This is a genomic window from Spongiactinospora sp. TRM90649 (assembly GCF_029382225.1).
Lineage (GTDB): Bacteria > Actinomycetota > Actinomycetes > Streptosporangiales > Streptosporangiaceae > Spongiactinospora.
Genome location: NZ_JARLTC010000005.1, coordinates 112,061 through 167,589, shown reverse-complemented (window position 1 = coordinate 167,589; position 55,529 = coordinate 112,061). Strand labels below are relative to the sequence as shown.

General features: G+C 71.3%; 55 protein-coding genes, 3 tRNA genes and 2 pseudogenes (2 of these 60 running past the window's edge). 29 read left to right on the top strand and 31 right to left on the bottom strand.

Annotated elements, in window-relative coordinates:
• The 11 genes from P3X83_RS06270 to P3X83_RS06220 form a co-directional block, all read left to right on the top strand.
• A protein-coding gene (locus tag P3X83_RS06270; RefSeq protein ID WP_277303899.1) for a DUF5957 family protein crosses the window boundary here: on the top strand, positions 1-162 show its 3' portion. 51 nt of this gene lie to the left of the window's left edge; the window shows 162 of its 213 coding nt (coding positions 52-213); the start codon falls outside the window, past its left edge; the stop codon is at positions 160-162.
• Between the two features lie 68 nt (positions 163-230).
• Positions 231-806, top strand: a complete 576-nt coding sequence (locus tag P3X83_RS06265; RefSeq protein WP_277303898.1) for a TetR/AcrR family transcriptional regulator — start codon at positions 231-233, stop codon at positions 804-806.
• A gap of 96 nt (positions 807-902) precedes the next feature.
• Positions 903-1,241 carry an NADH-quinone oxidoreductase subunit A gene (locus P3X83_RS06260; RefSeq protein WP_277303897.1) on the top strand — a complete coding sequence of 113 codons (339 nt, stop codon included), beginning with the start codon at positions 903-905 and terminating at the stop codon, positions 1,239-1,241.
• Positions 1,232-2,293: a hypothetical protein gene (locus P3X83_RS06255; RefSeq protein ID WP_277303896.1), complete on the top strand. Its 1,062-nt coding sequence runs from the start codon at positions 1,232-1,234 to the stop codon at positions 2,291-2,293. Before P3X83_RS06260 ends, P3X83_RS06255 begins: the two co-directional genes overlap by 10 nt.
• Positions 2,286-3,191, top strand: a complete 906-nt coding sequence (locus P3X83_RS06250) for a complex I subunit 1 family protein (RefSeq protein WP_277303895.1) — start codon at positions 2,286-2,288, stop codon at positions 3,189-3,191. The genes P3X83_RS06255 and P3X83_RS06250 overlap by 8 nt, the downstream gene beginning before the upstream one ends.
• Before the next feature lie 2 nt (positions 3,192-3,193).
• Positions 3,194-3,718: an NADH-quinone oxidoreductase subunit J gene (locus tag P3X83_RS06245; RefSeq protein WP_277303894.1), complete on the top strand. Its 525-nt coding sequence runs from the start codon at positions 3,194-3,196 to the stop codon at positions 3,716-3,718.
• Between the two features lie 4 nt (positions 3,719-3,722).
• Entirely contained in the window at positions 3,723-4,028 is a 306-nt protein-coding gene (nuoK, locus tag P3X83_RS06240; protein WP_277303893.1) for an NADH-quinone oxidoreductase subunit NuoK, read from the top strand.
• Positions 4,025-5,872, top strand: coding sequence for a proton-conducting transporter membrane subunit (locus tag P3X83_RS06235; RefSeq protein ID WP_277303892.1), 1,848 nt, complete (start codon positions 4,025-4,027; stop codon positions 5,870-5,872). Before nuoK ends, P3X83_RS06235 begins: the two co-directional genes overlap by 4 nt.
• Complete coding sequence (locus tag P3X83_RS06230) at positions 5,857-7,341, top strand: NADH-quinone oxidoreductase subunit M (RefSeq protein ID WP_277303891.1); 1,485 nt, start codon at positions 5,857-5,859, stop codon at positions 7,339-7,341. The genes P3X83_RS06235 and P3X83_RS06230 overlap by 16 nt, the downstream gene beginning before the upstream one ends.
• A complete protein-coding gene (locus tag P3X83_RS06225) occupies positions 7,338-8,702 on the top strand; it encodes an NADH-quinone oxidoreductase subunit N (RefSeq protein ID WP_277303890.1) in 1,365 nt (454 codons plus the stop codon). The genes P3X83_RS06230 and P3X83_RS06225 overlap by 4 nt, the downstream gene beginning before the upstream one ends.
• 101 nt (positions 8,703-8,803) lie before the next feature.
• On the top strand, positions 8,804-9,661 hold the full coding sequence (locus P3X83_RS06220; protein ID WP_277303889.1) for a CHAP domain-containing protein: 858 nt from the start codon (positions 8,804-8,806) through the stop codon (positions 9,659-9,661).
• A gap of 1 nt (position 9,662) precedes the next feature.
• On the opposite strand, the gene P3X83_RS06215 is transcribed toward P3X83_RS06220, so the two are convergent.
• A complete protein-coding gene (locus P3X83_RS06215; RefSeq protein ID WP_277303888.1) occupies positions 9,663-10,157 on the bottom strand; it encodes an FBP domain-containing protein in 495 nt (164 codons plus the stop codon).
• A 57-nt stretch (positions 10,158-10,214) separates the two neighbouring features.
• Between P3X83_RS06215 and P3X83_RS06210 the strand changes: the two genes are divergently transcribed.
• Positions 10,215-10,784: a TetR/AcrR family transcriptional regulator gene (locus P3X83_RS06210; protein WP_277303887.1), complete on the top strand. Its 570-nt coding sequence runs from the start codon at positions 10,215-10,217 to the stop codon at positions 10,782-10,784.
• Between the two features lie 265 nt (positions 10,785-11,049).
• Positions 11,050-11,424: a hypothetical protein gene (locus tag P3X83_RS06205; RefSeq protein WP_277303886.1), complete on the top strand. Its 375-nt coding sequence runs from the start codon at positions 11,050-11,052 to the stop codon at positions 11,422-11,424.
• Here the strand turns inward: P3X83_RS06205 and P3X83_RS06200 are convergent.
• The gene (locus P3X83_RS06200) at positions 11,393-11,719 is read right to left on the bottom strand and encodes a hypothetical protein (RefSeq protein ID WP_277303885.1); all 327 of its coding nucleotides are present in this window, start codon (positions 11,717-11,719) and stop codon (positions 11,393-11,395) included. The genes P3X83_RS06205 and P3X83_RS06200 overlap by 32 nt on opposite strands.
• Here P3X83_RS06200 and P3X83_RS06195 point away from each other — a divergent pair.
• Positions 11,709-11,981 carry a hypothetical protein gene (locus P3X83_RS06195; protein WP_277303884.1) on the top strand — a complete coding sequence of 91 codons (273 nt, stop codon included), beginning with the start codon at positions 11,709-11,711 and terminating at the stop codon, positions 11,979-11,981. The two genes, P3X83_RS06200 and P3X83_RS06195, sit on opposite strands and share 11 nt — an antisense overlap.
• Before the next feature lie 26 nt (positions 11,982-12,007).
• On the opposite strand, the gene P3X83_RS06190 is transcribed toward P3X83_RS06195, so the two are convergent.
• The 3 genes and pseudogenes from P3X83_RS06190 to P3X83_RS06180 form a co-directional block, all read right to left on the bottom strand.
• Entirely contained in the window at positions 12,008-12,760 is a 753-nt protein-coding gene (locus tag P3X83_RS06190) for a lytic polysaccharide monooxygenase (RefSeq protein ID WP_277303883.1), read from the bottom strand.
• Positions 12,761-12,832: 72 nt separating this feature from the next.
• A pseudogene (locus tag P3X83_RS06185) lies at positions 12,833-13,994 on the bottom strand (DUF6596 domain-containing protein).
• 116 nt (positions 13,995-14,110) lie between these two features.
• Positions 14,111-14,593 carry an ester cyclase gene (locus P3X83_RS06180; RefSeq protein ID WP_277303882.1) on the bottom strand — a complete coding sequence of 161 codons (483 nt, stop codon included), beginning with the start codon at positions 14,591-14,593 and terminating at the stop codon, positions 14,111-14,113.
• An 86-nt stretch (positions 14,594-14,679) separates the two neighbouring features.
• Between P3X83_RS06180 and P3X83_RS06175 the strand changes: the two genes are divergently transcribed.
• On the top strand, positions 14,680-15,639 hold the full coding sequence (locus P3X83_RS06175) for a LysR family transcriptional regulator (RefSeq protein WP_277303881.1): 960 nt from the start codon (positions 14,680-14,682) through the stop codon (positions 15,637-15,639).
• Positions 15,640-15,704: 65 nt separating this feature from the next.
• Here P3X83_RS06175 and P3X83_RS06170 read toward each other — a convergent pair.
• The 8 genes from P3X83_RS06170 to P3X83_RS06135 all read right to left on the bottom strand — a co-directional run bounded on the left by P3X83_RS06170 (position 15,705) and on the right by P3X83_RS06135 (position 19,707).
• Positions 15,705-15,776, bottom strand: a tRNA-Gly gene (locus P3X83_RS06170).
• 121 nt (positions 15,777-15,897) lie between these two features.
• Positions 15,898-15,970 (bottom strand) — tRNA-Gly (locus P3X83_RS06165).
• A 49-nt stretch (positions 15,971-16,019) separates the two neighbouring features.
• Positions 16,020-16,091, bottom strand: a tRNA-Ala gene (locus tag P3X83_RS06160).
• Positions 16,092-16,531: 440 nt separating this feature from the next.
• On the bottom strand, positions 16,532-16,744 hold the full coding sequence (locus P3X83_RS06155) for a DUF397 domain-containing protein (protein WP_277303880.1): 213 nt from the start codon (positions 16,742-16,744) through the stop codon (positions 16,532-16,534).
• On the bottom strand, positions 16,741-17,559 hold the full coding sequence (locus tag P3X83_RS06150; RefSeq protein WP_277303879.1) for a helix-turn-helix transcriptional regulator: 819 nt from the start codon (positions 17,557-17,559) through the stop codon (positions 16,741-16,743). The genes P3X83_RS06155 and P3X83_RS06150 overlap by 4 nt, the downstream gene beginning before the upstream one ends.
• Positions 17,560-17,795: 236 nt before the next feature.
• Entirely contained in the window at positions 17,796-18,416 is a 621-nt protein-coding gene (locus P3X83_RS06145; RefSeq protein ID WP_277303878.1) for a potassium transporter TrkG, read from the bottom strand.
• A 101-nt stretch (positions 18,417-18,517) separates the two neighbouring features.
• Complete coding sequence (locus P3X83_RS06140; protein ID WP_277303877.1) at positions 18,518-19,051, bottom strand: NUDIX hydrolase; 534 nt, start codon at positions 19,049-19,051, stop codon at positions 18,518-18,520.
• A gap of 5 nt (positions 19,052-19,056) precedes the next feature.
• Positions 19,057-19,707, bottom strand: coding sequence for a hypothetical protein (locus P3X83_RS06135; RefSeq protein WP_277303876.1), 651 nt, complete (start codon positions 19,705-19,707; stop codon positions 19,057-19,059).
• A gap of 518 nt (positions 19,708-20,225) precedes the next feature.
• On the opposite strand from P3X83_RS06135, the gene P3X83_RS06130 reads away from it, so the two are divergent.
• Positions 20,226-20,648 carry a hypothetical protein gene (locus P3X83_RS06130; RefSeq protein WP_277303875.1) on the top strand — a complete coding sequence of 141 codons (423 nt, stop codon included), beginning with the start codon at positions 20,226-20,228 and terminating at the stop codon, positions 20,646-20,648.
• A gap of 11 nt (positions 20,649-20,659) precedes the next feature.
• Positions 20,660-23,419 (top strand): TIR domain-containing protein, encoded by a 2,760-nt coding sequence (locus P3X83_RS06125; RefSeq protein ID WP_277303874.1) that lies wholly within the window; start codon positions 20,660-20,662, stop codon positions 23,417-23,419.
• A 102-nt stretch (positions 23,420-23,521) separates the two neighbouring features.
• On the opposite strand, the gene P3X83_RS06120 is transcribed toward P3X83_RS06125, so the two are convergent.
• Entirely contained in the window at positions 23,522-24,367 is an 846-nt protein-coding gene (locus tag P3X83_RS06120; protein ID WP_277303873.1) for a helix-turn-helix transcriptional regulator, read from the bottom strand.
• 143 nt (positions 24,368-24,510) lie between these two features.
• On the opposite strand from P3X83_RS06120, the gene P3X83_RS06115 reads away from it, so the two are divergent.
• Positions 24,511-25,371, top strand: a complete 861-nt coding sequence (locus tag P3X83_RS06115; RefSeq protein WP_277303872.1) for an SDR family NAD(P)-dependent oxidoreductase — start codon at positions 24,511-24,513, stop codon at positions 25,369-25,371.
• Positions 25,372-25,449: 78 nt separating this feature from the next.
• Here the strand turns inward: P3X83_RS06115 and P3X83_RS06110 are convergent, their stop codons facing one another.
• From P3X83_RS06110 to P3X83_RS06060, 11 genes are all read right to left on the bottom strand, one after another.
• Positions 25,450-25,761, bottom strand: a complete 312-nt coding sequence (locus P3X83_RS06110) for a transcriptional regulator (RefSeq protein ID WP_277303871.1) — start codon at positions 25,759-25,761, stop codon at positions 25,450-25,452.
• Between the two features lie 397 nt (positions 25,762-26,158).
• Complete coding sequence (locus tag P3X83_RS06105; protein ID WP_277303870.1) at positions 26,159-26,443, bottom strand: hypothetical protein; 285 nt, start codon at positions 26,441-26,443, stop codon at positions 26,159-26,161.
• 60 nt (positions 26,444-26,503) lie between these two features.
• On the bottom strand, positions 26,504-27,244 hold the full coding sequence (locus tag P3X83_RS06100) for a nitroreductase family protein (RefSeq protein ID WP_277303869.1): 741 nt from the start codon (positions 27,242-27,244) through the stop codon (positions 26,504-26,506).
• The gene (locus P3X83_RS06095; protein ID WP_277303868.1) at positions 27,237-28,943 is read right to left on the bottom strand and encodes a nitroreductase family protein; all 1,707 of its coding nucleotides are present in this window, start codon (positions 28,941-28,943) and stop codon (positions 27,237-27,239) included. The genes P3X83_RS06100 and P3X83_RS06095 overlap by 8 nt, the downstream gene beginning before the upstream one ends.
• Positions 28,940-29,602: a hypothetical protein gene (locus P3X83_RS06090; RefSeq protein ID WP_277303867.1), complete on the bottom strand. Its 663-nt coding sequence runs from the start codon at positions 29,600-29,602 to the stop codon at positions 28,940-28,942. Before P3X83_RS06090 ends, P3X83_RS06095 begins: the two co-directional genes overlap by 4 nt.
• A 17-nt stretch (positions 29,603-29,619) precedes the next feature.
• Positions 29,620-30,975, bottom strand: coding sequence for a YcaO-like family protein (locus P3X83_RS06085; protein ID WP_277303866.1), 1,356 nt, complete (start codon positions 30,973-30,975; stop codon positions 29,620-29,622).
• Positions 30,926-31,825, bottom strand: a complete 900-nt coding sequence (locus P3X83_RS06080) for a thiopeptide-type bacteriocin biosynthesis protein (RefSeq protein ID WP_277303865.1) — start codon at positions 31,823-31,825, stop codon at positions 30,926-30,928. Before P3X83_RS06080 ends, P3X83_RS06085 begins: the two co-directional genes overlap by 50 nt.
• Positions 31,826-31,827: 2 nt before the next feature.
• Positions 31,828-34,284: a lantibiotic dehydratase gene (locus tag P3X83_RS06075; RefSeq protein WP_277303864.1), complete on the bottom strand. Its 2,457-nt coding sequence runs from the start codon at positions 34,282-34,284 to the stop codon at positions 31,828-31,830.
• A 2-nt stretch (positions 34,285-34,286) separates the two neighbouring features.
• Positions 34,287-35,384, bottom strand: a complete 1,098-nt coding sequence (locus tag P3X83_RS06070; protein ID WP_277303863.1) for a PqqD family peptide modification chaperone — start codon at positions 35,382-35,384, stop codon at positions 34,287-34,289.
• A gap of 64 nt (positions 35,385-35,448) precedes the next feature.
• Positions 35,449-35,637, bottom strand: coding sequence for a hypothetical protein (locus tag P3X83_RS06065; protein WP_277303862.1), 189 nt, complete (start codon positions 35,635-35,637; stop codon positions 35,449-35,451).
• A gap of 234 nt (positions 35,638-35,871) precedes the next feature.
• Positions 35,872-36,996, bottom strand: coding sequence for a helix-turn-helix domain-containing protein (locus P3X83_RS06060; protein ID WP_277303861.1), 1,125 nt, complete (start codon positions 36,994-36,996; stop codon positions 35,872-35,874).
• A gap of 316 nt (positions 36,997-37,312) precedes the next feature.
• On the opposite strand from P3X83_RS06060, the gene P3X83_RS06055 reads away from it, so the two are divergent.
• Entirely contained in the window at positions 37,313-37,795 is a 483-nt protein-coding gene (locus P3X83_RS06055; protein ID WP_277303860.1) for a hypothetical protein, read from the top strand.
• Positions 37,796-37,842: 47 nt separating this feature from the next.
• Here the strand turns inward: P3X83_RS06055 and P3X83_RS06050 are convergent, their stop codons facing one another.
• From P3X83_RS06050 to P3X83_RS06040, 3 genes are all read right to left on the bottom strand, one after another.
• On the bottom strand, positions 37,843-38,394 hold the full coding sequence (locus P3X83_RS06050) for a hypothetical protein (RefSeq protein ID WP_277303859.1): 552 nt from the start codon (positions 38,392-38,394) through the stop codon (positions 37,843-37,845).
• 249 nt (positions 38,395-38,643) lie between these two features.
• The gene (locus P3X83_RS06045) at positions 38,644-39,744 is read right to left on the bottom strand and encodes an RHS repeat-associated core domain-containing protein (protein ID WP_277303858.1); all 1,101 of its coding nucleotides are present in this window, start codon (positions 39,742-39,744) and stop codon (positions 38,644-38,646) included.
• Between the two features lie 390 nt (positions 39,745-40,134).
• Positions 40,135-40,479, bottom strand: coding sequence for a hypothetical protein (locus P3X83_RS06040; protein ID WP_277303857.1), 345 nt, complete (start codon positions 40,477-40,479; stop codon positions 40,135-40,137).
• Between the two features lie 319 nt (positions 40,480-40,798).
• Here P3X83_RS06040 and P3X83_RS06035 point away from each other — a divergent pair.
• A pseudogene (locus tag P3X83_RS06035) lies at positions 40,799-41,190 on the top strand (transposase); the annotation flags it as partial.
• A 235-nt stretch (positions 41,191-41,425) separates the two neighbouring features.
• Here P3X83_RS06035 and P3X83_RS06030 read toward each other — a convergent pair.
• Positions 41,426-42,040, bottom strand: a complete 615-nt coding sequence (locus P3X83_RS06030; protein WP_277303856.1) for a TetR/AcrR family transcriptional regulator — start codon at positions 42,038-42,040, stop codon at positions 41,426-41,428.
• A gap of 47 nt (positions 42,041-42,087) precedes the next feature.
• Positions 42,088-43,185: a CaiB/BaiF CoA-transferase family protein gene (locus P3X83_RS06025; RefSeq protein ID WP_277303855.1), complete on the bottom strand. Its 1,098-nt coding sequence runs from the start codon at positions 43,183-43,185 to the stop codon at positions 42,088-42,090.
• Positions 43,186-43,295: 110 nt separating this feature from the next.
• Here P3X83_RS06025 and P3X83_RS06020 point away from each other — a divergent pair, with 110 nt between their 5' ends.
• The 3 genes from P3X83_RS06020 to P3X83_RS06010 are packed head-to-tail and all read left to right on the top strand — an operon-like array spanning position 43,296 to position 48,814.
• Positions 43,296-44,891 (top strand): AMP-binding protein, encoded by a 1,596-nt coding sequence (locus P3X83_RS06020; RefSeq protein WP_277303854.1) that lies wholly within the window; start codon positions 43,296-43,298, stop codon positions 44,889-44,891.
• 4 nt (positions 44,892-44,895) lie between these two features.
• Positions 44,896-48,132, top strand: a complete 3,237-nt coding sequence (locus tag P3X83_RS06015; RefSeq protein ID WP_277303853.1) for a carboxyl transferase domain-containing protein — start codon at positions 44,896-44,898, stop codon at positions 48,130-48,132.
• Positions 48,133-48,190: 58 nt separating this feature from the next.
• A complete protein-coding gene (locus P3X83_RS06010) occupies positions 48,191-48,814 on the top strand; it encodes a TetR/AcrR family transcriptional regulator (protein WP_277303852.1) in 624 nt (207 codons plus the stop codon).
• Here the strand turns inward: P3X83_RS06010 and P3X83_RS06005 are convergent.
• Positions 48,798-49,988 (bottom strand): acetyl-CoA C-acyltransferase, encoded by a 1,191-nt coding sequence (locus P3X83_RS06005; RefSeq protein ID WP_277304113.1) that lies wholly within the window; start codon positions 49,986-49,988, stop codon positions 48,798-48,800. The two genes, P3X83_RS06010 and P3X83_RS06005, sit on opposite strands and share 17 nt — an antisense overlap.
• Before the next feature lie 184 nt (positions 49,989-50,172).
• Between P3X83_RS06005 and P3X83_RS06000 the strand changes: the two genes are divergently transcribed.
• The 6 genes in view from P3X83_RS06000 to P3X83_RS05975 are tightly spaced (at most 35 nt apart) and all read left to right on the top strand, a layout consistent with a single transcriptional unit that may run on beyond the window.
• Complete coding sequence (locus P3X83_RS06000; protein WP_277303851.1) at positions 50,173-51,360, top strand: lipid-transfer protein; 1,188 nt, start codon at positions 50,173-50,175, stop codon at positions 51,358-51,360.
• Positions 51,357-51,803, top strand: a complete 447-nt coding sequence (locus P3X83_RS05995) for a MaoC family dehydratase N-terminal domain-containing protein (protein ID WP_277303850.1) — start codon at positions 51,357-51,359, stop codon at positions 51,801-51,803. The genes P3X83_RS06000 and P3X83_RS05995 overlap by 4 nt, the downstream gene beginning before the upstream one ends.
• A complete protein-coding gene (locus P3X83_RS05990; RefSeq protein ID WP_277303849.1) occupies positions 51,800-52,240 on the top strand; it encodes a MaoC/PaaZ C-terminal domain-containing protein in 441 nt (146 codons plus the stop codon). Before P3X83_RS05995 ends, P3X83_RS05990 begins: the two co-directional genes overlap by 4 nt.
• Complete coding sequence (locus P3X83_RS05985) at positions 52,237-53,076, top strand: SDR family NAD(P)-dependent oxidoreductase (RefSeq protein WP_277303848.1); 840 nt, start codon at positions 52,237-52,239, stop codon at positions 53,074-53,076. Before P3X83_RS05990 ends, P3X83_RS05985 begins: the two co-directional genes overlap by 4 nt.
• Positions 53,077-53,111: 35 nt before the next feature.
• A complete protein-coding gene (locus tag P3X83_RS05980) occupies positions 53,112-54,533 on the top strand; it encodes an MFS transporter (RefSeq protein WP_277303847.1) in 1,422 nt (473 codons plus the stop codon).
• A 13-nt stretch (positions 54,534-54,546) separates the two neighbouring features.
• Positions 54,547-55,529: the 5' portion of an acyl-CoA dehydrogenase family protein gene (locus tag P3X83_RS05975; RefSeq protein ID WP_277303846.1), read on the top strand. 205 nt of this gene lie beyond the right edge of the window; the window shows 983 of its 1,188 coding nt (coding positions 1-983); the start codon lies at positions 54,547-54,549; the stop codon falls past the right edge of the window.

Below are 55,529 nucleotides of genomic sequence, written 5' to 3'. Positions count from 1 at the left end.
GGGATCGTGGTGTCCGAGGTGGTGGCGGTGGTGACGCTGGCGCTGTCGGGCGACGCGGGCGGGATCAGATACCTGCCGCTGTTCACCGCGGTCGCGGGCGGCGCGGTGACCTTCGTGGTACGGCGGGCCCGCGCCCGGCGCCACGAACGCGCGGGCGGCTGACCTTACGCGGGGGCCGGCCTTGCGCGGACGCGCAAGGCGTCCGCCCAACCAGCCGCTAGGATGCGGCCATGGGGAACCGGGAAGACCTGCTGGCCGGTGCGCGCCAATGCCTCGCGGAGAAGGGCTACGGCCGCACCACCGTGCGCGACATCGCGGCAGCGGCCGGGGTCAGCATGGCGGCCATCGGCTACCACTTCGGCTCCCGCGAGGCCCTGCTCAACGCCGCCCTCTCCCAGACGATCGACGAACTGGACGGCGAGTACGCCAGGGCCTTCGCCGCCTACCGCCGGTCGGGCTCGCCCGATGGCCTGCTGGCCATGTGGCGGGAACTCGCGGAGAGCGTCCGCGAACACCCCGACCTGTGGACCGCGACCGTCGAGGCATGGCTGGAGGCCGCCCACTCACCCGACCTCCGCACCGAGGACGCCGACCGCGGACACCGCACCCGCCGCGCCTTCGCCGCCGCCCTGACCGGCACCGACGAGGCCACCGTCCCTGACCAGGCCACCCGCACCATCGGGGCCGTCCAGACGGCCCTCCTGACCGGCGCCCTCGTCCAGTGGCTGACCGACCCCGAACGCGCCCCGACCCCCGAAGACCTCATAGAGGGCCTAACCGCCCTAACCCACCTCGCCAAGCCCTGACTCCCGGCGCCCCCACGCGCGCACCGGGCATTGACCTGGGGGTTTGTTGGGGCAGGGGTGCGGTTGCGATTTTTCGCGGGGGGAACGACCGCACTCATGGAAGCGGCCGTGGCGGTGATCGTCGTTCTCGCCCTGCTCGGGGTGGGAATGGCCGGGGTGTACGCGGTCGCGCCCGGCCCCGGGCCGCTCGGGGTGTGGCCGTACCTGTCCGGGGGGCGACCCGCGGAGCAGGCGCTGTCCCGCTACCACGTGCGCTACTACGCCGCCTCGCTGGTCTTCCTCGCCTTCGAGATGGAAATGGTCTTCATGTACCCCTGGGCCCTCGTGGTGGCCGAGGTCGGGACCACCGCCGTCGTGGAGATGTTCGTGTTCCTCGGCCTGCTCATGGCCGGGGTGGTCTACGCCTGGCGTGAAGGGGCCTTCCGGTGGTCGTGAGGCGGGCCCGCCGTGGGCACGCGCGCCCGTTCCCCGTCGCCACGCCGTACGGCACGGGCCCGCGCCTGCACGTGGAGGCCGAGATCGCCCGCCGCCGCTGGGCCCCGGCCCCCTCGCCCGCCTCGGCGGACCTTCTCATCGTGTGCGGCGACCTGGACGACGCGCTCGGCGCGGCCGTCCAGGAGGTGTGGGACGGCATGCCCGGCCCCCGGGTGCGGCTGGACCTGCCGTCCGGGGCCGAGCGCGGCGCGGTGACCGCCGCCCTCGACGACGCCGTGACGGCACTGTCCACCGCGCCACCACGCGACGACCCCGGCGTGCTCCCGCCCGTTCAGGCCGACGCGCCCGCGCACGGCGGCGTCGCGATGGCCGGGCGGGCGGACGACCGCGACGGGCTGCGCCTGGACGTGCTGCACGTCCCGCTCGGCCCGGTGCTGTCCGACTGGCCGGGCGGCCTGGTGGTCGAGACCGAGCTGCAGGGCGACGTCATCCAGGCCGCCCGGGTCGGGGTCGTCGGCACCGGGGTCGCCGCGCCGGCCGAGCCGTATTGGGACCGGCCCTGGCCGGCCGTCCGGGACGGCGGGCGCGCCACCCGGGGCGAGGCCGAGCGGCGGCGGGCCGCCGCGTACCTGGACGGCCTCGGGCGGCTGCTGGCCGTCGCGGGTTGGCCGTGGGCCGCGTCCCGTGCCAGGAGCCTGCGCGACCAGGCGCTGGCCGGTCGCCCCGCCAGCGTGCTCGTGCCCGCCTACGCCCGCTTCGAGCTGCGCGTACGCCGCTCACGGATTCTGCGGTGGATGCTGCACGGCATCGGCACAGGACTCGATGGCGGATCCGTGCTGGACCGCACCGGGCACCGCCTCGCCGCCGCCGGCGACGCGCTCGGCCGGATCCAGGACCCAGCCCCTCTGGACCCCGCCCGGCCCCCTCGACCCGAGACCGGCGATCTCGCGGCCATGCTCACCGGTTCGGAACTGGCGGCGGCGCGGCTGATCGTGGCCGCCGTGGACCCGCGCACGGACCTGGCGGGACGGCGGGCCGCCGCGAATGGCTGACCGCACGCCGTACGGAGTGGTCGTGGCGTTCCCGCTGGTGCTCGGCGGACTCGCGCTCGGCGCCGCGATACTCGACGGCCGGGGCCGGGACCTGGGCTGGGGCGCGCCGCTGCGGGAGGCCGCGCGGCTGCTGCGGCAGCGCCGCCGCCGGCCGCTCCTTGCCGACGCCGCGCTGATGCGCGCCGGGGTGTGCGGGGTGCTCGTCGCCGCCGTGCTGGCCGCCGCCGTCCTCCCGCTCGGGGAGCGGCCCCTGGCCGACTCCCCGGTGGGCGTGGTGTGGTTCAACGCGATGGAGGTGGCCGTCTGGGCCGCGCTGTGGCTCGCCGGCTGGGGGGCGAACTCCGTCTATCCGCTGGTCGGCGGCTACCGGTTCCTGGCGCAGGGCCTGGCGTACGAGCTGCCGCACATGTTCGCGCTGATCGCCGTGGCGCTCGCTGCGGGCTCGCTGCGGGTGGGCGACGTGGTCGAGGCGCAGCGCGGCCTGTGGTTCGCCGCCGGGATGCCGCTGGCCTTCGCGGTGTATCTGATCTCGGCGCTTGCCATGGCGTTCTGGGGGCCGATGAGCGGTCCGATCGGCTCGGACATCGCGGGGGGCGTGCGGGCCGAGCTGTCCGGGCCGGACCTGCTGGTGTTCCAGGCGGGGCGCTACGCGCTGCTGGCCGTCGCGGCGGCGGCGGCCGTGCCGTTCTTCCTGGGCGGCGGCGACGGGCCGGTGCTGCCGCCGTGGGCGTGGACGGCGATCAAGACGGTCGTCGTGCTGGCGGCGCTGGTCTGGGCGGGCCGCCGCCTGCCGGGGGTGCGGATGGACCGCTTCACCTCGGCCTCGTGGCTGGTGCTGATCCCCGCCACGCTGCTGCAAGTGCTGGTCGTGTCGATCGTGGTGGTGGTCGCCAGGTGATCGTGACCGGCGTCCCGTGGGCGTCCGCCGCGTTCTGGACGCTCGCCGTGGTCGCGGTGACGAGCGGGGTCGCGGTGTTCCGGGTGGACTCGATGGCGCGGGCGACGTTCGCGCTGCTGACGTCGTTCGTGGCGGTCGGGCTGGCGTTCCTGCTGATCGACCTGGCCTATCTGGGCGTCCTGATCGTGCTGATGATGATCATGGAGATGATGGTCATGGCCATCTTCATGATCATGTTCATGATGAACCCGGCCGGGCTGATGCCGATGACGATGGTCCACAACCGGCGCGGCGCCGCGATCATCGCCGCCGTCGTCTTCGCGTTGCTCGCGGCGGGCGTCTTCGCCGCCGCGCCGCCCGTGCGCCGGGGCCGCCCGCCCGCCGACCCGGCCCACGCCCTGGGGCTGGCCATCATGGGGGACAAGATGCTGGTCATGATGGTCGTCGGCGCGGCGATCCTGGCGACGATCGTCGCCGCCGTGGTGCTCTCCGTGGCGCAGGGCCGCTACGACCGGGGGCGGACCTGAGCCCGTGAACGCGCACGCCTTCCTGCTGCTGGCCGCCGCCCTGTTCGCCGTGGGCCTGTTCGGCGCGCTGTCCCAGCAGTCGATCGTCATGCTGATGATGGGCCTGGAACTCATGATCAACGGCGTGGTCACCGCCGCCGGGGCCTGCTGGTACTACTACGCCCCGGCCACCGCCGACGGGCAGGTCATCGTCCTGGTCGCGGTGACGGTCATGGCCCTGGAGATGGTGATGGGCTTCGCCGTGACCATCGCGATCTTCCGGGCCCGCGACGTGGACATGACCGACGGCGCGGAAGACCTCGCCGGATGAGCGGCCTGCTCTGGCTGCTCCCGGGGCTGCCCTGCGCGGCGGGCGCGGCGCTGCTGCCGCTGCGCGGCAGGGCCGTCCCGGCGCTGGCCGTGGGCGTCGCGGCGGTGACGCTGGCGTTCGCGGTGCTCGCGGCGGTGACCCGGCCGCGCACGCCGCCGGTCCGCGTACTGGACGGCCTGCGGTCCGGCCTGGCCGTGGACGGCCTGTCGGCCGTGACGGCGGTGACCACGGCGGCGGTGGCGCTGGCCGTCCTGGTGCACGCGGCGGGGGAGATCCGTGAGTCGCGCGGCCGGTTCTTCGGGCTGATGCTGATCTTCACCGGGGCGATGCTGGTCACCGTCACCGCCACCGACCTGCTGGTCCTGCTGATGGCCTGGGAGGTGATGGGGGCCATGTCGTACGCGCTGATCGCCTTTCACTGGCGCGACGACGAGCGGGTCCGCGCGGGCGGGGTCGCCTTCCTCACCACCCGCGCGGCCGACCTCGGCCTGTACGCCGCCGCCGGATTCGCGCTGGCCGGGACGGGCACGCTGGAACTGGCCCGGCTGGACTCCGCCGCGCGCCCCTGGCCGGACCTCGCCGCCGCCGGGATCGTGCTCGCCGCGCTGGGCAAGTCGGCGCAGCTCCCCTTCGCGTTCTGGCTGTCGCGGGCGATGGCGGGGCCGAGCCAGGTCTCCGCGCTGCTCCATTCCGCCACGATGGTGGCGGCCGGGGCGTACCTGCTGCTGCGCGTGCAGCCGCTGCTCGCCGCCGTGGGCTGGGCGGCCACGCTGGTCGCCTGGACCGGCGCGCTGACCGCGCTGCTGCTCGGCGGGGTGGCCCTGGCCCAGCCCGACCTGAAGCAACTGCTGGCCGCCTCGACCTGCGCGCAGCTCGGGTTCATGGTGCTCGCGGCGGGCCTGCCCGCGCTCGCCGGGGGAGCGGCCCACCTGGTCGGGCACGCGGCGGTCAAGAGCCTGCTCTTCCTCTGCGCGGGCACGTGGCTGGCCGCCCTCGGCACCAAGGACCTGCGCGAGCTGCGCGGCGCGGCGCGGTGGCGGCCCGCCGTCGGGGTGGCCTTCGGCGTGGGCGCGGCGGCCCTCGGCGGGCTGCCGCCGCTGTCGCTGTGGGTCACCAAGGACAGCGTGCTCTCCGCCGTCCGCTCACCCGCCCTGTACGCCGTGGTCCTCGCCGCCGCGCTGCTGGCCGCCGCCTACGCGAGCCGGGCGGCGCTCGCCGTCTGGCTTCCGCCGGGGCCGATGACCCGCCGGGACACCGAGCAGCCGGGCACCGGGCGGGTGGGGCCGCTGGACCTGATCCCGCTGCCGCCGCTGGCCGTGGTCGCCGCAGCCTTCGGGCTGGTCGGCGTGTTCTTCGCCGAATGGGTGCGGCTCGTCGGAGCCCCGGCCGACGAACCTGGTCCCGGCGCGACCGGGCTCGCGCTGACCGGCGCGCTCGCCGTGGCGGCGGTCGCCCGCGTCGTACGGCACGGCCCCGACGCGTCCACCGCGCTGCTGGGCCTGCGCGGCTGGCTCGGCCTGGAGCGGGCCGCGACCGTGCTGGTCGCCCGCCCGGTCACCGCGCTCGCCGGGGCCCTCGCGCGGTTCGACGACCGGGTCGTGGACGGAGCCGTCCGCGCCGCCGCCCGGTTCGGCACGGCCTCGGCGGGCTGGGCCCGTGCCAGAGGCGAGGCGGGCCTGGAGAACCTGGTCGGCGCGGTGGCCGCCACCGCCGTGCGGCTCGGCGGCCTGGCCAGGCGCCCGCAGACCGGCCGGGTGCACACCTACCTCGCCCAGGCGGCGGTCTGCCTGATCGTGCTCGCCGTGCTGCTGGTGTTGCTGGGGGCGGCGTGCTCTCCCTGGTGATCTTCCTGCCGCTGCTCGCGGCGGCGGCGCTCCTCCTGCCGGGCGTGGGCCGCCGCGTGGCGGGCGCGGTCTGGATCGCCGCCACCGCCGCCGACCTGGTCCTGGCCGTCGTGCTGTGGGCGACCCACCCCGCCGGATCGGGCATCGGCCACGAGACGCTGCTGCGCTGGATCCCCACCCTGGGCGCGGGCTACCACGTCGGCGTGGACGGCCTGTCGCTGCCGCTGATCGCGATGACCTGCGTGCTGTTCCTGGCGTGCGCGGTCTACTCCTGGCGGACCCCGCCGTCCCGCGCCTACGCCGCGCTGTTCCTGGGCCTGCAGACGGTCTCCCTGGGCGTGTTCGCGGCCCTGGACCTGCTGCTGTTCTTCGTCTTCTTCGATCTGTCGATCGTCGGCATGTACTTCGTGATCGCCGGATGGGGGCACGGCGACCGGGCGCGCTCGGCGCTGAAGTTCTTCCTCTACACCTTCCTCGGCTCGCTGGCCCTGCTGCTCGGCTTCATCGGTCTGTTCGCCGGGTCGGGCACCTTCGACATGGTGGACCTGGCGCGCACGCCGCCGTTCGCCGGCGAGCCGGGCGCGGCGGCTGCCACGCTGCTCGCGGTCGTGGTGGGGCTGGCGGTCAAGACGCCCGCCGTACCGCTGCACACCTGGCTGCCGCCCGCGCACACCGACGCGCCCTCGGCCGGATCGGCGATCCTGGCCGGGGTGCTGCTCAAGATGGGCACGTACGGCTTCGCCAGGATCGCGATGCCGATGCTCCCGCAGGCGTGGCAGCGCCACGCCTGGGTGATCGTGATCATCGGGGTGGCGGGCGTCCTGTACGGCGCGCTGGTCGCCCTCGCGCAGGACGACGTCAAACGGCTGATCGCCTACACCTCGGTCAACCACATGGGCTACATCCTGCTCGCGCTGGGCGTGGCCGGGCTCACGGCGGCCCCCGCGGGGGCCAGGACGCTCGCGGTCAGCGGCGCGATCACCCAGATGGTCAGCCACGGGCTGCTCACCGGGGCGCTGTTCCTGGTGGCCGGGGTGCTGTGGGACCGGGTGCGCAGCTACGACCAGCGCCGGCTGGGCGGCATCGCGGCCACCGCCCCCCGGCTGACCGCGATGACCGCGGTGGCCGCGTTCGGCTCGCTCGGGCTGCCCGGGCTGTCCGGGTTCATGGCGGAGTTCCAGATCTTCGCGGGCGTCATCGGCACCGGCGTGCCCGGCGCGGTCGCGGCGGGCGTGCTCAGCGTCGGCGGGATCCTGATCACCGCTGCCCTGTTCCTGCGGATGCTGCGCCAGGCGTTCCTCGGCCCTCCCGGAGAGCTGACCGTCAGTCCCGACGCCCGCCGTCCGGAGACCGCCGCGATCGTGCCGCTGCTCGCGCTGTCCGTGCTGATCGGGCTCGCGCCGCACTGGCTGCTCGAACTCGCGGCCCCCGCCTCGGCCGCGATCGTGTCGCTGGTGAGCCGCCCGTGACGGAGAACCCCATCGACCTCCTCCCCGAGTTGCTGACCCTCGCCGGGGCGGTCGCCGGGCTGTTGACCGGGGCGTTCGTGCGGCGGGAACGGCAGGGCGCGGCGGCGTGGATCTGCGCCGCGGCCCTGGCGGCGGCGGCCGTCGCCGCGTTCGCCGCCGCCGCCCGGCCGGACGGCATGGCCTTCGGAGCCTGGGCGATCGACGCGCCGACGCACGTCGCCCGGGTGGTCGTGGCCGTCGCCACCCTGGGGGTGATCGCGCTGGCCAGGTGCCGGACGCGCGGGCACCCAAGGGAGGCCGAGCTGTACGCGCTGTTCCTGCTGACCGCACTCGGCACCGTCACCCTCGCCGCGACCACCGACCTGCTTTTGCTCATCGCCGGATACCTGCTGGCGAGCATGCCCGCCTACGCGCTGGCCGGGCACGCGCGGAGCCGGTCGGGCACGGAGGCGGCGCTGAAGTACTACCTGATGGGCGCCTTCCTCGGGGTGCCCATGCTCGCCGGGGTCACCCTGCTGTTCGGCTGGTCGGGCACGACCGCCTACGCGGGTGTGGCCGCCGAGCGGCCGGGGACGGCTCCCGTGGCGGCCGTGCTGGTGCTGGCCGGGGTGCTGTTCAAGGCGGGGGCGGTGCCCGCGCACTTCTGGGTGCCGGACGTCACCCAGGGCGCGCCGATCGCGGTCGCCGCCTTCGTCACCACGGTGCCCAAAATAGGGGCGTTCGCCGCGCTGCTGCGGCTCGGCACCGAGGTGTTCGCGGGGGAGGGGACCGGCTGGGCGGTGCTGATCGGCGTGGTCGCGCCGGCCACCATGACGCTGGGTAACCTGGCCGCCTTCCGGCAGGACGACGTGCGCCGCCTGCTGGCCTACTCCACGATCAGCCAGGCCGGGTACATCCTGGTGCCGGTGGCCGTGGCGGGGCGGACGCCGCTGGCCGTACCGGCGCTGCTGTATTACCTGGGCGCCTACGCCGTCACCAATCTGGGGGCGTTCGCGGTGGTGGCGGCGACCCGCCGTACGTCCCTGGAGGGGCAGGCGGGCCTGGCCCGGGGCTCGCCGGGGCTGGCGGTGTCGCTCACGGTCTGCCTGCTCGGGCTGGTCGGCACGCCGCCGACGGCGGTCTTCATCGGCAAGCTGCTGGTGCTCGGCGCGGCGTGGGACGGCGGGCAGCCATGGCTCGCGGTGGCCGTGGTGCTCAACACCGTGGCGAGCCTTTTCTATTACCTGCGCTGGATACGGCCGGTTTTCACAGGGACCGGAGAGGCACCCGGGATCACGCCGGTCGCCGCCTGGATCGCCCATGTCGCCGCCGTCGTCTCGATCCTGCTGGGCGTCGGGGCAGGCGTTCTCCCGCTCTTATAACGAGTAAGCATGAATAGCTGTTTGTCTGATTTTTCAACCATCGGGGGGAATACTGTTTATCGGCGGAGAATGGTGGCCGAGGTGAGGGGACCGCGCGCCCTGTGGATCCAATAACCGAAGATCTGCTCAAAGCGGTGCGCGCCGAACTCGGCTATCGGGAGAAGAGCGGGCAACACACCAAGTTCGGCAGGTGGTATGCCGCCAAGGTCGGTGACCCGCAGTACCGGAACGCTCCATGGTGCGACATGTACATCGCCTGGGCCGCCGACCGCGCCGGGATCGCCGACTACGTCGGCTCGTTCGCCTGGACCCCTTCGCACGCGGTCTGGTTCAAGCAGCAGGGGGCCTGGACCGACCGGCCCGAGCCGGGGGCGCTGGTCTTCTACGACTGGGGCGGGTCCAAGAACTACAAGAAGATCGACCACGTCGGCGTGGTCGAACGCGTCGCCGACGGCAAGATCCACACGATCGAGGCCAACGTGGACGGCGTCTGGCTGCGGCGCAAGGTCCGCGACGAGAGCAAGGTCGTCGGCTACGGGGTGCCCCGCATGGTCAAGGAGGCGCGGCTCGCCGCCGAGCAGCCCACCGCCGAGCCCACCCTCGCCTTCCGCGAGGTGGAGGGGATCGGGCGCGACGGGCTGGTGCTGGGGTACCCGTTGCCCCCGGAGGGACTCGTTCTCCTCATCGCGCTCGCCACGACGGCCTCCGGGCTCGCGCTGGCCAACGTGCGCCGCAGGCCGCGCCGCCGGGCCGCGCCCGCCGAGCCGTACGGGCCGGGGGAACCCGCCGATCACGAGTTCCGCGAGCAGCCCGTCCCGGTGCCCACGCGGCGCGGCGCGGTCTTCGCCGACCGGTCCGCCTCGGTCGCGGGGCGGCTGCGCCCGCCCATCGCCGAGCATCCCCCCGCAGAGCCGGTTCCCGGCGGACGCGACCGGGGCCCCACCGTTCCCAGCGGGTGACTCACCCGGTCACCTCTTGGAGAAAGGCGCGGAGCCTGACCCGGGTGCGGGCGATCCTGGCCTCCGGGGTCAGGGACTCGTCGAAGTCGCCGCCGACGGCGGCCTTCATCCCGCGGACGTAGAGCGAGCAGGACAAGTCGGCGCACAGATAGCGTCCCACCGTGTTGCCCTGACGCCCGGCCTCGCCGCCGCGGCGCGCGGTCATCAGGACCACGCCGCCGCTGGTGTGGACGGTCAGGCACAGCGAGCACAGGCTGCGCGCGGTGAAGCCGCGCGAACCGCCGGCCGTGGCCCGTAGCGCGATCCCGGTGAGCCGGTCGCCGTGCCCGGCGACCAGGTAGGCGCGGTCGGGCGCCCCGGGATCGCGCCAGCCGAGGAAGTCCAGGTCGCCCCAGGGACGGTCGGCCAGGTCCTGGGGCAGTCCGGCGCGGTGGGCCTCGCCCTTGGAGCAGTTGACGAAGCAGGAGCGGATCTCGCGTTCGGTGATGGCGTCCATGTGAATTCCTAATAGACTTAGGTATGTACCTAAGTACTTTAACCCACGGGAGGCTCCATGGCCCGCGCCGGGATGACCGCCGAGCGTCTGACCAGGGCCGCGGCCGAGCTGGCCGACGAGATCGGCTTCGACAAGGTGACCGTCACTGTGCTGGCGCGCCACTTCGGGGTCCGGGAGCCGAGCCTGTACGCGCACGTCGGCAACGTGCGCGAGCTGCGGCTGCGGGTGGCGGAGCTGGCCCTGACCGAGCTGGCCGACCGGGCCGTCGCGGCCCTGGCGGGGCGTTCGGGCGCGGACGCGCTGACGGCCTTCGCCTGCGCCTACCGCGACTACGCCAGAACGCACCCCGGCCGCTACGCTGCCGGGCAGATCCGGATCGACGCCGACTCGGGCGCCGCGCGGGCCGCCCGCCGTCACTCCGAGCTGATCCGCGCGATCCTGCGCGGCTACGGCATCCCGGAGCCCGGCCAGACCGACGCCGTCCGCTTCCTCGGCGGCGCCCTGCACGGTTACGTGAGCCTGGAGGCCGCGGGCGGCTTCGCCCACCACCCGCGCGACTCCGAGATCTCCTGGCACCGGGCGCTCGACGCCCTCGACGTCGCCCTGCGCCGCTGGCCGTCCGAATAGCCGCCGATTCTGCTGCTGCCCGGCCACCGCGACCGGGAGCAGCCGGACGCCGGTCTCGATCGGGCCCAGCCCCTCGGCCAGTCGCAGCCACTGCGCGAGCAGCAGCGCGGCGGCCATCGCGAACGTCGAGCCCAGCGCCGCGACCACCCCGGCGGTGAACCGGCGGCTGGTGAACAGGCGCATGTCCAGCAGCGGATCGGGACGGCTCAGGCACCGCCGTACGAAAACGGTGAGCGCGCAGCCGGCCACGGTGAGGCTCTCCTCCTTGGCGAAGCGCTTGAGCGCCCACACCAGCACGACCATGCCGACCAGCGACAGCGCCGCGCCCAGGGCGTCCCACCGGCCGGGGCGCGACACGCGCGACTCGGGCAGGATGAGCACCCCGGCGGCCAGCGCGACCACCATGAACGGCACGTTCACCAGGAACGCCGCGTGCCAGGAGAAGTATTCGAGCAGGAACCCGCCCACGCCCAGCACGGCCCGCACCCCGATCACCGCCCCCGCCGACCCGGCGAGCAGCACCAGCGCCGACGCGCCGCCGAACACCGCGAATCCGGTGAGCAGCATGCGCCGCGCGGAGACCTGGGGGGAGTGCGTGGCGACGCCCATCACGCGTCCTCGCCGGTCATGGGGGCCGTGAAGAGGGCGGCGATGGTGTCGGCCAGCAGCCGTTCGCCGAGCGGTTCGTCGTGCAGCGCGGCGTGCCAGGTGGTGCCGTCGGCGAACACGGCGACCGCCGTCGCCCGCTGACGCCCGATGTGCGGGGTCGGCAGCACGACCAGTTCGTCGAACCAGCGCAGGGCCAGCGAGCGCAGCTCGGGGTCGTGCACCGCGGCCCAGGACAGCGCCTTGTCCGCGTGGACGAGCCGCAGGTCCCGCAGGAACCGGTGCCACTCGGCGGCGAGCGCGGCCGGGGCCGTGGCGATGTCCTCCATCGCCGCGCGCGATCGCGAGGTCGGCGTCGATCTCGTCGGCGAGGTGCCGCAGCGCCGCCTCCCGCAGCTCCTCAAGGGTGGCGAAGTACTGCGTGGTGGATCCGAGCGGCACGTCGGCCCGCCCGGCGACCAGCCGATGCGTCAGGCCCTCCGAGCCCACCTCGACGATCAGCTCGGCCGCGGCCTCCACGATCACCCGGCGGCGTGCCGGAAACGCCGAGCGGCGGGCCGGTGTCGCGAGCCGGCCCGCCGCTGGTGGTGACGGTCAGATGGAACGTGGGGCGAGCGTCACTGGCGCTGCCACAGCGCCGGGACGTTCGGCGGCTCCCAGCCGGGCAGGGCGGTGTGCGCCTGCGTGCAGCGGTAGGTGACGCCGTTGTGGATGGCGCGGTCACCGGCGTTGTAGGCGGTGCCCGCGGTCCAGTTGGTCGCCGGGCCCTGGGTCGGGGTGACGGTGGGCGTGGGGGTGGGAGTGGGCGTGACCGTGGGAGTCACGGTCGGCGTCGGCGTCGGGGTCGGCTCCGGGCCGCCGGGGCCCACCTGGAGGTCTACGCAGTTATAGAAGGCCATCGCCGTGTCGGCGATGTTCCAGATGGCGAGCAGCTTGATGCGGCCGGTACGGCCGCCCAGGTTGACCGCGTGGTTGACCACCGACGCGGGTACTCTTCCGCCGTCGTTGAACACCGCGATCCGGGTGCCGTCGACGTAGTACTCCCAGGTGCTGGTGGCGTGGCGGACCTTGATGAACCACTTGAAGTTGACCGTGCCGCCGACGCTGGCCGCGGGCCACGCCTTGGAGTCGTCGTCGAGCGGGGACCACCTGGCGTCGCCGCCGCTGCAGTTGCGCTGGCCCTTGCGGCCTTCGACGCTCTCCGGTTCCCAGATGATCTGGCCGCAGTTGCGGACCTTGCCGGAGGCGCAGTTGGCCTGGCGGCTCGGGGGGTCGGAGACGTAGCCGTGGGCTGATGCCGGTGGCGCGATGAACACCACCGTGGCGGCGGCGACCGCCGCCGAGGCCAAGAACGTGATCAATCTTCGCATGTCACGCTTCCTTCAGGCTGGAGGGATGCATTGAATATAAAGGAAAGTTTCCTAACATTAAACTCCTTCCGCTTACCGGCCCGAAGGATGTGCGCGGCCCTGGGGGTCCGAAGGGGATCGGCCGAGGGCGTGCGGCTTGCGCGCGAGGAGCGTCCGCTCGCGCTCGTCGGCGCACAGCCGTACGGCCCGCTCCAGCTCGGCGTGGGCCTCGTCGCGGCGGCCCAGGCGCGTGAGCGGCTCACCGCGGACGCTCGGCGGCAGGTGCGAGTTCGCGAGTTCCCCGGCGGTGGCCGGCCCGTCCACGATCGGCAGCGCCACGGCCGGTCCCCGGGCCATCGATACGGCCACCGCCCGGTTGAGATCGACCACCGGCGAGGGGGCGAGGCGGCTCAGGGCGAGACGCCCCCGGCGGATCGCGGCGCGATTCAGGCGGCGGCGGTCCTGGTGCTCCGGCAACACCGGCTCGCCGCCGGGCCCGGTACGGGCGGGGAAACGCGCCGCGGTCAGTTCGAGGAGCGCCGGCAGTCCGCCGACCTCGGGTTCGTCCGGCATCAGGCGGGCCGGCACCCGCGCGAGACGCCGGGCCTCGCTCGCCAGGTCGAGGCGGATCACATCGCCGCCGGAACCGGCCGAGGAGCCCTCGGTGAAGATCACGTAGACCACGCTGAGGACGGAGCCCAATCGGGCGGCCCGCTCCTCCGCCGGGGGCACCTCGAACGGCACCTCCGCAGACCTGAGCGTCCTTCGCCCGGGTTATCCGGGCCTGCACGGTGGCGGTCGGGACCAGGAACGCCCGCGCGATCTCGTCGCTGGTCAGACCGCCGGCCACCCGCGGCGTGAGCGCCACCCGCGCCTCCGGCGACAGCGCCGGGTGGTAGGAGACGAACATCAGCGCGAGCACGTCGTCGTCGATCTCGTCCGGGTCCCACAGCACGTCGGCCGCCTCGTGGCCGGGATCGGCGGGCGGAGAACCCGAGACGGCGCCGCCCTCGCCCAGGTCGCGGGCGAGGGCGGCGTACCTCTCGTCGAGGGCGGCGCGACGGCGGTAGGCGTCGATCGCACGCCGCCGGCCCACCGTGAGCAGCCGACCGGCGGGACTGCGCGGCACGCCGTCGCGTGGCCAGGTCACGAGCGCCTCGGCGAGGGCCTTCTGGGAGAGGTCCTCGGCCGGCGCGAAGTCGCCGGTATAGCGGGTGAGCGCGCCGATGATCCGCGCGGACTCGATCCGCCACACGGCGGCGACGGCCTCACGGCCCGTGGGGTCGGCCGTCCGCGATGGCTCCGCTCAGCGCCGCCCGGTGGACTCGCGCCACGCGCGCTCGTTTTGTCGTCCCCCGGACCCTGTCGACCTTAGGGCGAACCGGCCCCGTCCAGAATCGACGGCACCTCCGATTCCTCTCGCCCCAATTGCCGCAGCAGGCTCCAGTTGTCGGTGCGCACCCACTCCTCGACGAGGCGGCCGTGGTCGTCGAAGCGGAAGATGTTGATCAGGTCGAACACGACGCGTGCGCCGTTGGGCGGCAGCGGACCGGCGGGGGACTGGGTGAACTCGCGGACGAAGACGCCCTCGATCCAGGTCTGGCAGGCCACGTGGTGGCCCTCGACCACCATGACGCCGCGCCGGATCGACCGGTCGTCGAAGGCCGCGCGCACCGAGGCGAAGTAGTCGTCGAGCCCCTCGAAGCCGGACTCGAATCCGTCGGGCCCGTGGAAGCGGAACCGCTCCGTGTCGAAGTAGGTCGCCGCCTCGGCGAGATCCTCGCCCGACACCTCCAGCTCACCGGCGCGGACCAGACGTGCCACGAGTTCGTCGCGGGTGAATCGCTTTGTCATGTGACCAGCGTGCATCTCGTCGGGTATGCGGTCCAACGATGATTCGGCATCTCACCCATGACTAACGCGCATGATAGCTTCTGACCATGGCGGAGTTCACCCTCACCGGCCTGCGGGTCGTTCACCAGGTGGCCGTGACGGGGTCGTTCACCCGCGCCGCCGAGCGGCTCGGCTACACACAGTCGGCCGTCTCCCGCCAGGTCGCCGCCATGGAGACGGCGGCCGGAGCGCCGCTATTCGATCGCGGCGGGCGCGGTGTGGCGCTCACCCCGGCGGGCCAGGTGCTCGTCCGGCGCGCGACCGAGATCCTCGCCGACCTGTCGGCGACCGAGCTGGAGCTCGCCGGGCTGCGCGATCGGCTCGCGGGCCGGCTGTCGATCGGCGCCTACCCAACGGCCGCCATGGCGCTGGTCCCGCGCGCCATGGCGGAGGTGACCTCCGGCCATCCCGGTCTCTCCGTGATCCTGGAGGAGGCCGCGACGCCCGCCCTGCTCCGGCGGCTGCGGGCCGGACGGCTGGACGTCGCGGTCATCGGCGTCGGCCACGGCCTGCCCCACTACGACCTGCGCGAGCTCCGGCAGACCACCGTGGTGCACGGCGATCTCCTGGTGGCCGTCTCCGACCGGCATCGGTTCGCGGGCCACGACAGCGTCACCGTGCCCGACCTGGCCCACGAGCGCTGGATCGCCGGAGACGGCGCGGCGGGCGAGCCGCAGTTCGGAGCCTGGCCGACGCTGCCCGACCCGCACATCGCCCACACCGCGCGCGCCTGGTCGACCCGCCTCGGCCTGGTCGCGGCCGGCCTGGGCGTCACGGTCATTCCCGCCCTCGCCCTGCCCGCGCTCCCGGCGGGCGTGCGAGCCGTGGCCGTCGCCGACGGCCAGTGGACCGGCCGCGCCTGCGTCGCCGTGACCCGGCCCCGCCCGCCCGCCCAGGCTCAGGCGATGGTGACGGCCCTGCGCAACCAGGCCACCGCCTTCCCCGCCGCAGGCACATCGGCTGATCGCCTGGCACCCGCCGGGACACCCGGGCAACACGGAGTGTGACCAACCCCGCCGGAGCACCCGTGATCGGTTTCCTGGGCGGCCGTCTCGGCGGCCCGTGCTTTTCGAGCGGGTGACGGGAGTCGAACCCGTCCTTCGAGCGTGGCGTGCTCGTGTGCGTCCGCTGACACTTCACCCGCGGATCCTCCCGCGGCCCGCGATCAGCCTGGCGATGGACGGCGCCATGGTGACCACCGTGCCGCCGTCCGGTCGTGCCGTACGGCGAGCCGCGGGAGGAACGCGCCCCGACGCGCGGGGCGGAGCCGCAGCGGGGAGTCGAACCCCGTCCTACCGGGTGGAAGCCGGTCGCCTTCACCACTTCGGCCTCTGCGGCACGGCTCCCGCCGGGACGGGAGCCGCTTTCGCGGCGCGCACGCCGCGGGTGGACCGACGGAGACTCGAACTCCGTACTCCTGTGTGCAAGGCAGGTATGATCCCTGGTTCACCATCGGCCCTCGGCGCCTTCGCGGATCCGAAAGCGCGCGGAGAAAACAAGAAAGCCGCCTGGGCTGTCCCGGGCGGCTTCGCGGAGGATTCCCTCACGGGATTATCCAGAAGCCCACCCACGGGCGAGGCCGCCGCCGGCCGCCGCCCCGGAGGCGGCGTAAAGCGCGCCGGAGACGAACGCGGTGCGTGGCGCGGCACCGAGACCGCCCGCGGCACCGAGGCCGGGCGTAACGCTAATGCCGGGCGTAAAGCCGAGGCTGGGCGTAACGCTGTGGTGATTCATGTCCGGCCTCCCTCCGCGGTGTTCTTCCCGTTTCCGTTTCCGTTCGTGTGCCACGTTAGCCGGGCCGTTCCCGGCCGCGCCACGCATTTATTCCGGCCGGTGCGGGACGGCGGCGGCGACGGTGGAGACCGGCGGTGAGCACCGCCGGCGCCATCGTGCCGTCTATCAAACGTCGTGGCCGGAAACGGACTTGATGGTGCGCAGGAAGGCGGACCATTGGTCGGGAGTGAAGGTGAGAATGGGCCCGTTCGGATCCTTGCTGTCACGGACGGCGACCACACCGGGGAGGTTGGTGGCGACCTCCACGCATTCTCCGCCGTTGCCCCCGCTGGCGGTCGCCTTGCGGAACCGCGCGCCCATGAGGTTTATGTCGTTCATTGCTCCATCACCCTCTCGATGAGCCGCAATGACTCGCTTTGCGAATAGGCGTCATCCCGGATGATGTCACATTGAAGGGTAAGTCGTGAGAGCAGTCGGGGTTCGGTGGTCACCACCCCGTCACCTGACGACTGAATGGTGGCCACCTGCATGTCATTCGGCAGTTGAGCGAGTGCGAAAGCGCTCAGCAGACCGGGGGCGCAGCCCGCGTCGATCGGCACGACCTGGATGGTCACGGCCGGGTGGTCGGCCATTTCGAGCAGGAACCGCAGTTGCCCGGCGAGGACGGCCCGGCCGCCGATGGGCCGATGGAGAACCGTTTCGTCGATCATCACCCAGACGCGTGGGGGGACCTCGCGCCGGAGGATCGACCGCCGTTCCATCCGCGCCGACACACGCTGTTCCACTTCGTTCGCGGGCAGGCTCGGCTCACGCTGATAGATCGCCCGCGCGTAGGCCTCCGTCTGTAGAATTCCGGGTACCAGGAGGGGATCCCAGAAGCGAAGGTAGGTCGCCTGCGGTTCGACCTCCAGCCATCTGCCGAACCAGCCGAGGCTGCCGATCTCGCGAATCAGCCGCTCGTACAGGCCGGTGAAGTGCTTTTTGTCGGTCAGCTCGAAGGCGACGTCGAGGGCCTCGGCGATTTTGCGCTGGGGCTTTTTCTCGCCGCGCTCGATATGGGAGATCAGAGTCCGGTGACAGCCGATGCGGGCGCCGAGGGCGATCTGCGACAGGCCGGTCTGCTGTCGGAGTCTCACCAGCTCGGCAGCGAATATGCCCTGTGCGGTCAAACCCGACTCAAGGTCTCGGCCCACGCTATCCTCCTGGTTCGGGTGTGACGGATCGACGTCGAGAGTGCAACGTAATGTGATGCGGTGACATTTCCTTCGTCACTGCACGTCACTTAGTGTCACGCCATTCACACCGCTGTGGACATTGTGGCAGGCCCCAAGGTGCGGCGGCTACTCGTTCCCGGGTCTGGCAGTGCGGGTAATCGGCGCTACCGGACATCTTGGGCATCTCACGCATATCTACTTGGAGTGCGTCGGCATTACTTGAGTGGACAAAACACATATTTGCCACTCAGGAGGATCGGGGCGGGCCGAGGGTCTGCGCGAGGACCGCGCGTATGTCCGCCACCGCGACCGGCTCCTCGGCCATCAGGACGCGGATGCACAGGCCGTCCGATACCGCGACCAGCGCCTCGATCGCGTGCCGGTCGTCGGTGTGCCGCCCGGCGATCGCGGCGGCGGCGGCCCTGAAACCGGCCGAGCGCGCGAGCGGCTGCCGGCGCGGCTGGGCCGGTGCGTGAGGGGCCGACCCTGCCCGCGAACATCAGGACGGTCAGCAGCAGGTGACCGGCCATGGGGAAGTCGGCCGTGATCCCCGTGGACAGGCCCACCGTCGCGAAGGCCGAGACGACCTCGAAGAGCACGGCGTCCAGGCCGTGGGAGGTCAGCCCGACCAGGACGCACGTGGACACCGACACCAGGACGGCGCTCAGCACGGTGATCGCGATGGCCTGCCGCTGGGTGGCCGCGCCCAGCGAGCGGTGGGCGATGTCCACCCTGGACCGGCCGCGCAGTTCGGCCCAGGCCATGAAGAGCAGGACGCCGAGCGTGGTGACCTTGACGCCGCCAGCGGTCCCGGCCGTCCCGCCGCCGATGAACATCAGCGTCGGTGACCAGCCAACTGGTGGGATGCGTCTGGGAGATGTCCAGGCTGTTGAACCCGGCGGTGGCGTTCCGACGCATCACCCCACCGTCGGCCGGTCTACGGCTCCACGATCAGTAGAACCAGGGCGGCGCTGGGGGCGCAGCGGAGCAGGCCCTCGCGGACGGCGGCCGCGGCTTCTGGCAGAGGGACGCGGAGTACTCTCAAGTCGGCCTCGGACGACTCCGGGGCGGCCGGGCCCGGTGTCGGCCGCTCGACGCGCCACAGGTGGACCGAGCAGTCAGTGAGGCCCGGCAGGGGCAGGAGGGAGCCGTGCCCGGTCCATGTGCCGCCGTGGTACCCCGTCTCCTCGGCCAACTCGCGTCGCGCCGCGGCCAACGGGTCGGCGTCGCCCGGGTCGACGGCCCCGCCGGGCAGTTGCCACATGGCCCCGCCGAGGTAGTGGTGCTGCTCGACGATGAGGAGCCCCCCGTCGACAAGAGCCGCCACCCGCACCTGGTCGGGCGCCTGAACCCAGTCGTAGTCGCCCGGTCGCCCATCGGGCCCGGTGACCTGGTCATGGTGAACCTGGAAACGTGGTGTGTGAAATGGCGTCGTGCCGCTGTGCCGGGTCCAGGGTCCTCGCTGCTCCACAGGGATCACCGTACCGACAGGGGCGGTGCGGTGGCCGAAGGCGGGTTTAGCATCGCCTCCGCATCCCGGATGCCGGCGAGCCGGGCGAACGCCAGCAGGTACTCATGGGCGTTGCGCTGGAGTAGGCGTAGTTCGGCGCGGCACTCCGTGGCGAGGGGCCAGTCCGTCTCCGGGCGCCCCGGTGACTCCTGCTCGAAGGCCCGCAGGCGCGGGTGCCACCGGCTCAAGAACGGACGCAGTTCGAGGTTCAGGAAGTTCACGGCCAGGCACTCCACGGTCATCCCGATGTTCACATGGGTGGAGGGGCGGCTGACCTTCAGCGTCTCGCGGGTGGTCGCGAACAGGCCGTACAGGGACGTCAGGGCCTCCCTCAACAAGCCGTCCTCGTCGTCGAGCCGCTGCGCCGACACCCGCGTCACCGACTCGATGAACAGTTGCCAGGCGACCTGGCGCGAGTCGTTGTTGACCACGAAGGTGAGTTCACTGAGCTGCGGCAGGGTCACCTTCACCTCCGCGAGGCGGGCGGAACGCCGGTAGGCGTCGAGACCGCCGGCGACCAGAGCGCCCGCCAGAGCGCCGGTGATCGCGAACAGCAGGAAGCCACTGGTACGGCCGATCGCGAAGACGCCGAGTCCGACGACCGCCCCCGCTGTCACAGACAGCCCGACACGTAATAACCGGCGGGTCGCTGGTCTGTCGAGTCGGCTCATGTTCGTCCCTCGATCCTGCGCGCGCCGTTCCCACCGGCCATGGTCCGGCCCTGGCCCGATGACGGACCCTACCCTCATTCGTGCCCGTGCCGACACCGCGCGCAGTAGAGTCCAGAGTTGCTCGCCCCAGTGATTGGGTCCAATCCGACGCAGAGGGAAATGCTATGTTTCTATGCAAATCCCTGTTTTTACGTCGACAGTGCTTTTGGCGTCCGCCTAGATCGGCCTCGGCTCGGATCACGCTGCTGGTCTCGGCTTTGGCGACGGTCGTCTTCGCCGGCGGATGCGGCGACACAAGCGGGTCGACCCAGGCCGTGCCCTCGCCTCCTGCCGTTTCGCCCTCGCCCTCCGCCCTTGAGTCCTCGCAGGCGCCCTTTCCGCCGAGCCCGCCGGCTGCCACGCGGTGTGCCGGCAAGGTGCTCGATCACCGTGACGTCCGGCATCCGGACCTGGGGGCGGTCCGCGTGTTCCTGGTCCGGCGACCCCCTCCCCGCCAGCTCACCGGGTGCGTCGCGGCCGTCACCGGCGGCGGGCGGGTACTGGCCTTCACCGACGTGGACAGCTACGAGAACTCCCTGCGCTTCGCCGACCCGGTGACCGACGCCACCAGGAACATCTTCGTGACCTACAACCCCGGGCGCTATGACGGGGTGCTGGTGCTCGTACCCAACGCGGACGGATTCGAGGACATCGGCTGGCGCAGCACAGAGGACCACTATTCGGGCGGGAGGTTCGCATATTATTACGCACGGCTCGTCGGTCCCGGCACAGACGGCAGATACACGATCACCCGCTATGAGAACTCGTGCGATCCCAGCTGCGCTGCAGGCGCCATCAATCAGGTGACGTTGCGTTGGAACGGTCGCGATTATCTGCCGGCCGAATGATGCCGAGGCGCTTGCCGGCACGGGTTGAGGGGCTCGGTACGGCGTTCGCATGGCTGCGGTCCTCCCTGGCTCGCCGCAGACGGGTCAGGACGGATCTCGGGTACGGCGTTTTCCTCTCATACAGCGGTGAGCGCGAGCGGCGATGGCTGCCGCATCTGCAGCGGGTAATCGAAAAGCAGTCCCGCCCCTGGTATAGGCCGCCGCGCCTCAGGGTCTTCCTCGACTACAGCGGTGTGTCGATCGGGCCGCAACTTTGGCACAAGATCAAAGCAGGTCTTGCCCGCTCCGACTGGCTCGTGGTCCTCGCGTCGCCGGAGTCGAGGGACTCGGTGTGGGTCGACCGGGAGATCGAGTGGTGGCTTGAGCACAAAGCGGTGAACAACATCCTGCTCGTTGTCACCGCCGGGCGGTTGGTGTGGGACGAATCGCGGGCCGACTGGGATCCGGAACTGTCAACGGCGCTGCCCGCCCGTTTGCTGGGAAGATTCGAGCAGCAACCGGTCTGGAAATCTGTGGACCTCCGCCACCCTGACAGCGATGCGGGCTTCCCTCCCGATATCGACGGCGTCGCATTCGGTATCGCGTCCGTGGTGCGCGGCCTTCCCGAGGACGAGCTCAGGTCAGAAGGTCTCGCCGACACCAAGCGCAACCTGCGGACAGCCAGGATCGTCATGGCCGTGTTGGGGTTGCTGCTCCTGGTCGCGAGTACGGTGTCGGTGATCGCACTGGCCTCGCGTGCCGAGGCCACCCGCCAGCGTGACCACGCTGTCGCCCAACAACTGATCGTCCAGAGTTCTCTGCTCGGCGACCGGGACCCGTTCGGTGCCCGGCTGAAAGCGCTGGCGGCGTGGCGTATCGATCCCTCCGCGGAAACCCGTCTCGCGGTCCTCAACGCCTCTGTCGATCCGCGATCCGGCTTGCTCCCCCATCCCTGGCCCGTGGGGGCGGTGGCTTTCAGCCCCGACGGCAGGACCATCGCTTCCGGTGGTGGCGACGGCATGGTGCGGTTCTGGGACACGGCGACACAGCAGAAGGCGGGCAACTCGCTCGCCGGGCACAATCGGGGCGTCACATCAGTGGCCTTCGGGCCAGACGGTGAGACGCTGGCGAGCTCAAGCTTCGACGGCACTGTCCAGTTGTGGGATGTCGCCCGTCGCATACCGATCGGTGCTCCGCTCAATGCCCAAGACGGCATGATCACCTCGGCTGTCTACAGCCCCGACGGCAGGACGCTCCTCACTGTCGGTGAGAGGGCCGTCCGGGTGTGGGACGTGGCGACCCACCGCCGGATCGGCGAGCCGCTCGGCGGTTCCGGCGGCACGTCCTCGGTGGCCTTCAGCCCCGACGGCAGCACATTCGCCTCCGCGTTCGGCGCGGGCGTACAGCTCTGGGACGCCGGATCGCGTGCACGGATCGGCGGGGCGCTGGGGGGAGCTGACAGTTCCCCGAATTTGGTCTCCTTCAGCCCCGACGGCAGGATTCTCGCTTCCGCCGGCCACGGCGTCCAGCTTTGGGACACGACCACCCGGACCCCCATCGGAAAATCGTTCGCCTCCACCTCGGCGGGGATTGAGTCGATGACTTTCAGCCCCGACGGCGCGGTGCTCGCCACCGGTCAGGTCGACGGCAGCGTGCGTCTTTGGGACGTCGTGCGGCACAGTCAGGTGGGGACACCGTTGATCGGGCACGGCAGTACGGTCACGGCCGTTGCCTTCAGCCCGGACGGATCGGTCTTGGCCAGTTCGAGTGACGACACCACAGTCCGCCTCTGGGACATCCGCACGCAATGGCAGGTCGGAGCACCGATCGATACCGGTGGCACGGTGGCACTCAGCCCAAATGGCCAGATTCTGGCAATGGGCTCGCGTGCCAACGTGCGCTTCTTGAACGTCGCCACGCGTCGCTGGACCGGCGATCCTCTGGTCCATGGTGTCGACGACGGCCTTACCCTCATGTTCTCCTTCAGCCCCAATAATGCCGTCCTCGCGGTCGCCTCTCGAAGAATACGACTCTGGGATGTCGCGGCCCGCCGCCCCATCGGCAAGCCGCTGCTGCTCGGCGATGAGGTGAACGCGCTGGCCTTCAGTCCGGACGGCAGGACCCTCGCCAGTACGTCGGACTCCGTACGCATATGGGATCTGGCGACACATCGCCAGATCGGTACCGCGCTCGATGTCAGGGCAACGGAGGTCGCATTCAGCCCTGACGGCCGCACCATTGTGACCGACACGGCGAACAACACCGCAGCGCTCTGGGACGTGGCCACGCACCGCCGTCTCGGCGAAACCTCGGCCGACCACACCACGCAGATCACCGCAGTGGCGTTCAGCCCCGACGGCGAGACGTTCGCGACAGCGAGCCGCGACAGTACCGTCCGCCTCTGGGACGCGGTCACACGTAAGAAGATCGGGGATCCGCTGAACGGCCACCGCAGCGGCGTCACTGCCATAGCGTTCAGCCCTGACGGGAGAACTCTCGCCACCGGCGGCATGGACCATACGGTCAGGCTCTGGGACGTCACCACCGGGCGCCAGATCGGCGATCCGCTTGCGGGACACGGCGCCGATGTCGTCGGTTTGGCCTTCGACCCTGGCGGCAGGACAATGGCCAGCTGGGGCGAAGACGGCACAACACGGCTGTGGAACGTCGAAGCGACGGTGGACCCGGTGCGTTCACTGTGCGGATGGGCCAGAGGTGCCTTCACCCCCGACCGATGGCGCGACAACGTGCCGCCCGGCCCCGAGTCTCGCCCTCTTTGCCCGTCGTTTTGACAGATGACACGATCGCACCGTGCCGGCCGCGACCGTGCGGGCGAATCGTGACCTGGGCCGCGGACCACTGCGGACAGGCGATGCCGCGCCATGGTTCGGTGCTCAGCCGGAGAGGGTCCAGCTCGCGAGGAGGTCGAGGGCGCGTTTTGAGGGGGAGCCGGGTTCGGCGGTGTAGACGAACAGCGTCGTATCGGGGTCTCCGGGCAGGACGAGCGTCTCGTACTCGACGGTCAGCTCACCGACGAGAGGATGGCGCAGGCGTTTGCAGCCGTGCGTGCGCTGGTGGACGCGGTGCCGGTCCCACCAGTGGGCGAACTCGGGGCTGTGCTCGCGCAGGTCGGCGATGAGGGCTGCGGTGGCCTGGTCGTCCGGGGCGCGGCCCGCGTCGAGCCGCAGGCTCTCCACCGCGGCCCGGGCCTGGGCCTCCCAGTCGGCGAACAGCGATCGGGCGTCGTCATCGAGGAACATCCACCGGGCGTAGTTGCGATGCCGGGGCGGGAGCCGTTCGAAGTCGGTGAACAACGCCTTCCCCATTCGGTTGGCGGCGAGCACGTCGGTGCGGCGGCCGAGGACGAGGGCGGGCTCGCCGTCGAGGGCGTCGATGAGCCGGTAGAGGCCGGGGCGCACGCGCTGGACGCCGTGGGCCCGCCGCCGCACGGGCACGGCGGTGATTCCGATGAGGTCGCGCAGATGGGCGCGTCCCGCCTCGTCGAGCCCGAGGGCGCGGCCGACGGCCTCGACGACCGCCGGTGACGGGGTGATGCGACGGCCCTGTTCGAGGCGGGCGTAGTAGTCGGCCGAGACTCCGGCCAAGAGGGCGACCTCCTCACGGCGCAGGCCAGGGACCCGTCGTACGCGGCCGTCCGGGGGCAGGCCGGCCCGTGACGGATCGACCTGGCTCCGGGCCCGTCGCAGGAAATCGGCGAGTTCGCGGTTGGTGACGGCCATGAGACCCATCATCTCTCCTGCCGTCCGGGCCTGACCGGTCCTGTGCGTCCTAGGTCGCGCAGGGCGCGATGTGGGCCCCCGGGAGCGGGTCGTGCCGAACCAGGCTGGTGCTGCGGACGACATTCGACGAGCAGAGGATGATCATGAGCTTTCCGACAGATCGACCGGCCGTCTGGTTCGTGACCGGAACCTCCCGGGGTCTCGGTCTCGAACTGGTCGGGCAACTGCTGGCGCGCGGTGACCGCGTGGCCGCCACGACACGGTCGCCCGAGCGGCTGCTCGCCGCGCTCGGCGACGGGTTCGACCCGTCGCGTCTTCTCCCGCTCACCGTCGACCTGCGCGACGAGGCGGCGGTCGGGCGGGCCGTGGGGGAGACCACCGAGCGCCTGGGCGGTCTGGACGTCGTCGTCAACAACGCGGGCTACGGCTTTTTGGCCGCGGTGGAGGAGACCGGCGACCGTGAGGTCCGCGACATGCTCGACGTCCAGGTCGTGGGCGTGTGGAACGTGTTGCGTGCCGCCCTGCCCGTCCTTCGTGAGCAGGGCGGCGGCCATATCGTGAACGTGTCCTCGATCCTGGGCCTGACGGCCGTCCCGGGCTGGGCCCTGTACTGCGCGGGCAAGTTCGCGCTGGAAGGGCTGAGCGAGGCCCTCGCCGCCGAGGTGGCGGATTTCGGCGTCACGGTCACCATCGTCGAGCCCGGCTACTTCCGGACGGAGTTCCTCACCGGGGACTCGCTCGCCCTGCCCGCCGAGCCGACCGAGCACTACCCGGCCATCCGCGCGATGACCCTCGCCCACCTCGAACTGCAGGGCGGCCAGCTCGGCGACCCGGTCAGGGGCGCCGGGGCGATCATCGGCCGGGTCGTGGCCGGGGAGGGCCCGCTGCGGCAGCTTCTCGGCTCGGACGCCCACTCCTACGCCGCCGCCAAGGTCGAGGCCCTGCGGGCGAACGTCGAGGCCGCCGCGCTCAGCGCGCCCGCCACCGACTTCCCGGCCGCCTGAGCGATCGGCGGCCGGGCTTCCGGTAAAGGGTCAGGTCCGGGAGTCCGCGCGCGAGCCGTCAGGCCTCACGGCCTCTGTTCAGGACGGTCCTCGTGAGATCGCCAGCAGCGCCGCCGTGTGGCGTTCGAAGGCGTCTCGCCCCCCCTCCGTTATGGCGAGCCAGGTGCGTGGCCGCCTGCCCACATATCCTTTCTGAACCTGGATGTAGCCGGCGAGCTCCAGGGATTTCATGTGCTTCGATAACGCGCCCGCGCTGACCGCGACCGCATCACGCATCTTGCCGAACTCTAATGTTCTGTTTCTGGAAAGAATCGCAAGGATCGAGAAACGAATGGGCGGGTGAATCACGGCGTCGAGTTCCAGGCGAGGATGTGCGACAGAGCCGCTCACTGGAAGATCCTACTTTCTTCCGAACTGATACGGACAGATGCCTTGGGGGCGATCCAGAACTGATGCGGAGTTCTGGTGCAGGGACGCGCGGATCCGGCACGCGGGTGGTGCGCAGGGCCCTGCGACACGAACGATCCTCATTGAAGGGGATCCGGGCGGCAGAACCAAGATCTTCGGCTGTCCCGAACAGTCCCGAACGGCCCTCGAACAGCCTCGAATGACGTCGCACGGGTAGGAACCGGGCGACCACCTCGGGTGTCCCGAACCGGTCGGAGGGGCATGGCGCCGTGACATGAGAACGGCCATCGCCTGACCCTTCGTGATCGCGACACCGAGCTCGAAGGAGGAGGCGATGGCCGTGAACGGCGGCGCGGGCTCCGTGGCCCGGCCGGCGACTTTATCGCGGAAAACAGTAGACCTGGTGATAAACGGTGGAACCGTCCGCCCGCTGCGACTTGTAGAGGTCATAGCCGAGCCCGAACGGCGGCTGGACCCAGCCGACATAGGTCGCGCCGGCCGGAGCGCGTTCCGGGCAACGCGGCTTACCGGGCCACGGCAACGGCCACGGCATCCCATCGGAAACGACGGACGATCGAGATGAATCGGCCGGTGAATTCGCCTGGGCGGGGCCGGCGGCAATCGACGACCCGATGGCAAGAAGCGCTACGAGGGCGTATTTCATGACCACCTCTGAGAAAATAGGGATGAAGGTCTCTGCCGTACCGGAGACGTGACGGCAGGTTCAGGAGCCGCCCGTCCAGCCGCCCGCCGAACCCCAGGGGCTGACGGCCGGGTCGGACATGGGGAGGCCACAGGCGAACGCCAGGAGCGGGTTCCGGGTGCCGCCCGGCCGGAAATCGGACAGCGGCATGCCCCAGGGAACCAGCCCGCCGAAGATGGATCCGGAGAGCCCGCGCCCGCCCGCGGCCAGCCACATGCTGTGCGCGGCCACTCCCGCCTGGTGCATGACCATCCTGTGGGCATGGGCGCCGGCCGTCGCGACGGCGGGAAGATCGCAGGTGATCATGGTCAGCAGGGGCGCGTCGGCGAACTCGTCCTGCAGCAGCCACTCGCGGGCGGGAGGAAGGTCGAGGAGGAAGGTGACCTGCGTGCCGGCGGGATCCACGTCGTAGAGTCCGGGCCGCAGTCCCTCCACCCGGTACGCGGCGGCCAGGAGCCGGACATGAGGGACCGTCTCCGCGGTGCCCAGAGCCGCCCGCGCCGACATGGGGGCCTGCAGGACCCCGGCCATCGTGGCCTGGTCGATGCCGTCCGGACGGTAGAACCGGGTGGCCTGGCGCAGGGCCAGTACGGTCGCCGGGTCCACCGTGGTCGCGCTCGCCGGGGGAAGGCGATGCTCGTGGGCCCTCTCCGCGGGAGGGTCCCACCGCCGTGCCAGGCCGGTCGCGCCCGCGCGATGTGTCCGCGCGATGAGCTCGTTCACGATCTCCTGCGGCCGGTAACCGGGAGTCCAGCTAGTCATGGGCGGCGCCCTCTCGTTCGGGACCGACGCTCGTACGGCGGAGCGTGAGCACGGTGGTGACGGGCGTCTGCCGGGAATCGAGGTCGAGCAGGTCGATCAGCCGGCCGTCGTCCCAGTCGGCGAGCGCGCCGACCGTCCAGCCGAGATGCGCGGCCTGGAACGCCAGTTGCCAGGTGGCGACGCCGGAGTCCAGGTTGACGATCCGGTATCCCAGGCTCTGGTACTTGTTCTCCAGCTTCAGGCTGTCCCCGACCAGGACCAGCACGGCGTCCGCCTCGGTGTCGACACCCGGAACGGCGTCGGCGAGCCGCTTCGCCGGCACCGCGATCCCGCTGCGCAGCAGGAGGTTGGCCACCGAGTCGTAGACGTGCACCACCGGTTCCAGCCGCGCCCGGTTGGCTTCCAGGGGAAGCAGATAGGCCGTCTGGGAGCCCATGTTGCCGCCGGAGGGAGCCCAGCGGCGACGGGTGGCTCCCCGCGACGCCGTCGCCGCGATGAACTCGCGGATCCCGAAGGAGCACTCCAGCAGGGACGTAAGCTCCGCGCCGGCCTCGCCGGTGGCGTCGATCGGCTGCCAGTCGCGCGGGCGCTCGAAGAAGTGGAGTTCGATGTTCGAGGCGCTGTAGTGGTTCTGGTGTGCGCCGGCCGGGATGTACCGGCGAGGCGGCAGCGTGACCTCGTGTTCGAAGGCGACCGCGAGCAGGTCGTCCCTCTCGATCGGTTCGGTGTCCGGCCGGCAGGAGGCGCAGCCGGGCAGCGGGACGAAGGTCTCGACCTCGGCCGTCCAGGCGTCGCAGTCGATGATCCTGACGGCCGACTCGTCGTACAGCGGCTCCACTCCCGTGGCCAGCCGGCACACCTCACCGCCCACCAACCCCGCCAGCAGGTCCTCCTGCCAGGCGGGGATCGCGGCGCCGTCCGATCGCGGCAGCGGGCGCTGCGCGCGATAACACGGCAGGCAGCCGGACCAGCCGTCCTCGAAGAGCGGGCTGATCAGGGCGCCCGAGCCGGTCGCGGAGACGAGGAACCAGCGTCCGCCGCTCGCCCGCACCGAGGCGTCGAAGGCGGTCAGCAGGTCCAGGTCCAGGGTGCCGTCGTCGATCACGACGGTGATCGGAGCGGACGGCAGCGGGGCGGGGCCGAGGGGCAGCCCCTCCTCCCGCGTCGATGTCACGCCGGACTCGCCGAGCACCCGCACCAGCGTCGATCGCAGCGAGCAGGGGGAACCCGCGACCACGACCGGCTGCCGCGCCAGCTTCAGGGCCGCGTGCACTCCGGAGGGATTGTTCCGGGTGGAGTCGACATTCCTGCTCAGGTAGCTCAGCACGCTCGCGGGCACGGACGTGTGCTCCAGCGCGCTCGTCTCCTCGGGCGTCGCACCCCGCTCCAGCATGCCGCAGGAGTACAGCAGCGAAAGCGCCGTCTTGACGATGTCCACGGAGGGCAGCCCGAGCGACTCGGTTATCTCCGCCGCCGATCGCCGCCCGTCCAGGAGGGGGAGCAAGCGCCGGACGAACTCGACGTGCCGGCCGCTGAAGAGCTGGGGCTTGGCGGCGCCCTCGACGAGCAGCTCGCCCTTGCGCACCTCCGCGATCACGAGTCCGTCCACGACCTTGAGATGGTCAGGGAGCGACAGTTGCGGGTCCCGGGCGATGGCGGCGGCGATGTACCGCGAGTCCATGGCGCTTTCGGTGTTCACACATCCCCCTTCGATTCGGTGCCCGCACCGGCGAGATGGTCGGCGAGGCCGCGCCACGAGCGGTCCTGCCGCGAGATCGGCGTCGAGGTCGGATAGCAGCGGGCGCACCCGTGCACCCCCACCGTCCGCCCCCGCAGGAACTGGGCCTTCGCCAGGTTCACGGCCCGGTAGGCGCCGTGCGTCCCGGGGTCGCCGCGGCGCAGCGCGGCCAGGCCCCACTGCGCCAGCCCGGCGGCCGTCAGCACCTGGGAGGGCAGGTGGCCGCCCGGTCCCGCGGGGTCCCTGCTGTAGAAGGCGTGCAGGTCTGACATGGTCTTGCCGACGGTCGAATGCTGTACGGACCGGCGTTCGAAGCATTCGGCGCACGCCCCGGCCCGTCCGGGGAGGATCAGGGGACCGGCTCTGAGCCAGCGTGTCTCATGCACCACGGGGACGAAGGACGCGCCCCACCTCCAGGCCAGATCGCCGACCTCCGCCACCAGCTTCGGGTCGTGCCGCGAGGTCACCAAGACGTAGGTGCCCGCCGCCGGCAGAAGACCGCTCAGCACGCCGTGCCCCTGGGCGAAGAGGGTCGGCTCGCCGTCCACCTCCCGCCGCTGGAGCACCGTGGCCACGTCGGCCGCGAACGGCCCGACGGCGATGACATGTGTCGTGTTCATCTCTTTCTCCGGACTGGTCAGGCGAACGGTTGCGGCCACGGGTTGAGGTCGGGCTCGGCGTGCGCCGGCAGGCCCATGCGCCCGGGGGCCGTGTAGAGCCTGCTGGTGCCCAGGAACCGCGCACGATAGGAGAAGCTCAGCGGGACGAGTTCGGGGACGATGACCCGCACCACGCGCAGACCCGTCGACCGGGCCTCGTCGGAGGTGATGTCCACGGCGTAGACCGTGCACCCGGCGTCCTTGAGCTTGCCCACCACCCACGACAGGCGCTCGGCGGGGGAGTCCGGAACCGTAGGGGTGATGTCGGAGAGCCGCCGGCGGCGCGGGGAGTCCAGAAGGAAGTCGAACGCGTGCTCACGTTCCGCCGCCGCCATGTGAACGGCGCCGTCGAACACGTTGATGTAGTCGTCCAGCGGCTTCTCGTGCGGCTTCTGGTACTGCATGGCCAGCCGGCCTGAGGACGACTCGCGCATCACCTTGAGCACGGCACTCCGGGGATCGAGCTCCGTGGCGCACATCACGTAGGTGCGCACCCTCGTCGCCTGGGGATCCATGTCCACGCTGTAGACCGTCGGAATGCCCAGGTCGGTCGTCGCGTCGAAGAAGAAGGTCCGCAGGCCGGACCTGGCCGAGGCCTCCAGCGCCTGGTCCAGCTCCGGGTCGCGGGCGTCGATCTCGATCCTGGGCAGTGCCAGCCGCTGCAGCCAGGTGAGCGCCAGGCTGTCCCGCTCGACACATTCGAGGACGGCGCCCAGCAGGGCGCTGTCGTAGTCGAAGTGCGCCGCAGTGCCCGTCGAGATGGGCAGCCAGAACCGTTCGCCGCGGCTCACGACGGGGATGTGCAGGTAGACCATGACCGCCGGCACCCATCGGGGTTCCCCACCGGCCAGGTCCACGCCGCGGACCCAGCGCATCGGCGCGTCCGGGTCGGGGGCCAGGACCGGGCACGCGGGGGCGGCCAGCTCGGACTCGGAACAGCGCGGCACCCGGTTCAGGTCCAGCGCGTCGTCCCCGAGAGAGCGCGCGCTGGCCCAACGGAACTGTTCCGGGTCCCACAGGCAACTGGAGTAGCGTTCGATCGTCTCGACCGTGGCGGTCAGCCGGGCGGTGTCCTCGGCGAGTCCGCTGCCCGCGCCGTCCAGGGCGGCCCACGACATGAGCCCGCGCGCGTTCATCGTGCCGGGCAGGATCGACCCGGGATCTCCCAGGCTCGCGCTGCACACCGGGAAGCGCTGCCGTCCGGTGGTCATCGGGATCCGGGTGACGAGGTTGATGAGGGAGCCGCGAGCGTCGATGAGCGGATCCAGCCGCCGCAGCGCGGCCTCAATGGTGGTCGGCGGCGGGCCGGCCGTCGGATCGGTGCTCACTCGCATCGGCATCCTCCTTCGGTGTTCCACCCAGCAGGGCGGCGAGTACGGCTTCGTCGCCCGGAGTGATTCCCAGGCGGTTGTTGTGCAGGTGAAGCAGATGGAACACCCACTGCCAGGTGGTGAGCGGCACGCCGGCGGCGATCGCCTCGGCGGCGGTCGCCCGGATCGCGCCGCCGTACCTGACGGCGTCCGCCAGGAGGGGTGGTGGGAGATCGTCGCCGGCGGCGCCGATGACGGGCTTCAGGCGGGCGGCCGACTCCGCCGCGGCCGTACGGCCGGCGGGCGCGAAGGGTTCGTCCCTGCCCGTCCAGTACCAGAAGTACTTGGACCAGAACTGCTCCTCCGCGCCGGGCAGGCAGTGCCGGAGGGCGCTCTTCATCGTCAGCGACGCGAGCGCCTGGCGCTGGAGGTAGCCGAGGCCCGCGCCGACCGCTCGCAGCGCGATCGCGCTGGAGGTCATGAAGTTGTCCTCGGCCACCCGGACGCCCTCCGCGCCCCCGTAACGGCGCAGCTCGGGCTCGTAAAGCCGGAAGTCGACGGCCTCCCAGTAGTCGGTGGGAGACGTCTCCGGCATGGACGCGACCGGGATGCCGGAATCCGTATGCGGCTTGCGCAGGAAGTCGGGAAAGCGGCTGACGAGGTCGGCGTGGACCTCGTCCAGCAGCCCGACCGGCCCCTGGACGCGCAGCCTGACGTGCGGGCCGCCGACGTCGAAGAACCGCAGGAAGAACCAGCGGTTGCGCTCGGTTCCGGCCTCGACCAGGCCGCGTGTCCCCGCCACGAGCTCCTGGATCACGCCGTCGAGCCGATCGAAGGCGCCGGGATATATCGCGCAGTAGAGCCAGGACCGCATGCTCAGCACCCGTCCCAGCTCAGGTGGGCGACATACTCCGCGGTGCGCGGATGCCCGTCGATCACGGGGGAGTCCGCGCCGGGCCGGGGGAGGGCTTCCTCCATGATGAGGATCTCCTTCTCCGAGAGTGAGTCCAGCAGGCCCGAGACCGAGAGGGGCACGTCGGCGGACAGCCAGAGCGGCTTGCGGGACTTGGCGAACAGGTCGGGCTCGGTGGTTCCCCGGCGGACGAACAGCTCGTCCGCGACCCCGTGGGCCCGCGCCCAGTCACGGTAGGCGGCGAACGTCAGGGCCTGGGTGGGCGCTTTCACCTCGGCCAGCAGGTCCGCCGCGCTCACCGTCCAGTACGCCCTCCGGGTGATCACGGCGCCGGCGCGTTCGCGGGGCGTGTGCACCACCCCGGCCGGCCGTTCGAGACGGAGCAGCAGGGAGGCCGTTCCCCACACCTCGGGAGCCGCGCAGTACCAGGGGCTGGAGAGGGTGGCCAGCAGACTGGCGGGGCCGTTCAGCATGCGGCGGGGCACGAGACCGGAGTAGAACGGGACGACCGGGCCGTACTTGTCCTCCACGACGAACGTTCCCGAGCGTTCGTCCAGCCGGATCCGCAACCGGTCCAGCGGCACCGGCTCTCCCGCGGGGACCAGCCCGCCGCCCATGTCGAGCGCGCGGGCACGGCCCGCGCAGCGTGCCTGGACGGGGTTCCAGTCCGCGGACACGGGGAGTTCCAGAGGCCGTGAACCCTCCGGCACCAGATGGTCGAGCCACGCCCGGAGCGGGTCTTCGAGGAGGCGGGGGGAGAGCAGGCCGCGGAAACGGGCGGCCACGCCGCCGCTGCCGTCCATGATCTGGTTGAGGACGATCACCTGTTCCCGGTCCTCCAGGGTGGCGAGCTGGAACAGGATCGCGAAGGCGGGCCGGAGCATCGAGGGCCCCACGCCGATGTCGAGGTCAGGAGCGCCGGACAACGGGACGTCGGCGTTGTGCCGCAGATGAGGGCCGGGCGTGGTCACGTAGCGGGCGAGGAACTCCGGCAGCGGGAGGGCGGCATGGACCGGCGCGACGTGCCTCCGCCAGAACTCAAGGGTGCTCGCGTACTGTGGCAGGGTGCTCAGGTGGGACGACAGCCGCCGGCCGTAGCCGGACAAGGCGTCCTCGACCCACGCGGGCAGCGCGGGCAGCGGTTCGTTCCTGACGACGTCCTCGCGCACGGCCAGGTCGGGGACGCGCGGCGCGGCGGCGGTGGCCGTGGCGTCGTCGAGCTCCCCGGCCAGACGCGTGATCCGCGAGGCGAGAGCCGCGCGGGCCCGGGGCGCCGCCTCGGACATGCGGTGCATGCCCTCTCCCAGGTCACGCAGCGCGCCGGCCACTTCCGTGCCCATCGCATCCGTCACGCCGGGCGACTCGGCGAGCGCCGTCATCGAGTGGTGCGCGTCGTAGTCGCCCAGAGCCCACGCCGACTCCAGCCGGAGGAGTCCCGTGTCGGTCAGCCGGGCCACCCGGGACCAGGACGCCCCCGAGTCGTCCTGGCGCAGCGCGGCGAGCACCTGGCCACCGGACATGGCATGGGGCACCGTGCGTGCCTCTTCGCGGTGGACGGTCAGATCCGTCAGCAGATCCTCGCGCCAGAAGAAGCTGTTGGTGCGCGTGTGCAGGTAGCTGGCACGCATCAGGTGGGTGCCGTCCGGCTGCCGGGCGGGGTGGAAGCGCAGGTGGCGGCCGGCGGACTCGTGCGCGCAGAAACGCTGGAGCAGGCGCAGGTAGAGGGCCTGCGGGAGAGAGGCGACCGCTTGGTAGGAACCGCCTTCGGCGCTGCCGCATGGGCCTTCGCCGCCGATCGTGCACACCGCCACCGGGCTGAACCAGCCGAGCGGGCTCGTCTTGACGGTCGCCCGCACGAAGTAGTTGAAGAGCGTGCGGAGCAGCTTCCGCCGCGCCTTGGCCGCCAGCCGGTCCGGATCTCCCCGCAGGACGGCGGCCGTGACCTCCGGTGCGGCGAGGGAGAGCGCCTTGATCATCTTATTCGTGCCGGCCTGCTCGATCAGGGCGGCCTCGGCGTCGGCGAGCTCCGTTTCGAAGATCTCCGTGTAGGCCGTCATGGCCGCCTCGGACCGTTCGCGGACCGCCAGCCATCGTGCCAGCGCCGGCCGCACGTCCGGGGCGAGCCGGGCCGTTATCCGGTCTCGCGCGTCCTCGGAGACGCGCGGGACACGGCCGTTGTGCACATCCCTTCGCAGGCCGACCGCCGCGCGGCGCTCCTCGGCGGGCAGTGTGGGCACGAGTTCGTACAGAGCGTCGGACAGCGGGTCCGTGAGCGTCGCCAGCTCGCGCCTGTACTCGCGGACCTCGTCCAGCCCGGCCACCGCACGGCCCGCCCGGAGCCGATGCGGCCCTGTCGCCGCGTATCCGGAGAAGCGCACCAGGACGAAGGGCGCGATGGTCGCGGATTCCCGGAATCTCATTCCTATCCCCCCACCGATACGACGAGACGAGCGACGAGCAGGGCCACGGCGGCCAGGTAGACGAGGGACAGCACGCCGTATCCGAGGTACAGCAGGCGGAGCCGGCGGCCGGCGAACTCGTGGTGGTGCGATGACGGCAGACGGAGCACGAGGGCGAGCAGGTAGTGGATCGCCCTGCGCCGGAACGCGTGCTGACCGGTCGCCGCCTCGATCGCGTGCAACCCGTCACTCGGCAGGAACGGATTGACGTCGTTCGCGAGGGTCATGAGCAGGATGTACGCGACCCCCGCGGCCAGCGCGCGAAGTGTGGGGTCGTCCGCGGCGAAGGCCAGGGCTCCCGCTATGCCGGCGTTCAGCGCGTCGATGACGATCCCCGACGTGGTGATGACGACCAGCGGGACGCGGCGGTTGAGCCGGTAGGCGTGTGAACGATCGACATAGGGCCGGGGCAGGATCCAGAACCAGAAGGCGATCCCCGCCTCGGGAACCGTCACCCCGTAATATCTGCAGGCCAGCCAGTGGCCGGCCTCATGGATCGTCAGATGGAGCAACAGGACCAGCGGGATGGCGACCGAGGCGCCCCCGAGGGCCCCGGTGTCGAGTAGCTGGGTCACCGCCAGTACGGCCACGCCGACCGCCACCAGGGCGATCACCCCCACGAAGACCCCCGTGGCGATCCGCGCCAGGTTTCCCCATGCCCCTTGTCTGCCGGAGGCCGCCGGCGGCGAGGAATCACGCACCAGCACGAGCCGCCCCATGGGTATCTCCGCGAGAGCCCGGACGGCCCGCCCACGCAGGCCTTTCGCCGGGGGAGGGACGTCGAGCAGTCCCATCTCACGGATCTCCGACAGGAACCTCGTGACCGTGCGCGCCGCGGCGGACTCCCGGACCTGGAACCTCTCGGAGACCCGCTGAACCAGAAAGCGCGGAGTGGTGCCTTCTTGTAAATGCGGGACGAACATCCGTGAGCTGCGGCCGAGCTGGAAATATCGCCCGGTGTCATTTCTGTACAACAGCACACCGGGGTTGTCGCCGGGAACGATTTCCACCGAAGAGGCGAAGGAGACCGGGAGATCCCAGTCCGGCTGCTCGTCATCCACTAGACCGGATGCGGCATTGGGGCGCGGCATCGGACCGGGACCTCCCTCCGTCAGTTCCTCAAGCTCAGCCGGTGACGGACGAGCCGGCGGTGGAAACGCAGCCCGCGCTGCTGCACGTGCCGGTTGAGAAGGTGAAGGCGCTGCTCAGGCTGGAGCCGAACGAGCGACCGGCCTCCATCTCGTCACCCGACAGCTCACGGGCGAAGAGGTCGAAATCAGCAGCGAAATCCGGCGCGATGCCATGATCCTGCATGTTGAATCCCTTCTTTCTGTATTGCATTTCCGTGTGACGTTGCGACTATCGCACGCGTCGATTAACGGGGTGAAGACAAATGCAATGTGACGTGGATCACATGTACAGAAAAGGGAAAATGGTTTCTCTTTGGAAACTGAATGAATCGGGGAGATCAAATGCTCGTCGAGTCGGGCGTGCGGGCCCGGTTCGCGTTTTCCTAAATTCCTGACTTTCCCGACTGAATATATCGGTTTAATTCGGCAGCGGGACCGGGAGCTTGGGTGCCGGGCGCGGGCGGATCAGGACGATCTGGTCGGTTCGGTCCTCACAGGCCACCTGTGCCAGTTCGCCGCCGACCTCGGTGTCCCGGGGGCCGTTCAGGGCTCCGAGGCACGCGCCGCTGTGCACCGGGCGCAACCGGAAACCGTCGCCCCTCTGTTCCAGCATGAACCGCTGGTAGGGGGCGTCGTCCCTGCAATCGGTCGGCTGGATGAGCGCGTTCGCGCCCTTGTACCCCTCGTCCACCGACAGGCAGCCGAGCCCGTTCTTGGGGTCGTGCCACTCGATCGCGTACGCGCCCTGGTCGTCGACCCGCAGGTAGGTGTCGGGCGAGAGGTCGTCACATGGCCGCTGCACGGCGATGGGCCGGTTGGTGCGCTGGTTGCGCTCGCGGCCCTCGCCCACGCACAGGTCGCGGTCGGCGACGTGCGAGGGGGTCAGGCCGTACCAGCCGTTGGACGGGAGGCCCGGGCCGGCCGACGGGGCCGGCACGGGATTCGTCAGCGCCTTGGTGGTGCGGCCGCCGGTAGCCGTGGAAGCCTGGTCGCCGTCGGGAGTCCGGCCGCCGCCGGTCGGCCTCGTCAGGGCCACCACGATCACCATGGCGATCGCGGTGACCGACACGATGGTCGAGGTCTGCAACCACCCGCGCCGCGCCCATCGCCGGGGGCGCGAGCCGTGCCGTACCTCGCCGTCGTCATCGGCGTCGTCGTCGCCCGGGAGCGCCGTCACGGTCAGGGTCTCATCGGCGGGCGGCGTCGCCGCGGGCGCGTCGGCCGGCTCCTCTCGTGCCGCCGGAGCCGGTGTGGTCCCGGCCGCCAGGGCCTTGCGCGCCGTCACCCAGCGCGCCGCCTCCGCCTCGTCGAAACCGCAGGCGCGGACGAAGGCGGTGACGAAGCCTTCACGGGGAAGCTTGGCGCGTCCAAGGACGGTGGCCATGGTGCTCGGCGGCAGCACGTCCCCGGCCTCGGCCGCCTGGGCCGCGAGCTCGCGGTAGGTGAGGCCCGACCACTGCCGCAGCTTCCTGAGCGCCGCGACGAACTCGGCCGTCGTCGTGGCGTCCTCCGGCCGCGGTGGCCTGCTTCCAGGATCCGGCAAACGCTCTCCCCTGACACGCATTGATGCCCGGTGGGCAGGTTACAAGATAGTACGAAACCATGCGTCACCTCAGAGAAATCTCCATTGGGCCTGATCGGCGCGGCAAGGGAGCACCATCGCCGATTGCGATCCAGGAAGGCGAGAATCGAAAACAATCGAACTGACACTTCGTCACAAACCCAAATTGAAGAATACGCAGCCGCCCGCCTCCCCATTGCCCCGCCGACTCGCCCGGTGGGGGTGAATCCGGCGCGGCAAGATGCGGTCACAGTGCCTTGACAGGGACATCGTGGAGGGGGAGGCGGAGGCGGCTGCCATGGCCGATGAAACGCAGATCGATTACACCGGCGCCGTGTACGGCTCCTTGCTCGCCGCCTCCGTCGTGGCCGGGACCAGCCCCGGCCAGAATCCACCCTCGGGGCTGGTGACCGGTGTCCTGCTGCTGGCCACCGGGCTGGTGTTCTGGATCGCCCACGTATATTCCGGGCTGGTGGGCGAGCGCCGGCACCGCACGCGACTGAGCTGGGCGCAGGCACGCACGGTCGGCGCGCGCGAGCGCCCGCTGCTGCAGGCGGCGCTGCCGCCCGCGGTCGCGGCGGTGACGGCCTGGGCGCTGGGCCTGTCCGGCTCCACGAGCGCCTGGCTGGCGCTGGCCACGGCGTTGACCGCCCAGGTGGCCTGGGCCGCGTTGGCGGCCGTGAAGGCCCGGGAGAGCACGGGGATCGTTGTCGTGGCCGCCGTGGGGAACCTGGTCATCGGCCTGATCCTGGTCCTGCTCAAGGTGCTGCTGACCCACTGAGCACGGGTCCGCCGGCCGGGCGTTTCACTGTGTGGGCTGCCGTGTGCCTACCCCCCGCTTCCGGTGTTGGTCAGGGTCTGCAGCCGCTCCGCCTCCTCGGCCGTGTGCAGTCCGATCGCCACGAGGTCCAGGGGGCTGATGAAGCCGTCCGCGATGCGCAGGCCCCCGGCTCGTGTCACCGCGTCCCGCAGCGGGACCGCCCAGTGGTGCTCCAGCAGGATGAGCGCGGCGGCGCTGTCGTTCGGGATGTCCCCGATGACGTCCCAGAGCTCCTGCTCGGACGGGAGCGGGTGCAGGCCGCCCGCCTGCTCGACTTTCTCGGCGCCGAGTACGGCACCCGCCTCCGAGCCCGCCTCGCCCGCGATGCCGAGGCCGATCAGCGCTCCGATCACGGTGCCGATCTCGATCGCCTCATCCTGGGTGAGGTTGCTGAGGTGCTCGACCTCCAGTTCGCCGGACTTGTCTTTGTAGACGGCGAGCGCGTCGATCACTCGCACGGTGTCGTTCTGCCGCAATCGCTCCAGCTCGGCGATGATCTCGCCGTGGAACTCGGGATGATTGAACCCCAGCACGAGTAGCTGGACAGGTCCGATCGACATGTACCCTCCTTCGACCTTCCTCCGTGCGACTCACCGTGTCATGGCCGTTCGGGGGCATCATCACCCGTCGCGGATGATCTGGAGAACGCCCTGCGCTGTGCCAGTTCGCCGTTCTTGATCCTCTCGACTCCCCGGCGGATAATTTTTGGCACAGGTTTGTCGTCATTGTGAACGAGGACTGCAGCCGCGCCTGCCAGTACATAGTCGGCGATAGTAAGATCGTGAACACGTTGACTGTGTGTGGTCCACTTACGGATCGCAATTAAATGAACATGCGGTCTTCTTGCCGCTGGCGTGGTGGGTCTGGGCGAAGTTCTGGTTGGCGTTGGGGCGCTTCTTGTCGCGGGAGTAGCCGTTGCTCCTGTCGGAGCTGCCTCCGCCGGCGTCCACGCGGAGGCCGTCGGGGTCGGAGAGGTCGATCGGGTTGTTGGCGGCGTAGGAATAGGCGTTGGCCCAGGCGGGAAGGCGGAGGTCGAGTTCGGGGTCGGTGGAGATGAACCTGGCGATGGCCGGGTCGTAGTAGCGCGCGCCCAGGTAGGTGAGGTCGGTTGAGTCGTCCTCGACCTTGCCGAGGAATCCGCGGTCGGTGAACGGCAGGTCATCGCCGCCGCGGCGCTGGCCGAAGGGGAGATGGCGTTCGCGGTTGACGGTGCCGGTGGTGTCGTTGACGGCCACCTGGGTGCTGCCGTGCATGCCCGGAAGTAGCCAGGTGACGCCCGTGCCGTCGCACATCGCGACGGATGAGCCGTCAGCGGCGCTGTAGTAGCGCTTGCCGGTGACCTGGCCGCCCGCCGGGCGGAGTTCCATCGAGCCCAGGTAGAGGGTGGTGCTACCGTCCGGGTCTCGCCGGATGAGGCGGTCGCCGGTGGTGTCGTAGACCATGGCGGTCTGCCCGCCGTCGATTTCGGCCTGGGTGAGCTGGCCGAGCTGGTCCCAGGTGAAGGTGCCCTGTTTGCCGCCCACGGTCCGGGCGATCAGTTGCCCGGCGTTGTCGTAGGCGTAGGTGTCGGCACCGCCCGGCCGTGTGATGGAGGTGACGGCGTTGGGCCGTACCGCCGAGGGGCCGGGGGCCGGATAGGTGTAGGTGGCGGTCTGGCCGTTGTCGGTCAGCGTGGTGATGTTGCCGACCCCGTTGTAGCCGTAGGCCTGGTCGTACGGGTCGATGCCGTCGTTGTCGCCCGAACCGCCGCAGGCGTTCGCGGTGGTGGTGTAGGCGGTCTTCAGCCGCCGCAGGCCGTCGTAGGCGAAGCACTCGGATTGACCCGGGCTCCCGCTGGGGACGGCGGAGGCGGCGTCCAGGACGCGGGTGATGTTGCCCGCCACGTTGTAGGTGTAGCGGTCGTCCTGCACCGTGTCGGGGGCACTGGTGTCGGCTTTCGTCTGGGTCGTGACGCGGGAGAGCCAGTCGGTGGCGGCATCGCGCTCCAGGACCCGCTTGATCTGGCCACTTCCGCCGAGCCGCCGTACAGGACGGCGGTCCGGCCGAGCTCGGTGGTCAGGTCCGGGCTGGTGAACGGGAAGGCCGCCGCGAGCGCCGGAGTGTCGAACGTACGGCTCGCGCCGAGGTTGTCGAACGCCAGCGGCAACGCGGACACCCAGCCCTGGAGCTGGCGGAAGGCGACCGGCCGGGCGTCCAGCAGTAGCGCGCCGGCCAGCGATGGATCGCGCGACCGGCCTTGGTCCGCCACTCCGGCGGGGGACGCCGGAGTGGCGGGGTTCAGCTCAGTGGCGGGGTTCAGCTCAGGAGACGCACTTGAAGCCTGCTGCTTCGGCGTCCTTGTTAGAGGGGCCGAGGCCCTTGATGTCGTCGGCCTTGACCTTCCCGTCGATGTAGTCCTGAAGGCTGGCCTTGTCACCGTACTTGAGCATGACGTCGACCAGGCAGTTCATGGCCGTCTCGGGGGTGCCTTCGGCATCCTTCTCCGTCTTGAACTTGGCGAGAAGGCTCGCCTTGTCGACCCCGCCTTCCCCGCTCCCACCGGCCCCGTCGCTCTCGCCCGTCCCACCGCAGGCGGCGAGGCCGGAAGTGAGGGATAGGACGGCGACGAGCAGGGCGGCGGAACGGGCGAACTTCGAAAAGGGCATGGCGAATTCTTTCCTCGAATAAATGGGACAAAATGTCGCCTGCGGGACACAAGGGGCAATTCGACTTGCAGGCCGCGTAATGCAAGGGATGGCGCGACACGGCACATCAAGCATGGCGCCCGAAGCAGAACGCCCGAGGCGGAACAAGAGGTGATCTTAGCGGATATCCCTCCTTAGATCATCCGAAGAAGTCTCACGGTCACGTCCACGGAAGTGGTGTACGAGATTGACCTGGTCACAAGCGTGGCGGCGAGGCATGAAGACGGCCATCGCGTGATCCTTCGAATGGGCAAGATCAACTTCGAGGGAGAGCCAAGCGATGGCCGCGGACAGCAGTGTGACGCCCCAGCAGCGGCCGGTCGGGCAACTCCAGGCCGATGACCCCGACAGGTTGCGTTGCATGGTGAAGACCATGGCCGAGGCCGACGGCCTGTGCGGAGCCGCCTACGGCGAGCGCAGCACCGAGCGGGTCACCTCCCGCAACGGCTACGGAACCGTGAGTGGGACACCCGCGCCGGCACGATCGACCTGGCCGTTCCCAGGCTCCGGGCCGGGTCCCACTATCCGGATTGGCTGCTGGAACGCCGCCGCCGCGCCGAGCAGGCGCTGATCGGCGTGGTGGCCACCAGCTACCTGCCGGGGGTGTCGCCCCGGCGGGTGGACAAGCTCATCGAGCAGCTCGGCATCGAGAACGTCTCCAAGAGCGAGGTGCGTCAAACCGGATCAAGCCCACTCGTCGTGTACCGCTGCTTACGTGGTGCGTCCAGATCGGCCCGCAACATCTCATCGATCACAGGCTTGAACGCACCCAGCCGAACTGTGCCCGTTCTCGTGTTCCTGGCCAGCCTTCTCCAGGTCGTTGCGGAAGTTGATCGCCGTACTAACAGCCGGTCTTGCAGTGGGGACGTTCCGGTGTCCCGCCGCGCGCGTGCCGTGTGGCTCCGGATCAGCTCGCCGCGGCAGGCGGCCCGTTGCCGTGGTGGGAGGCGCCGACTCCGAGGAGCACCAGGTCGCAGAGCTGATCCGCGACCTCGTCAGGGGTCAGCCTGCCGTTGTGCCGGAGCCACAGGTGGGTCTGGCTGTGCATGGTGATGATGGCCTTCGCCTGTACCGGGTCGATCGCGCGGAAGAGCCCCTCGGCGGTGCCGGAGTCGATGACCGCGAGCCAGGTGCCCTCGTAGCTGCGCCGGAGTTCGGCGATGATCCGCTTGCGGTAGCTGGTGAGCTGGTCGAACTCCGCGCTGACCACTCGCCACGCGGTCAGGTTGGCCCCGATGTTGCGGATCAGTTCCCTGCTCAACTGCCGCAGCTTCTCGTCGGCCGGGCCCGTCTTCCGCTGGATCCGCTCGCCCGCCTGTACGAGCTCTTCCAGTAGAAGCCGACTGATCTCGAAAAGGGCGTCCTCCTTGCTCTTGATGTGGTGGTAGAGAGCGCTCTTGCCGATGCCCGCCGCCTCGGCGATCTGCGCCGTTCCGGTGCCGTGGTAGCCGTTCGCCGCGAACAGGTCGGTGGCGATGCTGAGGATGCGCTGCTTCTTGCGTGGATCGGCCTGTCTTGGCATCAGTCACCTTCGTAGATCGACCGGTCGTTCGCAGTTTAACCGGAGGCTTACGCGGACGGAGCCGACCAGCGGGCGGTGACGGCGGCGAGCGGCACCGCGCTGCCCGGCGGTCCGTCCGGCTCGGGATGCGCCGTGCGGGACAGTGCCGGCGCGACTCCGGCCTGCTGTACGCCGCCGACGTTCCGCACGGCGCGCCGGGCGGCCATGTGGGGATGTTCGGCGACCTCGGCGAACTCCAGGACCGGCGTGACGCAGGCGTCGGTGTCGGCGAAGTGCGCGGCCCACTCGTCTCTCGTCCTGGTGGCGAACACCGCCGTGAACCGGGCCCTGAGCAGGGGCCAGCCGGACCGGTCGCCCTGCTCGGGCAGCGGCTCGCCGGCCAGTCCGAGCCCGGCCACCAGTTCGGCGTAGAACTGCGGCTCGATGGCCCCGACGGCGACGTACCGGCCGTCGGAGCACTCGTAGGTGTCGTAGAACGGCCAGGACCCGTCGAGCAGGTTGTCGGCGCGGGAGTCGGACCAGTACCCCGTGGCGCGCAGGCTCCAGATCGGCTGCAACAACACGCTGACACCGTCCACTATCGCCGCGTCCACCACCTGTCCCCGTCCGGAACGCTCCCGTTCCCACAGGGCCGCCAGTACGCCGTAGACGAGGAACAGGGAGCCGCCGCCGAAGTCGCCGACCAGGTTCAGCGGCGGGACGGGCCGCTCGCCTTCGCGGCCGATCGCGTGCAGCGCGCCCGTCACCGAGATGTAGTTGATGTCGTGCCCGGCCCGCCGGGCGAGCGGTCCGTGCTGTCCCCAACCGGTCATGCGGCCGTAGACGAGGCGGGGGTTGCGCCGCAGGGAGTCCTCGGGCCCGATGCCGAGCCGTTCGGCCACACCGGGCCGGAAGCCTTCCAGCAGCACGTCGGCCTTCTCCACCAGGTCGAGTACCGCCGCCCGCTGCTCGCCGGACTTCAGGTCCACGACGGCCACGGTCCGGTTGCGGAGCATCTGGTCATGCGCCTCGGCCGTCCGGTCCGCGGCCGGTCTTTCCAGCCGGACCACGTCGGCGCCCAGGTCGGCCAGCAGCATCGCCGCGTGTGGACATGGTCCGATGCCGGCCAGCTCGATGACGCGTAGCCCGTGCAGCGCTCCTGGCATGAGAACCCCTCAGTGAAAGGCGATGACAATTCGTTACAGTACTGAGCGGTCGATATAGTAGCCTACGGCCACCAGGATCGCCGACCCCTGCTACTCGTCATGGAGGGTCAATGTCCGCACTGCCGGAGCTGGAAAGACGCACATTCATCCACGCGTTCGAGCGCGCGCTCGCGAAGGTCCCGGACAAGGTGGCCCAGACCGACAGGTCCGGCCGCTGGACATTCGCGGAGAGCTTCGACCGCTCGCTGCGGTTCGCCGGTGGGCTGGCCGCGGCCGGCGCGGGCCGCGCGGCTCCGGTCGCGCTCATGCTGGACAACTCGATGGACGCCATCCACGCCTGGTCGGGGCTGAGCCTGACGGGTGTGGTCGAGGTGCCGGTGAACACCGCCTACAAGGGCCGCTTCCTGACCCACATCCTCAACGACTCCGGCGCGGAGATCCTGCTGATCGAGGACCGCTACTGCGCACGACTCGCCCGGGCGGCCGATGACCTGACGTCACTGCGCACGGTCGTGGTCCGGGGCGGGGCGGGCGACGCGCTGCCGCAGGGGCGCTTCCTGGTCGTCCCGTTCGAGGAGCTCGACGCCGCCACGCCGGCTTCGCCGGTACGGGTGGGCCCGGCGGACCTGATCGCCTACATGTACACCTCCGGTACGACGGGGGCCTCCAAGGGCGTGCTGACGTCGCACGCCCACGCCTACACGTACGCATCGGGCGAGGATCAGGTGCGCCCGCGCGAGTACGACAGCATCCTGGTGACGCTGCCGGTGTTCCATCTGTCCGGCCAGTGGTCCGGTGTCTACAAGGCGCTGGTCCACCAGGCGAGCTGTGTACTGGAGCCCGCGTTCTCGCCGACCCGGTTCTGGCCGCTGGTGCGCGAGCACGGCATCACGTTCACCGCGCTGCTCGGGGCGATGGCGCAGATGCTGGCCGCCCGGCCGCCGGAGCCGGACGACGCGGACAACCCTCTCCAGATCGTGGGCATGGCACCCCTGGTCGCCGACTTCCAGGCCTTCCGCGACCGGTTCGGGGTGGACATCATCACCGCGTACGGCATGAGCGAGATCGGCGCGGTGGTGTACGGCCCGCCGGACTCGGTGGTCGCCGGTGCGTCCGGATTCCGGCGGCCGGGATACGAACTGAGGATCGTCGACGAGCACGGTCGCGATCTGCCGCCGGGCGAGGCCGGCGAACTGCTCGTACGGCCCGAGGTGCCGCACACCGTCATGAGCGGATACCACGGACTGCCGGAGACGACCGCCGACGTGCTGCGCGGCGGCTGGGTGCACACCGGTGACGTGCTCCGCGAGGACGCCGAGGGGCGCTACCACTTCGTCGACCGGCTCAAGGACGCCCTGCGCCGCCGGGGTGAGAACGTGTCGAGCTTCGAGGTGGAGTCGGTCATCAACGACCATCCTTCGGTGGCCGAGAGCGCGGTCGTGGCCGTGGCCTCCGACCTGACCGAGGACGACATCCTGGCGGTCGTGGTCCCGGCCCCCGGCGCGCGGATCGACCCGGTCGCGCTGACGGAGTTCCTGATCGACCGCCTGCCGTACTTCATGGTGCCCCGCTACGTCGAGGTGGTCGCCGAGCTGCCCAAGACACCCACCCAGAAGGTGCGCAAGGCACAGCTGCGCGACCACGGTGTGAGCGGGACGACATGGGACCGCGAAGCGGCCGGGATCTTCGTGCGCCGGGAGGGCTGAGCGGATGCAGGTGAACCAGGCGACCGAGCCGGCCCCCGAGCGGGACCGCGACCCGGCGGGCGGGCTGCTCGTGGCCAACCGTGGCGAGATCGCCGTCCGGGTGCTCGCCGCCGCTGCCGACCTGGGCGTCCGCACGGTCGCCGTCTACGCGGAGGACGACGCCGACAGCGCCCACGTCCGCAGGGCGGACGTGGCCCGTCCGCTGGCGGGCACGGGGCCGGCGGCATACCTGGACGCCGAGGCCCTGATCAAGGCGGCGCTGGACGGCGGTTGCGACCAGGTGCACCCCGGGTACGGCTTCCTCGCCGAGAACGCCGCCTTCGCCCAGTCCTGCGAGAGCGCCGGGCTCACCTTCGTCGGCCCGACCCCGGACCAGCTCTCGCTGCTCGGGGACAAGGCACGCGCCCGCCGCCACGCGCAGGCGCTGGACATCCCGGTACTGGCGGCGACGCCCGGACCGGTGTCCGTGGAACAGGCGCGTCTCTTCCTCACCGAACTCGGCGACGGCGGAGCGGTCATGGTCAAGGCGCTCGCCGGCGGTGGCGGCCGGGGCATGCGGCCGGTACGCGATCCCGGCCTGCTCGATGACGTCTTCGCCCGGTGCGCCGCCGAAGCGGCCGACGCGTTCGGCGACGGCGCGCTGTACGTGGAGCGGCTGCTGACCGGCGCCCGCCACATCGAGGTCCAGATCATCGGCGACGGCACCGGCGCGGTGACCCACCTGTGGGAACGCGATTGCAGCGTGCAGCGACGCCGCCAGAAGCTGGTGGAGATGGCCCCTGCCGTGGCCCTGCCCGACAGGGTGCGGGACGGCATGCTGCGGGCCGCGACCGCGATCGGCGAATCGGTGCGCTATCGGGGGGTGGGCACCGTCGAGTTCCTGCTCGCCGGGGACGAGTGGGTCTTTCTGGAGTTCAACCCCCGCCTCCAGGTCGAGCACACGGTGACCGAGGAGCTGACCGGCGTCGACCTGGTGGAGGCACAGCTCCGGATCGCCGGTGGGGCCACGCTCGCCGCGCTGGGGATGACAGAGCCGCCCGCGCCGGCGGGCGTCGCGGTGCAGGTCCGGGTAAACGCCGAGACGGTGTCGGCGGACGGGCAGGTCCGCCCGCAGGCAGGGCCGCTGGAACGGTTCGCGCCGCCCGTGGGGAAGGGGGTGCGCGTGGACACTCACGGTTATCCCGGCTATCGCACGGGGAGCCGGTACGACTCGCTGCTCGCCAAGGTGATCGTCACCGGTGACGACCTCGCCACGGTACTGGCCAGGGCACGCCGCGCGCTGCGGGAGTTCGACGTGGCGGGGCCGGGCACCAACATCGGCCTGCTCGACGCCATCCTGCGCCGGCCGGAGCTGCGGTCGGGCCTGCTCACCACGGACTTCGTGGACCGGCGGCTCGCCGATCTGGTCGGCCACGAGCCGCCCCCAGACCCAGGCACCGGCGAACCGGGGCCACTGGTGATCACCGCGCCGGTGGACGCCACCGTGGTGGCGGTGGAGAGCCGGCCCGGCGACCCGGTGAGCACCACGTCGTCGCTGGTCGTGCTGGAGGCGATGAAGATGCACCACGTCGTCGCGGCCGGCCGTCCGGGGACCGTACTGGAGGTCCGCGTCGCCGTCGGCGCTTCGATCCGCGCGGGCGACGTGGTGGCGGTGCTGGCCGCGACCGGCGAGGACGACCGGCAGGAGGTCGTCGAAGAGCCGGACCTCGACCTGGTGCGGCCGGAGCTGGCCGAAGTGCTCGACCGGCACCGGGGGGTACGCGACGAGGCGCGGCCCGGGGCCGTGGCCGCCCGGCGGGCGGTGGGCCGCCGCACCGCCAGGGAGAACATCGGCGAGCTGTGCGACCCGGGAACGTTCGTCGAGTACGGCGCGCTGGTCGTCGCCGCGCAACGGCAGCGCCGTTCCGTGGCCGAACTGGTCGAGCGGACCCCCGCCGACGGCCTGGTCGCCGGGATCGGGCTGGTCGGCGGGCGGCGGTGCGTGGTGATGTCGTACGACTACACGGTGCTGGCCGGCACCCAGGGCGTGCGCAACCACCGCAAGACCGACCGCATGCTGGGGCTCGCGCTGCGCGAGTCGCTGCCCGTCGTGGTGATCGCGGAGGGCGGCGGCGGCCGGTCGGGGGACACCGACCACGGGGCCGTCGCCGGTCTGGACGAGCCCGCCTTCGCGCTGCTGGCGCGGCTCTCCGGCGTGGTACCGCTGGTCGGCATCGCGTCCGGCTACTGCTTCGCCGGGCACGCCGCGATCCTCGGCTGCTGTGACGTGGTGATCGCCACGGAGGACTCCAGCATCGGCATGGGCGGTCCCGCCATGATCGAGGCGGCCGGACTCGGCGCGGTGGCCCCCGAGGACGTCGGTCCGCCGTCGGTCCAGGCGGCCAACGGGGTGATCGACGTCCTGGTCCCCGACGAGCCCGCGGCGGTGGCCGCCGCGCGCCGCTACCTGGCGCTGACCGGCGGGGGCGAGCCCGCCGCGGGCTGCGGCGACCAGCGGCTGCTGCGCCATCTGGTACCGGGTGACCGGCTCCGGCCGTATGACGTGCGCGCGGTGGTGGAGGCGCTCGCGGACACCGGTACGGTCATGGAGCTGCGGCGGTCCTTCGGCCTCGGCGTCGTGACCGCGCTCGCCAGGATCGACGGCATGGCCGCGGGAATCATGGCCAACAACCCGGCGCATCTTGGCGGGGCGATCGACGCGGACGCGGCCGACAAGGCCGCTCGTTTCCTCCAACTGTGCAACGCGCACGGCCTTCCGGTGCTGTCGCTGTGCGACACCCCGGGATTCATGGTCGGTCCGGCGGCGGAGCGCACCGCGACCGTGCGGCATTTCAGCAGAATGTTCATCGCAGCCTCGCACCTTGAGGTGCCGGTCGCGTTCGTCGTGCTGCGCAAGGCGTACGGGCTGGGCGCGATGGCGATGGCGGGCGGCGGCACACGCGTGCCGGTGTGCAGCATGGCGTGGCCGACCGGTGAGTTCGGCGGGATGGGGCTGGAAGGCGCGGTACGGCTCGGTCACCGGGCCGAACTGGAGGCGATCGCCGACCCCGCGGCACGGCGACGCCGCGAGGAGGAACTGGTCGCCCGGCTCTACGAGGACGGCAAGGCCCTGTCGGTCGCGGCGGTGTTCGAGGTGGACGACGTCATCGATCCGGCCGACACGCGGTACCGGGTCACCGCCGCGTGGCGCTCGGCGACGCGCGCGGCCGACCGCCGCCGCAGGCCGCTCGACGCCTGGTGAGAGGCGGCAGGGCGGCCTGGAAGATTGGTAGACTCGCGGATCCTGGGGAAGGCGGGTCATGCAGGGCGACGAGACTGCTTCCGACTGGCGACGGCGCGAGCCGCTGGAGTTGCCTCCGCTGCTGGCCGGCGCCCTCGAATCCTTTTACGAGAAGGGTTACCACGGCGCGTCGGTGCGCGACATCGCCTCCCGCGTCGGAGTGACGGTTCCGGCGCTCTACTACCACTACGCGAGCAAGCAGGCGATCATGGTCGCGCTGGTCGAGCTGGCCGCGCGGGACTTCGCGGACTTCGTGACCCGGGCGCTGCGGAGCACCCCGGACGACCCCGCGTCCAGGCTGGCCGTCCTCGTCGAGGCCATCGCGTTGCAGATGACCCAGCGGCACCGGCTGGCCTTCCTCGACGCCGAGCTGCGCTACCTCGACCCGGAGGCACTGGCCGGATACCGGCGGCACCGCCGGCGGGTCGAGGACGAGTTGGTCGGGGTTCTGCGCTCCGGCGCGGAAGCGGGCGTGTTCGAGGTCGATGAGGTCACGGAGGTGGCCCGGGCGATCCTGGGCATGTGCCAGGCGATCGCCACCTGGTACCACCCGGGGGGCGCGCTGTCGCCGGCCGAGGTGAGCGGCCACTACGCCCGGTATGCGATGAACCTCGCCCGCGCCGGGGTCACAACCGCTCGATGATGGTCGCGTTGGCCATCCCGCCGCCTTCGCACATCACCTGGAGCCCGTATCGGCCGCGCGTGCCGTCCAGCCGGTTCACCAGCGTGGCCAGCAGCCGGGTGCCGCTGGCGCCGAGCGGATGGCCGAGCGCGATGGCCCCGCCGTGCGGGTTCAGCCGGGCCGGATCGGCGTCGAACTCGGCCTGCCAGAGCAGCGGTACCGGGGCGAACGCCTCGTTCACCTCGTAGGCGTCGATGTCCGCGATCCTGAGCCGGGCGCGGTCCAGGATCTTGCGGGTGGCCGGGATGATCCCGGTGAGCATGAGCACCGGATCGCTCCCGGCCACGGCGAAGGCGTGCAACCTGGCGCGCGGCGTGAGGCCGAGCCGCCGGGCCCGCTCCTCCGACATCAGCAGCGCCGCCGACGCGCCGTCGGTGAGCGGGGAGGAGTTGCCCGGCGTGATCCGCCAGTCGATCTCCGGGAAGCGGCGCTTCGCGTCCGGGTCCACGAAGGAGGCGCGCAGCCCGCCAAGGGTCTCGGGGGTGGTGTCCGGCCGGATCGTCTCGTCCCGCGTGTGCGTGGTCCGCTCGCCCGAGGCCGTGGTCACCTCGATCGGTACGATCTCGTCGTCGTACGCGCCGCCGGCCGCGCACGCGGCGGCCCTGCGGTGTGACTCCGCGGAGTACTCGTCCAGCGCCTGCCGGTCGAGCCGCCACCGCGCGGCGAGCAGTTCGGCGGCGATGCCCTGCGGCACGAGGCGGCCGTCATAGCGCGCGGACACCGGGGCGAAGGGGGCTCCGCCCTGTGTGCTCGCGCCCATGGGGACGCGGCTCATCGACTCGACCCCGCCCGCGATCACCACGTCATAGGCCCCGGCCATGATGCCCTGGGCGGCGAAGTGCAGCGCCTGCTGGCTGGAGCCGCACTGCCGGTCGATCGTGGTGGCGGGGACCGTTTCGGGGAACCCCGCGGCCAGCACGGCGCTGCGCGCCACGTTGGCCGACTGGTCGCCGACCTGGGAAACGCAGCCCACGATGACGTCGTCCACCAGCTCCGGATCGACCGCGTGCCGGTCCACGAGCGCGCGTAGGACCCGTCCGAGCAGGTCGGCGGGGTGGATACCGGACAGGGCCCCGCCCGGCTTGCCGCGACCGGACGCCGTGCGTACCACGTCAACGATGACTGCATTGGTCACCATGGTCTCTCCTCAGTTCAAGATCACAGACTGATCGGTCGATCTATATCGACCATAGGAGTTACGAATTCGCGCTGTCCAGTCGGTCTTCTTGGGGTTGACGCCGGATCGAGCGACTTCTTAGAGTCTCTGTTTATCGACCGCTCAGTTAAGTGAAGTTCGATCGAGCGCTGGAGGATCCGACGTGAGCAATGTCCACGTGGTGGGCGTCGGGATGATCCCGTTCACCAAACCCGGCCGCGAGGAGCCCTACGCCGTGATGGGCGAGCGGGCCGCCAGGGCCGCGCTGGAGGACGCGGGCATCGAGTACAGCGACGTCGATCAGGCGTACGCCGGCTACGTGTACGGGGATTCCACATCCGGCCAGGCGGCGCTGTACGGGCTGGGCCAGAGCGGCATACCGATCGTGAACGTCAACAACAACTGCGCGACCGGCTCCACCGCGCTCTGGCAGGCGCGGCAGGCCATCGCCGCCGGGGCCGCGGACTGCGTGCTGGTGCTCGGCTTCGAGCAGATGCGCCGTGGCGCGCTGGTCGAGCACTGGACCGACCGCCCCTCCGCGATGGCGCGCAGCCTGCGGACGATGACCGACCTGCAGGGCGACGAGCCGGACGTGCCGCTGGCGGCCCGGTTCTTCGGCGGCGCGGCCCGCGAGTACATGCGCACCTACGACGTGGGACCTGAGCTGTTCGCCAGAGTCTCGGTCAAGGCGCGGGCGCATGCGGCCGCCAATCCCTACGCGGTGTTCAGGGAGCCGCTGACGGAGGAGGAGGTGCTGGCGTCGCCGCGGGTGTACGGGCCGCTGACCCGCCTCCTGTGCTGCCCTCCCACCTGCGGGGCCGCCGCCGCCGTGCTCTGCGGTGAGGAGTACGCCCGCCGCAGGGGCCTGCGGCGCGACGTGCGGATCCGCGCCCAGGCCATGGTGACCGACGGGCCGGGCACGTTCACCGAAGGCGGCATGATGACACTGGCCGGAGCCGGAATGGCCCGCGCCGCCGCCGATCAGGTCTACCGGCAGGCGGGCCTCGGACCGGGGGACGTCCAGGTCGCCGAACTGCATGACTGCTTCGCCACCAACGAGGTCATCTCCTACGAGGCCCTGCGGCTGGTCCCCGAAGGGGAGGCGGACAAGTTCATCGCCGACCGGCAGAACACCTACGGCGGACGTATCGTCACGAACCCGTCGGGCGGCCTGCTGGCGAAGGGACACCCGCTGGGCGCGACGGGCCTCGCGCAGTGCGCCGAGCTCACCTGGCAGTTGCGCGGCGAGGCCGGCCCGCGCCAGGTCGAGGGCGCGGCGGTGGCGCTGCAACACAACCTGGGACTCGGTGGCGCCTGCGTCGTCACGATGTACGAGAGGACGGGCAGGTGATCGACCCGGCATTGATCGGGGCGGCGCTTCCCGAGCACGACGAGGTCGTGGACCGCGCACGCCTGCTGCGGTTCGCCGACGCGATCGGCGAGACGGACCCGGTCTACGTGGACCTGACCGCCGCCCGCGCCGCCGGCCACCCCGACCTGCCCGTCCCGCCGACCTTCCTGTTCTGCCTGGAGATGGACGACCCGGGGGCCTTCGCCTTCCAGGCGGAACTGGGGATCGACACCGGCCGGGTGCGGCACGGGGAGCAGACCTTCGAGTACCACGCGATGGCCCATGCCGGCGACCGATTGCACATCGCGTCGGTGATCAGCGACGTGTACTCGCGGGAGGAGCGGCGGCTCGACTTCATCGTGAAGTCCACCCGGATCACCCGCGCCGGAGAGCCGATCGCGACCATGCGCAACGTCATCGTCATCCTGGGCGAGGACCGATGAGGGCCGCGACGGGGATCGAGTGGGTCGCCGGAGTCGCGCTGCCCGACCTGGCCGTCGCGCCGGTGAGCCGCACCACGCTGGCCAAGTACGCGGGCGCTTCGGGCGACTACAACCCGATGCACGTGGACATCGACGCGGCACGGGCGGCGGGCGCGGCCGACGTGTTCGCCCACGGCATGTTGTCCATGGCCTACCTGGGCCGCCTGCTCACCCGGTGGTTCCCGCAACGCGACCTCCGGTCCCTGCGGGTGCGGTTCCGGGCGATCACGCCGGTCCACGCGCGGCCCGTCTGCTCCGGCCGGGTGGCCGCCATCGAGGACGGCCCGGAGCGGCTCGCTCGCGTCGAACTCTCCGTCGCCGTCCAGGACGGCACGGTCACGGTCGCCGGGGAGGCGCTCGTCGCCGTCCCCGCCGGGGAAAGGGCGGTGGTCCGATGACCTCATCAGGGACTCTCACCGGGAAGGTCGCGCTGGTGTCCGGCGCGGGGCGGGGCATCGGGCGTGCGGTGGCCGAACGGCTCGCCCTCGCCGGCGCGCGGATCGTGATCAACGATATGGACGAGGAACCGGCGGAGCAGGCGGCGCAGGCCGTACGCGAGGCCGGTTCTGAAGCGCTCACGTGCGTCGGCAGCGTCACCGAGACCGACTTCGCCGAACGGTTCGTGGCGACCGCGGTGGACGGCTTCGGGGGCCTGGACATCGTGGTCAACAACGCCGGCTACACCTGGGACTCAGTGATCCAGAAGATGACCGACGAGCAGTGGAACGCGGTCATCGACGTGCACCTCGGTGCGCCGTTCCGGATCCTGCGGGCCGCCCTGCCGTTCATCAAGGCGGCGGCGAAGGCGGAGGGCGAGGCCGCGGAACGACCGCCGCATCGCAAGGTCGTCAACATCTCCTCGCTCGCCGGGCTCGGCGGCAACGCCGGTCAGAGCAACTACGCGGCGGCGAAGGCGGGCGTCGTCGGCCTGACCAAGACCCTGGCCAAGGAGTGGGGACGGTACCGCGTCAACGTCAACGCGGTCGCGTTCGGCATGATCTCCACCCGGCTCACCGACGACCACGACCGGCCCGGCGCGTGGATCGAGGCCGAGGGCAGGCGGGTCCGGGTGGGCATTCCGGCGGACGTCATCGCCGGGGCGGCCGGCCTGATCCCGCTCGGCCGGGCCGGCACACCGGCCGAGGCGGCGGGAGCCGTGTACCTCCTGTGCACTCCCGACGCCGACTACGTCACCGGCGAGGTGCTCTCGTGCGGTGGTGGCCTGGCCCTCTGACCGAGAGCCGTACCCCCCGAGGAAGTGAGCCCGTCATGTCAGACACCATCGACCAGAGTTCCGTCCCGGGAGACCGGCCAGGTCCCTCCGGCGCGGTGACGATCGCCGCCCGGCTGGACCGCCTGCCGGTCGGCCGCTGGCACCGCCGGTTGACCCTCATCATCGGCGGCGGGCTGTTCTACGAGTACTTCGAGCTGGTGCTCGGCGGCACGCTCGCCGCGACCCTGCGACCGCTGTGGAATCTGACGCCGTTCGAGTCCGGCGTGCTGATCTCCTCCGTGTTCCTCGGCATGTTCGTCGGCGCGGTCGGGCTCGGATACCTGGGGGACCGGTTCGGCCGCCGCCGGATGTTCCTGATCAACCTCACCATCTACCTGGTCTTCGGCCTGCTCGCAGCGGCGGCCCCCAACGTGTGGGTGCTGGCGGCGTGCCGGTTCGTCGCGGGCATCGGCGCGGGCGCGGAGTCGACCCTCGTCGGGGCCTACATAGGTGAGTTCATGCCCAGAGCCAGCCGCGGCCGGTACCTCGGCTGGGTCATGGCGATCGCCTTCGCCGCCTACCCGACGGTGGCCTTCCTGGGCGCGCCGCTGGCCGGGGCGACGTTCCTGATCGAGGGATGGAGGTGGCTGCTCATCGCCGCCGGTTCCGGCGCGGTCCTACTGCTGTGGGTCCGGCGGAGCCTGCCGGAATCCGCCCGCTGGCTGATCGCCAGGGGCCGTCACGCGGAGGCCGACGCGATCGTGGCCGGCATCGAGCGGGAGGCCGAACGCGAGTCGGGGCCGCTGCCCGCCCCGGCGGCGGAGCCGGCCCGGCCGCCCGCGCCGCAGGCACCGGTCCGGGCGATGTTCCGGGGCCGCTACCTGGGCCGCCTCGTGGTGATCAACATCTTCAACGTGTGCGCGGGGCTGGCGCACTACGGGATCGGTGCGATCGCGCCGATCATCCTGCTGGCCAAGGGCTTCGACATCATCCAGTCGCTGCTCTACACCGGGCTGATCGCGATCGGGTACCCGCTGGGGGCCGCCGTTGTCGCGATCATCGCCGACAGGGTGGAACGAAAGCGGCTGATCGTGGTGTCCGCGCTGCTCATGGCAGTGGTCGGGATCGCGTTCGGAGTGGCCGATCAGGAGACCCTGGTACTGCTGACCGGGTTCGCGTTCACCGCGCTCGGCAGCGTGTTCGCCACGGCGGCCTGTGTGTACGTACCGGAGATCTTCCCGACCGAGACCCGCGGGTTCGCCACCGGTCTCGGAAACGGCCTGTCCCGGCTGGCGACCGCGCTCATGCCGTTCGCGGCGCTGGCCATCCTGGCCGCGCTCGGCCCGGTCGGCGTGCTCGGCGTCTCGGCCCTGCTGCTGGTGATCTGCGCCGTCGACATCGGGCTGTTCGGGCCCCGCACCACCGGACGTCAACTGGAGGCCGTGACCGCGCCGTTGGCGCACGGCCCGGCGAGCTGAGACAGGACCGACGATGCTGGACGAACCGCCGTACGACCTGCGCGCCAGGGTGGACCGACTGCTCACCGCGCACGATCCGGCCAGGACGAGCAGCCAGGAGTTCCTGCGGGCCAGGTTCGACGAGGGGCTGGCCTGGGTCCACTTCCCGCCGGGCGCGGGCGGACTGGCCCTGCCGCGCGAGTTCCAGCCCGGGGTGGACCGCCTGCTGGCCGCCGCGGGCGCCCCGGACAACGATCCGCGGCGCAACGGCATCGGCCTCGGCATGGCGGCCCCGACGATCCTCAGGTACGGCACCCCGGCCCAGAGACGGCGGTTCCTCCGGCCGCTGTGGACGGGAGAGGAGGTGTGGTGCCAGTTGTTCAGCGAACCGGGCGCGGGTTCCGACCTGGCGGCGGTCGCCACCCGTGCCGTCCGTGACGGGGACGGATGGGTCGTCAACGGCCAGAAAGTGTGGACCTCGAGCGCGCACAACGCGCGGTGGGGGATCCTGCTGGCCAGGACCGACCCGGACGTCCCCAAGCACCAGGGACTGACCTACTTCGTGTGCGACATGACCGCGCCGGGCGTCGAGGTCCGCCCGTTGCGCCAGCTCACCGGCGAGGCCGAGTTCAACGAGGTGTTCCTGACCGATGTCCGAGTCCCGGACGCGCACCGGCTGGGCCGCGAAGGCGAGGGCTGGGCGGTCGCCTCGGCGACGCTGAACAACGAGCGGGTGGCCATCGGCGGCGGGTCCGACGCCCGCGAGGACGGCATGATCGGGGTCGTCGCCGGCACCTGGCGACGGCGGCCCGACCTGCGGACGGCCGAGCTGCACGGCAGGCTGACGCGCCTGTGGGTGGAGGCGGAGGTGCTCCGGCTGGCCGGGATCCGGCTGCGGCAGAAACTGGCCGCCGGGCAGCCGGGCCCGGAGGGGGCGGCGCTGAAGGTGACCTTCGCGCGGCTCGCCCAGCGGCTCACCGGGCTGGAGCTCGAACTCCTCGGTGCCGACGGGTTGCG

Excerpts from the sequence above, each read along its gene's own strand:
- P3X83_RS06265 (WP_277303898.1), top strand. The coding sequence starts at position 231 with ATGGGGAACCGGGAAGACCTGCTGGCCGGTGCGCGCCAATGCCTCGCG.
- P3X83_RS06260 (WP_277303897.1), top strand. The coding sequence starts at position 903 with ATGGAAGCGGCCGTGGCGGTGATCGTCGTTCTCGCCCTGCTCGGGGTG.
- P3X83_RS06250 (WP_277303895.1), top strand. The coding sequence starts at position 2,286 with ATGGCTGACCGCACGCCGTACGGAGTGGTCGTGGCGTTCCCGCTGGTG.
- P3X83_RS06235 (WP_277303892.1), top strand. The coding sequence starts at position 4,025 with ATGAGCGGCCTGCTCTGGCTGCTCCCGGGGCTGCCCTGCGCGGCGGGC.
- P3X83_RS06215 (WP_277303888.1), bottom strand. The coding sequence starts at position 10,157 with ATGGACGCCATCACCGAACGCGAGATCCGCTCCTGCTTCGTCAACTGC.
- P3X83_RS06210 (WP_277303887.1), top strand. The coding sequence starts at position 10,215 with ATGGCCCGCGCCGGGATGACCGCCGAGCGTCTGACCAGGGCCGCGGCC.
- P3X83_RS06195 (WP_277303884.1), top strand. The coding sequence starts at position 11,709 with ATGTCCTCCATCGCCGCGCGCGATCGCGAGGTCGGCGTCGATCTCGTC.
- P3X83_RS06200 (WP_277303885.1), bottom strand. The coding sequence starts at position 11,719 with ATGGAGGACATCGCCACGGCCCCGGCCGCGCTCGCCGCCGAGTGGCAC.
- P3X83_RS06190 (WP_277303883.1), bottom strand. The coding sequence starts at position 12,760 with ATGCGAAGATTGATCACGTTCTTGGCCTCGGCGGCGGTCGCCGCCGCC.
- P3X83_RS06180 (WP_277303882.1), bottom strand. The coding sequence starts at position 14,593 with ATGACAAAGCGATTCACCCGCGACGAACTCGTGGCACGTCTGGTCCGC.
- P3X83_RS06175 (WP_277303881.1), top strand. The coding sequence starts at position 14,680 with ATGGCGGAGTTCACCCTCACCGGCCTGCGGGTCGTTCACCAGGTGGCC.
- P3X83_RS06155 (WP_277303880.1), bottom strand. The coding sequence starts at position 16,744 with ATGAACGACATAAACCTCATGGGCGCGCGGTTCCGCAAGGCGACCGCC.
- P3X83_RS06145 (WP_277303878.1), bottom strand. The coding sequence starts at position 18,416 with ATGTTCATCGGCGGCGGGACGGCCGGGACCGCTGGCGGCGTCAAGGTC.
- P3X83_RS06120 (WP_277303873.1), bottom strand. The coding sequence starts at position 24,367 with ATGGCCGTCACCAACCGCGAACTCGCCGATTTCCTGCGACGGGCCCGG.
- P3X83_RS06115 (WP_277303872.1), top strand. The coding sequence starts at position 24,511 with ATGAGCTTTCCGACAGATCGACCGGCCGTCTGGTTCGTGACCGGAACC.
- P3X83_RS06105 (WP_277303870.1), bottom strand. The coding sequence starts at position 26,443 with ATGAAATACGCCCTCGTAGCGCTTCTTGCCATCGGGTCGTCGATTGCC.
- P3X83_RS06100 (WP_277303869.1), bottom strand. The coding sequence starts at position 27,244 with ATGACTAGCTGGACTCCCGGTTACCGGCCGCAGGAGATCGTGAACGAG.
- P3X83_RS06090 (WP_277303867.1), bottom strand. The coding sequence starts at position 29,602 with ATGAACACGACACATGTCATCGCCGTCGGGCCGTTCGCGGCCGACGTG.
- P3X83_RS06085 (WP_277303866.1), bottom strand. The coding sequence starts at position 30,975 with ATGCGAGTGAGCACCGATCCGACGGCCGGCCCGCCGCCGACCACCATT.
- P3X83_RS06080 (WP_277303865.1), bottom strand. The coding sequence starts at position 31,825 with ATGCGGTCCTGGCTCTACTGCGCGATATATCCCGGCGCCTTCGATCGG.
- P3X83_RS06075 (WP_277303864.1), bottom strand. The coding sequence starts at position 34,284 with ATGAGATTCCGGGAATCCGCGACCATCGCGCCCTTCGTCCTGGTGCGC.
- P3X83_RS06065 (WP_277303862.1), bottom strand. The coding sequence starts at position 35,637 with ATGCAGGATCATGGCATCGCGCCGGATTTCGCTGCTGATTTCGACCTC.
- P3X83_RS06055 (WP_277303860.1), top strand. The coding sequence starts at position 37,313 with ATGGCCGATGAAACGCAGATCGATTACACCGGCGCCGTGTACGGCTCC.
- P3X83_RS06050 (WP_277303859.1), bottom strand. The coding sequence starts at position 38,394 with ATGTCGATCGGACCTGTCCAGCTACTCGTGCTGGGGTTCAATCATCCC.
- P3X83_RS06040 (WP_277303857.1), bottom strand. The coding sequence starts at position 40,479 with ATGCCCTTTTCGAAGTTCGCCCGTTCCGCCGCCCTGCTCGTCGCCGTC.
- P3X83_RS06030 (WP_277303856.1), bottom strand. The coding sequence starts at position 42,040 with ATGCCAAGACAGGCCGATCCACGCAAGAAGCAGCGCATCCTCAGCATC.
- P3X83_RS06025 (WP_277303855.1), bottom strand. The coding sequence starts at position 43,185 with ATGCCAGGAGCGCTGCACGGGCTACGCGTCATCGAGCTGGCCGGCATC.
- P3X83_RS06020 (WP_277303854.1), top strand. The coding sequence starts at position 43,296 with ATGTCCGCACTGCCGGAGCTGGAAAGACGCACATTCATCCACGCGTTC.
- P3X83_RS06015 (WP_277303853.1), top strand. The coding sequence starts at position 44,896 with ATGCAGGTGAACCAGGCGACCGAGCCGGCCCCCGAGCGGGACCGCGAC.
- P3X83_RS06010 (WP_277303852.1), top strand. The coding sequence starts at position 48,191 with ATGCAGGGCGACGAGACTGCTTCCGACTGGCGACGGCGCGAGCCGCTG.
- P3X83_RS05990 (WP_277303849.1), top strand. The coding sequence starts at position 51,800 with ATGAGGGCCGCGACGGGGATCGAGTGGGTCGCCGGAGTCGCGCTGCCC.
- P3X83_RS05985 (WP_277303848.1), top strand. The coding sequence starts at position 52,237 with ATGACCTCATCAGGGACTCTCACCGGGAAGGTCGCGCTGGTGTCCGGC.
- P3X83_RS05980 (WP_277303847.1), top strand. The coding sequence starts at position 53,112 with ATGTCAGACACCATCGACCAGAGTTCCGTCCCGGGAGACCGGCCAGGT.